Origin of the sequence: Aphanothece sacrum FPU1 (assembly GCF_003864295.1) — a bacterium.
Lineage (GTDB): Bacteria > Cyanobacteriota > Cyanobacteriia > Cyanobacteriales > Microcystaceae > Aphanothece_B > Aphanothece_B sacrum.
The window spans coordinates 57,672-115,342 of record NZ_BDQK01000001.1; the positions used below are offsets into that span (position 1 = coordinate 57,672).

The window sequence follows — 57,671 nt, forward strand, 5'->3', positions numbered from 1 at the left end:
TTTTGAGGGCGATCGCTTGGTGACTCGTTCTAGGGGAAATGGGGAAACTAATGTACAAGCTTTAAATGATAGAGATGGGGGCAGAAATATTGCTCAATTAGATCCCATTGGTTCTCCCGGAAGTGATAGAATTAAGTTACAATTTTGGGTAGATGAACAACGATTTTTAAGAATCAATGTGGAAGATTTATTAACTCAAAATCGGTTGACTAATAATCAAATTGTTGCTCAATTAAGTTAAGATTTAGGGCGCGTCGTAACCCACCATGTTAAACAGTGTAACTTGGACATACATTTTCTACCAAGATGTCGGGAGAGCCTATTTTTCTAGTAAAATAAAAAGATATTAGGGACATGGCAATAATAAGTTAAAGATTTCAAGATAAAATTTTCTAGTGCCATGTCCCTACATTAAATTAAGATGAGAGTATTCATCGTATTAATGATGTCAAATGAGGTTGATTTATTGACATTTCTATCTAATAAAAATGCTTGAAGTCCAACAGTTTTTGCTGCATCATAATCTTCTTTTTGACTATCCCCAATATGCCAAGCTTGATGAGGATGACAATTATATTTATCTAAAGCTACATCAAAAATTCTACTATCAGGTTTAGCTGAACCAGTCATGGAAGAAATGGTAATACTACTAAAAAAATCTGTCAAACCAAATAAACCTAAAACCTCATAAATACGACTATCAAAATTAGAAATAATCCCTAATTCAACCTCTTTACTTTGCCAATATTTTAAAACTGGAATGACATCATCATAGAGAAACCAAGGATTTGCAGTGGCAAAATACTCATAAAGTTGTCTAAAAAAAACATCAAAATCACTAAACTTTTCTAAGGCCTCTACTTGTGCAAAAGTCGTTTTAGCTAGACTATACCACCATTGATATTCTAACTCAGGAATTTTCATTGAATATACTTCAGAAAACGCCAAGGGAGAGGCCATTTTAAAACTTTTGAAAAAAGCCAAATCCAAGGCTTCAGCAGAGATTTCTACGCCCATTTCAGAGGCAATGGTGCTGTAAATTTCCCCCACTGTCCCTCGAACGCCGAATAAAGTCCCGACAGCATCAAAAAAAATGACGTTAGGTTGTTGCATTGCTCATAAATTGTTACTTGTCCAATAACCATTTTACAAGAGGTTGAGTCACCCAATTTAATCCTACATTGACTTGATGTTTCAAAGTAGGAAGACGATAAAGATAAATTAATCGTCGCGCCATATAAGCCAAATTTCCGTCTAATTTTAAACCTAAACCGCTTAAGCTGGCATCTTCTACTCCTAATGCCATCATTTCTCCTAAAGCTTGATAACGGAAAGGTAATAAGGGACGATGAGTAAGAGAAGCCCAAATATTCCAGGCACAATAATCAGACTGTTGAAATGCTGCTTGAGCCGTTGCGGGAATGGGTTTTCCTGTCTCATCTTGACACTCTATTATATCACCAAGAGCATAAATATCAGAATGATCCACTACTTGCAGGTGAGGAGAAACCTTTAATAAACCTTGAGGATTATGATTAAAGGGTAAATTTTTGACCCATTCTGATAATTGATTTCCCACAGTCCACAAGACTAAATCTACGGGAATTGTGTCTATTTGACCTTTATAAGATAAAGAAAGACTATCAGATGTAATTTCTGTGACTTCTGTTTCTAAATCAAGCCAAATTCGCCGTTTTTCTAAGGCTGTATGACTTGTATTTCGATTAAATTCAGAGGCATTCTTTAAAAGTGTTTCTCCCCGTTCTACCAATCGGATACGTCCTTTATCTCCCAGACGAGCCGCCAGTTTACAAGCCAATTCTACCCCACTATAACCGCCTCCGACTACGGCGACGCGAATCTTTTCAGCATGAGACCTTTCAAGTAAGCGTAACCTTTCTTTGATACCATAAGCGTCAGCTAAGGTACGAAATGGGATAGCATAATCTTTTGCCCCTGTAACCATGTCTAGAGGGGTAATACCGCCCATAGCAATGACTAATTTATCGTAGTGTAAACTATGGTGGTCTTGCAATTTGACCTGTTGATGTTCAATATCAATTCCGGTGACACAGCCTTGATGAAAGCGAATACCTGTATCAGCTAAAATTTCTTCAAAAGGAGGTGCAATTTCCCATGTTTGCATCTCCTCAGTGATTAATTCATAGAGAAGGGGTGTAAATAAGAAGCGATCGCTCTTATCAATCAGTACAATTTCAGGACATTGTTGATTATCCCAAGGAAACTGACTCAGACGTAAAGCGGTATACAGTCCCCCAAACCCTCCACCAAGAATGCAGATGCGTAACGGTTGCTCATTCATATCGGGTTAATCGCCCTATTTTGACTATATATATCTTAACAATGTTGAGCCAGTTAGGTCAGGATATGGACTGGGGACACAGACAGAAAAACCACGGGTTAATTCCCGTGGAGGTCAAAATGGTTGTCATACATCATGACACAAAAATCAATAAAATTACAACATACTTTAGAATTATTCAATAATTGAGTTAATCTTGATCCGAAACACAAAATCGATTTCTTGCGTCTGGTGTGGTTTAGGGGTCAACGGCCGTTGACCCCTATCAATTTCTCAAATAAATGGTTATACTCAACCGAATCAATGATAATCAATAAAATTAATAAATTTCTAAATTAAGCTTATGTGTGGAATTGTTGGCTATATCGGAACTCAAACTGCAACGGATATTTTAATCGGTGGCTTAGAAAGGTTAGAATATCGAGGATATGACTCAGCCGGAATTGCGACGGTTTTAGAAGGCAAAATTGAATGTACCCGGGCCAAAGGCAAACTCCACAACCTACGGGAAAAATTAGAACGGGAAGTTAACCCTTCTCAAATTGGTATTGGCCATACTCGTTGGGCCACCCATGGCAAACCGGAAGAACATAATGCCCATCCCCATATGGATGCAGGGGGACGGATAGCCGTAGTACAAAATGGAATTATTGAAAATTATCAGGAATTACGGGAAGAATTAAGCGATAAAGGGTATCAATTTGTCTCAGAAACCGATACAGAAGTCATTCCCCATCTAATTGCCCATTTACTGCCGCAAAACCCTCAATATGACGACTTCTTACAAGCTATGCAAAAAGCCATTCATCGTCTTAATGGGGCCTTTGCGATCGCGGTAATTTGTGCAGACTACCCAGATGAAATTATTGTAGCCCGAAATCAAGCTCCCTTAATTATTGGGTTTGGACAGGGGGAATTCTTCTGTGCTTCTGATGTCACGGCGGTTGTGTCTCATACCCATGCGGTTTTGTCCTTGGAGAATGGGGAAATTGCTCGTTTAACCCCCCTTGGCGTAGAAGTTTACGATTTTGATCTAAAACGATTAAGAAAGCTTCCTCGTACCTTAGATTGGAATCTGACGACCGTTGAAAAACAAGGCTTTCGTCACTTCATGCTCAAAGAAATTTATGAGCAGCCCTCAGTAGTACGAAGCTGTTTAGAAACCTATGTACAAGCAAATTGGCATCCTCAGACAAATAGTGATAGCAGTCCCATTGATTTAGGCTTAGCCTCTGAATTATGCGATAATGTGGACTATATTCAAATTGTAGCCTGTGGAACCAGTTGGAATGCCAGCATGGTGGGGAAATATTTACTCGAACAAGTGGCGGGAATTCCTACGATGGTACAATATGCTTCAGAGTTTCGTTATTCTCCTTCTCCTATGTTAGCTAATACTTTAACAATTGGGGTAACACAGTCAGGGGAAACGGCGGATACTTTGGCGGCGTTGGAGATGGAAAAACAGCGAAGAATGGGGTTAGAATTTCCTTATGATGCGCGAATTTTAGGCATTACTAACCGTCCTGAAAGTACCCTCGCTCACATGGTAGACCGCATTATTAATACTCAAGCGGGGATAGAAATAGGAGTCGCTGCAACTAAGAGTTTTACTGCACAATTAATGGGCTTTTATTTCCTAGCCTTAGAATTAGCTTATCGTCGTCGTCATTTAAGTTTAGATAAAATTGAAGGGTTAATTAAAGGGTTAGGACAATTACCGGGTCAAATTGAATTGATTCTCGAAAAACAAGGGACACAAATTGAAGAATTGGCCCATGATTTTATGGAGACTCAAGACTTTATTTTCTTGGGACGAGGAATTAATTTTCCTATTGCTTTAGAAGGGGCTTTAAAATTAAAAGAAATCAGTTATATTCATGCAGAAGGCTATCCCGCAGGTGAGATGAAACATGGCCCTATTGCTTTATTAGATGCTAAGGTTCCGGTAGTTGCGATCGCTATGCCTGGAGTAGTTCATGATAAAGTATTATCCAATGCTCAAGAAGCAAAAGCGCGGGATGCACGTTTAATTGGAGTAACACCTATTGATGATACAGAAGCGCGTTCAACTTTTGATGATTTGTTATTTGTTCCCCATGTGGAGGAATTATTATCTCCTATTATTGCGGTGATTCCCTTACAATTATTAGCTTATCATATTGCTGCCCGTCGAGGTTTAGATGTGGATCAACCTCGCAATTTAGCTAAGAGTGTTACAGTGGAATAGCATTTATAGTCTTAGGAGTATTGCTATTGTTAATACTCCTAGTCTAAATGATGGATTTATTATAACTGCTTATTTAACCCGTCGTATTCGTTCATTAGCAAAGAGAACACAATTATGGCCGTAACCAGTATTGATATAAAATCTTATCTACAGCTTGCTAAAGTTGTTAATTATCTTCCTAAACAAGATTTCTGGACAGCTTATGATGCTGAAGCAGATGTCATTTACATCAATTTTCATCAACCTTCTTTACCTGCTGATGATAGTGAATTAACTGATGATGATATTATTATTCGTTATCAAGGAGATGAAATTATTGGGTTAAGTATTCTCAATGTTAGTAAAATTAGATAAGTATTTTTGATCAAGATCAATGGCATTTTGAAAATTTTGCTTTTATCAACAGGTTATCATTGCCATGCCCCTACATTATATTCTCTAATTTGGCCATGGCGTGGCGTTGATAATCTATTGTTTTAATTGTCGTTATTTCTGTTTTCTGACAGCACCTTACAGGCGCACACATTTTCCATTATCTATATAATATCATGTCAAGTCAACCTAGTCAAGCAAAATTTCCCTCAAAAATACTGAAGTTAAGATAGCGATCGCGGGGAAGGCTAAGCTAATACGCATTTAAAATGCGTATTAGCAAGGCAAAAGGCAAAAGGCAAAAAGAAAGAGAGTTGTAGCTATTTCCTTCAATTTAACCAATAAGCAGTTTAAATGCACAACAGCTTAATTATCTTGTGACTGGTAATAGATCGGATTTACTAAAAATGAGCGTTGTTGAGGATATTTTCATCATAACGGCTCGTCAAGCCTTAGATATTCTTGAACAAAATTAGTTATTTGGGATTGGGCTTAATACCATTAAGCCCCTACAAAATTGTACCAAATTTAACCCTGTAGGGGCATGGCATTAACAATCTGTGAAAATTACCATAAGATTAATGTTGCCATGCCCCTACATTTATTCTCTGATTTAGCCATAGCGTGGCGTTGATAATTTATTGTTTTAATTGTCGTTATTTTTGTTTTCTGACAGCACCTTACAGGCGCACACATTTTCCATTATCTATATAATATCATGTCAAGTCAATCTAGTCAAGCAAAATTTCCCTCAAAAATACTGAAGTTAAGATAGCGATCGCGGTTAGGAAAAGTTAAAATAATTCCTCTTGTAATACTTCTAATTCTTGGTCATATTCTTCCCGATTTAACAATAATTGAGCCGCTTCTAACATATCATTAACTATATCCCTCAGATGTTCTTTATTCTCAAGATAAGTTTTCAACGCTTCTAAGGGATCTAAACTTTTTCCTACCCCTAACTCCGGTAAACGAAGACGGGATAATTGACTAATTAATTCCGATTTGATACTATAACTATGTGCAGAACTTAAAGCTTGATGAATTTCTCCCATATTTAATAATTCTAATTGTTCCGAACGAATTTGATAAATTAGTCTGACTACTGCATCTTTAATCGGCTTTTTCTCAATCGCCTTGATAATAACTTTGTGAGGATCTTCTTGTTCTGAAACATCCACATTAATTGTACAAAATAAACGAGCAGGTAAAGGACAAAATTTCCAATCAACTCTCCCTTTTTCAATTTCTAAAAATACATAACCTTTATCTTCTTTTTCTTCACTAAAATCAACCCTTTCAATACTTCCAGGATAAATAATAGGGGGATTATTATCAGGATTAAGATTTTGATGTTTATGTACATGACCTAAAGCAACATAATCAAATTCAGAGCGAATTAATAAAGAAATAGGAATAGTAAAACCCTTACCAACAGCCAAAAATTGTTCTGCCCCAAACCTCGCTCTATTAACCATTAAATGACCTAATAAAATAGTCGGTAAATTAGGATTTAATTGACGAATTTCTCCCTCTAAAACTGCTCCAAGTTTTTCAATTAATAACTCGCTGATCTTTTCTAAGGATAACCCTTCCGTTTGAGGACGAGTTAACAAAGTAGAACGAGTTAGCCAAGGTAAAGTTATAACCTGAATCTCTCCATTTTTAGTAGAAATAGTATGAGTTTTAATGTTATCACCAACCTTAAAACCGGGAACCGCTAAAGTGCGATAAATACATAAACTTGCCCCCCCATTTCCTTGAGAATGTTGATCATGATTTCCCACTAATAAAATAGCAGGAATATTAGCCTCTACTAAACGACAAAATTGAGAAGCAAAAGCCTCATGAATGTAGGGAGGTGGTGTGGCATCAGGAAAAGCATCTCCCCCAAATAAAACTAGATCGACTTCATCATTAATTGCTCGATTAATACATAAAGTTAAGGACTGAATAAAATCTTCTAAACGAGTATTTAAACCCGTTTTAGGATTAATTTTACCATGAGAAAACCCACTACCTAAATGAATATCAGAAAAATGTAGAACTTTAATCATAATCTGTTGAGGGGTAAAAATATAGTTTTCCTGACATAAGTTAAAAGAGAAAGAAAAATAGGAGACAAATTAGGATACAATTGAGATGATTGACTTAATTATTAATTCAATTCACCCCATAGGATGACTCAAATAGGTGAGGTATTCCCTTGAAATCGTACCCTAAGTTAAAGATACTTCAAAGAACGTCAGACAGGGAACCGCAAATCACTACGGCCCCTCAACAACAGATTAACGTAAGTTTACTCAAAGTTTGCCCCCTCTCTGCGGGAAGCGTTTGTTCAAAAGCTGAGAATGTTCCCCATGAAATCGAAAAAGTGCTGACTAACCATTCCGTCGAAAAAAGTCACATAGTTCGAGAGTTTTTGACTTATTTAAGTCTATCCGCACTCTTTATTTTGTTAGGACTTCTTATTGGCGTTTTAGGGTATCATTGGACTGCTAAAATGAATTGGGTTGATGCCACAGTAGAAGCCTCTATGATCCTTAGTGGCATGGGGCCAGTGACTTCCTTACCTACTACCAGTTCTAAGATTTTCGCGTCTCTCTATGCCCTTTTTAGTGGTTTGATCTTTGTTTTAGCTATGGGGGTTGTCCTATCTCCTCTATTGTATGGCTTACTTAAACAAGTACAGGTCAATCCTAAAAAGAATGATTTGTGATTCTTGCTATTATACAAAAAGTAACGCCAAAAGCTACAATTAGTTTATTAATCTTATGGCAAGAAAACCTTCTTTTCCCTTAGTCGAATTGTTAGAAAATCACTGGGCCACCCCAGCTTATAGTGGATGGTTATTAGCTGGACTTGCTCTTTGTTTTTTTGGGGCAGCTACTAATACTATGGCCGGTTGGTTATATGTTATGAGTGGGGTGATCGTCGCTTTATTGGGATTAGGGGCAGTGCTTCCTGTGCGATCGCTAAATCATTTATCCCTACGTCGTTTACCCATTTCTCCTGTCAGTGCTGGAGACGATCTTACCATCGAATTAATAATTGAAAACCGAGAAAAAAATCCTAAAACTCTGTTACAAGTTCGTGATCTTATTCCCCACGTCTTAGGAAACCCTCAAGAAACCGCTTTAGAAGTTATTCTACCTCAAAAAGAACACCCTTGGACTTATTATATTCCCACCCAAAAACGAGGCATTTATCGTTGGCATGATGTAGAATTACGCACAGGTACACCATTAGGATTATTTTGGTGTCGTCGTTCTCAAGAAGTCCCTAGCAAAGCGGTTGTTTATCCTCAAGTTTTACCCCTAACTCAATGTCCTTTAGTTGATACTATTGGCCAAGAAGATAGTGATACTAAATATAGCGATCGCAACTATCAAGCAGCTACGGAAGGGGTCACAAAAGCCTTACGTCCGTATCGTTATGGTGATCCCATGCGTCTGATTCATTGGCGTACCAGTGCGCGTTTTGAGGAATTTAAGGTTAGAGAATTAGAAATTATTACGGGTGGTGAAGATCTTTTGATCGGTCTTGATAATAATTCTTTGTGGCACAATAATGATAACTTTGAACAGGCGGTAATTGCTGCTGCTTCTTTATATTTTTATGCGAATTATAGCCAATTAAATGTTAAATTGTGGACAGCTAATACTGGTGTTATTCAAGGCAACCGTGTTGTCTTAGAAACGTTAGCAGAAGTCGAACCTGAACAAGAAACAAAAGATTTAGTTTTACCGTCTTTACCTATTATTTGGTTAACTGAAAATAGAGCAACTTTAGACAATTTACCAAAAGGGAGTCGTTGGTTAATCTTTCCTGAAATTTCTAATCCTGACGTTCCTTTATTAGTTACTTCTCCAGGGAAAGGTTTAATATTTAATTCTGAACAACCGTTACAAATTCAATTACAAAAACCCTTACGATGAATAGTTGACTCATCATCTTATATTTCGTAGGTTGGGTTGACGAACGAAACCCGACAAACCCTAATTATAATACACCAAATTAGCTGTGTCAATTTTTAGCATATCACAGGCAAGATGCGGCGTGTCACAATTATTTATGTTTCAAATGGAAACACTATATATTAGAATTCAAATAGAATACAATTAAGTAAAATGGCGACGAAAACGGGGATCAATGTAATGTTTTTTGCGTTGATTACAGGTTTGACAAAGGGTTTGTAAGTTACTGATATTGTTGCTTCCTCCTTTAGCTAAGGGGATAATATGATCAATGTTTAAACAGGTTTCTTGTTGATGTTGACCACAGCTTTTACATTGATAATTATCTCGTTTAAACACATAATCTCTAACAGATTTTGGGATAGGTATTCTAGGAGTTTTTGCCATAAAAAATTATGAATTATGAATTATGAATTATGAATTATGAATTATGAATTATGAATTATGAATTATGAATTGTAGAGATTGCTTCGGGGGGGGGGGGTGATAGCTATGAACAAGATTTAGTAAATATTCCCCCTCGCAATGACATTATAAATTATAAACAATTGTGGAACAGGTATCTTGCCTCTGACGGGCAAAATGCCTGTTGACCCCTACAAACTATTAATTACTTTGATTCATGGTTTGACGAATATCATCTAAAGGTGACTCCATTTGATTTATTTCGGGTTCATCAGGAATGAATTCTAAAGTTATTTTTAGTCTGATTTTTCCTTTTTTCCATCCGTTAGAACCAACATTTAATATTTCACAGCTTTTTCCTTCTTGTAACCAATCATTTTTCTTTTCAGGATAAGTATCTTTGATTCCATTTTTTTCAAAAAATTCTAGTAATTGCCGACATAAGTGAGTTAACAAAAAAGATTTAAATTCTTGTTTAAATCTGGATGTTTTATACATAGAATTCAAAGAAAAAGCAATGACATCATCATCATTATCCAAATACTGATTAGTCTCAAAATATTCATTATTACTCATGATAATCTCCTTAAAAATCTTTGCGTTTCTTCTTTGCGACTTTGCGCCTTTGCGCGAGAAAAAGGTGAATTATGTTATCCATAACCCACCCCAAACCTATCACCTAAACAATATTCACCACCTCAACATCAACATGAGAAGCATGGCCATTATTCATCGAATAATCAACAAATTCACCCTTAACAAAACTATCCTTAACCTTCAAATCAAACTCACTAATTAACGGTAACTGACGCTCATAAACCTGCATACCTTTGAGACATTCATTAATCGCTACAACCGCCTGATTATAAGCATTAATTTTTTCCTGAATTGTCCCCTGTAACCTCACATTACGAGCAATTTTTTCTTGTGCTTCCTGTTCCAAAGTTTGACCCAAATATTCCCTGGCTTGATCGTACTGCTGTAAAATATAATCAGCTTGTTGATCCGCCATCGGTAATAAATGAGTTTTCAGAGTTAGATTAATGGCATGACGGAAATTTTGATGGATAGTTGTGGATACTTTGGGATCAAAATCTAACTTAAGTAATTGACGGATAGCCGGTTCAGCTTTTACTATACTACTACAGTCATAACCTTGAGAAGTTTGTTGTAAAGTTTGACGAAATTGATAGATAGAAAATGTCCCTTCATCATAAAAACGAGGACTTTCTCGTACATAGCGATCGCATTCAACTTTAGCTTCATTAACTAAGGCATGAATGAGATTAATTTCAACTTCTTTAAGTTGTGCTTCGATACCCCCATCATTTCCTAATAAGCGGTATAATTTTCGGTAATATTCCCCTTGACGTACTCGATCTAACAATCGCTTACAGAAAGAATTAATCAGAATTTTTACCCCCTCTACTAAAACATCTTCTAACTCATTAGCCAGGTAATATAATGCCTCAACTAAAATAGCAATTAAAGGAACTGTTGCATTACGGGAATGACTCATTGCAGCAAGACGATGAGCATTTTCAACTGAAAAAGTGGTTAATAATTCATCAAGACGACTGACCATTCTTGCTTGTAATTTTTGGAAGTCATTCTCAAATGCGCGATCGCCATTGACAACGATTTCATTGACTTCATTTTCGAGATACCATTTAAACTGTATTCCCACTTCTTGCAACTCATTATTTAAACGAGTTAACTCCTGTGCTTTCATTGCTTCAATTTCACGAGGTTGACTGTCCAAATCTCGATAATTGTCAAGATAATGTTTACGTAAATTAATACATAAAGGTTGTAAATCATCTGCTAGAGTAGCAAATAATTGGGGTCGTTTTTCTTCCGTTAAATAACGAGTAATTCCGTTGCGAAAATCTTCAATACCACTATCAATAATTAACTGGTTAATTAGCGGCATTCCCCATTCACTGAGAATACGCAAATAATTTTCATTAGGGGTTTGGTATCCATGAACGGAAACTTTATATTCTGTACGGGTTAACTTACCAGAATTAGCACAATAATTATTAAATTCACTGACAAATTGAGGAGTTTCTTCTTCCCCTCCCATACTTTTAACACTCTCTGCAAATAGAGTATCAAGTCCGAAACGGTTCCCCCCATTTGTCTGTTTAATTTGACTGCCATAAAAACCTAATAAACCACTGGTTTTATGTATCCGCGAATTATCTCGAAACTGAGTTTGAATTAAAGTTTCTAGTCGTTGACGTAACTGAGGTGCATACCAAGTTTGATCAATACGATTAAATACATAAAAGACGCGATCGCGGATACCTAAATTCCCTTGCATCTTTTCTAATAATTCGGTTTCTTCTATTGACATATCTCCAGCAGAAGCAGGTTTTAAGACACAAACAACGGCAGAAGTATCGGGATGTTCAATTTTTTGATAAGCGAGTTCAGCATCTTTTTTAACTGGGGCATCAATTCCAGGTAAATCTACTAAAACATTACCATCTTTTAGTAAAGCATGATGACAATAATATTCTACTTTTTTCAAGACAGAACTATTACTACCTCGACGAGCATAACTAGCAGCTTCTGCTAAATTAGAAAAGTTAAATTGTTCCATTGAATAGGTAGCTGTATTGTTCGGATGAATTCGAGTTTGATTTTGCTCAAATCCTTCTAATAAGAGAATTAATGCTTTTGCTTGTTTTGCTCGTTCAGATTTACTTTCTCCCCCTTCTTGTTCAATAATTTTGTTACATAATTTATGAAGTAATTGTCGTACTTCTGACTGATTAATAGTTGGCGATGATTCAATGTTTAAACGTTGACAAAGTGCTTGTGCTTGTTCCTGAATTTGTGCTTCACTAAGAAAAGTAAGGACTACTCTTTCTTCGGCAGGTTCAGCATAATAAATATAACATTCTGTTCCTGTAGCATGACCTTCCGCACTATATAATAATTCTCGCTCTAATAGAGCATTAATTAACATGGATTTTCCTGCACTAAATGCACCGGCAAAAACAATCTCAAACTGAGGAGAAATAGCTTTTTTTAGAGATGCTTCGATCGCACTGGTATTCTGTTGAGAACGGAGTGAGGGTTCTTGTTGTAATAAGTCGAGTAAACTGTTAACATGAGTAGCCAAGTGTTGACATTGAGGCAATGATTCATTCATGGAGTTTCTCTCAAAAATACTATTGCTTTTAGCATTCCCATAGTTGAGAAAAAAATTAACAAACATTGCCAACTTTAAAAAAATTAATAACAGGCTAAAGCCTGATGCTATAAAAACTAAGTCCGCCTTCGCGGACTAAATTATAGGTTGCGTAGGCAACCTTTGTTTATATAGCTTAACTCTTTAGAGTTAAAGTTTATTATTTGTGATAATTTAGTATAACTTATCCGGTAAAACCCTAATTCTCTTAATTGCCAATTATGACTGATATTACTAACTATAAAAATATTCTAACTGACTTAATTAAACTTTACCGCGATCGCGTGGATTTCCTAGCGATTCGTCTAGAAACCTCTGAAGGAACAAATATTATGTTGCGCGGTGACAAAATAGAAACCCTCAGCGAAGGAATTTCTAAAGGCGGACAAGTCAGAGCGTGTTATAAAGGAGGATGGGGTTTTGCTGCTTTCAATGAACTCTCAACCCTCTCCCAACGAGTAGAAGAAGCCATCATTGCAGCGCGACTCGTCGGAGAGGACGAAACCCTGCTGGCCCCAGTTGAACCCGTTGAAATAACCTGTCAGTTACCCTTCACCGGAACCGATCCCCGTTTGGTTCCCCTGGCGCAAAAAAAGGCACTATGTGACCATTATAATAACATTCTACGTCAAGTTAGCGACAAAATCACTACTACTTCGGTAAGATATGGTGATAGTACCCAAAAGATTCTCCTAGCAACCTCAGACGACGTTTTAATCGAACAATCTTGGGCTGATCTAGAAATGCGTTTTTCCGCAACTGCCAGAAATGGGGAAACCGTGCAAACCGGACGAGAAACCACCGGATCTCGGCGCGGATACGAAGATTTAACCCAATGGGAACAACAGGTAGAAGAAGCAGCTAAACGTGCCGTCAATGCCCTAATTTTGCCCCCTGTAAAGGGCAATAACTACACAGTGGTGATCGACCCCGTTTTAACAGGTTTGTTCGTTCATGAGGCATTTGGCCACCTCTCAGAAGCCGATATGTTATACGAAAATCCTGATTTATTAGAGGTCATGAGTATGGGACGACGGTTTGGCCCAGATAACCTACAAATTTTTGACGGGGCGGCCCCCCAAGGCCATCGTGGCAGTTATTTTTATGATGATGAAGGAGTAGCGGCCACGACAACTCAATTAATAGAAAATGGGGTATTAGTCGGACGTTTACATTCTCGTGAAACGGCGGGAAAATTAGAAGAAAAACCCACAGGAAATGCCCGTTGTTTGAATTATCATTATCCTCCTATTGTGAGAATGACTAATACTTGGATCGAACGGGGAAAAACTCCTGTTGAGGATTTATTTGTTGATATTAAAGAAGGGGTTTATGCAAAAAATTGGTTAGGGGGGATGACCAATGGAGAGATGTTTACTTTTAGTGCTGGTGAAGCTTGGATGATCAGAGATGGGAAAATTTCTGAACCAGTCAGAGATGTTACTTTATCGGGCAATGTGTTTAAAACTCTGGCAAATATTGAAGCGATCGGCGATGATTTTTATTGGGATGAATCAGGGGGTTGTGGTAAAGGTGGACAAAGTGGTTTACCTGTTGGTTGTGGGGGCCCCAGTTTACGCATTAAAGAGGTAATGGTGGGGGGAGAAGCTACCGAATAATCAATGATTGTAGGGTGGGCAATGCCCACCTTAGTTCAAGAATTATTCGCTCAGAATATCGGTAAAACTGTCACTCGTTTTAAAATGCGTTGACCCCTACTTTGATATTTTTTGCGGTTATTTCATAATATAAAATTTAGCAAATAATTCAAGTAAATTAAACTCTAAAACCAACTGAACTGTCTTTATTTAAAATACTTTCTAAAATCTTAAACTTATTATCACTAGCAGCCAGAAAAAACCGTTACTATGATCTTAAATCCCATCAATCGGGAATATTATCCGAAAAAGTAGGCTATTTTTATCAGACTCAAACAACAATGACCACAACACCCATTACCTCAAAATCCGCAACCCCTACCCAATATCCCGATGAATTAGGACGTTTTGGTCGCTATGGCGGGAAATATGTCCCAGAAACCCTAATGCCCGCCCTAAGCGAACTAGAAACCGCTTATAATCGTTATAAAAATGATTCCGACTTTCAACAAGAATTAACCGGATTATTGCGCGATTATGTAGGACGGCCTAGCCCCTTATACCTTGCCGAACGTCTTACTACCCATTATGCTCGTCCTGATGGCACTGGAGCGCAAATTTACCTCAAACGAGAAGATTTAAACCATACAGGGGCCCATAAAATTAATAACGCCCTCGGACAGGTACTTTTAGCAAAACGCATGGGTAAACAACGTATTATCGCCGAAACTGGGGCCGGTCAACACGGAGTCGCTACGGCTACGGTTTGCGCTCGTTTTGGCTTAAAATGTGTCATTTATATGGGAGTTCAAGACATTGAACGACAAAAATTAAATGTTTTTCGCATGAAATTATTGGGGGCCACCGTTCAACCCGTGGCCGCAGGAACCGGAACCCTCAAAGATGCAACTTCAGAAGCAATACGAGATTGGGTAACGAATGTAGAAACGACTCACTATATTTTAGGATCTGTGGCGGGCCCTCATCCCTATCCCATGATAGTACGGGATTTTCATCGGGTGATTGGAGTTGAAACCCGTTCTCAATGTTTAGAAAAATGGGGCAGTTTACCCGATATTCTCCTCGCTTGTGTGGGTGGTGGTTCTAATGCCATGGGACTATTTTATGAGTTTCTGCCCGATACCTCAGTACGTTTAATTGGGGTAGAGGCAGCAGGAGAAAGTATCGTCTCCGGTAAACACGCGGCCACCTTAACCCAAGGTCGTCCAGGGGTATTACATGGGGCCATGAGTTATTTATTACAAGATCAAGAAGGCCAAATCATTGAAGCTCATTCTATCAGTGCGGGTTTAGATTATCCTGGAGTTGGCCCGGAACATAGTTATCTTAAAGATAATAATCGCGCCGAATATTATAGTATTACCGATGAACAAGCGATCGCGGCTTTTCAACGTTTATCTCAATTAGAGGGCATTATTCCGGCCTTAGAAACTTCTCATGCGATCGCTTATCTCGAAACCCTTTGTCCACAATTACAAGGAAGTCCTCGTATTATTATAAATTGTTCAGGACGGGGGGATAAAGATGTACAAACGGTGGCAAAATATTTGGGGAATGAATAAGAAATAGGGTAAAACATGGTTAAGGTGGGCATTGCCCACCCTACAAATTAGGTAGTCAAGTTAATATGTAGAGTAGTATTTTCACTATGTTTTGAGTCCTTAAATAAATCATGAAAAAACTACAGTTAATCCTACTGGTGAGCCTTTTGGCTTTCACTTCAGGGGGATGTGGACTGTTTGGAGAGTCAGAAGAGGAAAAACCACCAGTACCGGAAAACTCTCCTCCAGATTCTTCAATCAAACCGCCCCAAAAGCAAGCATTTGAGCCAAAAATACCGTCTACAAATGGTGCTATCTATCCTTTAATTCCTTCTACGAGTCCTAATGAACGCAAACAGGAAGTCCAGGCAGGACGAGATAACCCCTTTGCTGTGATTGCCATTAAACCTGTAATTAAATCTAAGGTTGCCACTAATGGAGTGGTTGATCCCAAACGCTTGTGTCAAGTTGAAGCACAACCCCCGACTAATGTAGCTCAAGCCGATGGTACTCCCCCTCAAGCCGATGGTGCTGCTCAAGCGGTTGAACCTCCTCCCCTTCCCCCTCCTCTCCCTCCTATTCCTAATGAGGCCAGAGGGGTTGTGGTATCCGGGGTACTCAGTCTCAGTGGAACACCTGTTGCTATTGTTCAAGCTCCTGGAGAAAAGGTAGCTCGTCAGGTAACAAAGGGTGCTGTTCTCTCCAATGGGTTAGTATTAGTTAAAGGAATTAATGCTAATGTGCCTAAACCTTACGTCATTTTGCAACAATATGGGGTAGACGTGCCTAGATTCGTAGGACAAGAACCTGAAGAACCTGTGGCCCCTCCTGCTCCTGCTACTCCTAAACCTAAAACTGGTGCAGCACCTCAAGCACCCAAAGCACCCCAAGCACCCAAAGCAGCAACACCTCCACCTGGCCCTAATGGGTTTGGTAAGGTGAAGAATTTAATTCTTGTTACCTTAAATATAGGTCAAGTAGTGTTAGGAGAAAAAGAGACTGGCTCTAATATTAGAGCTAGTGGGATTCTTTGTAATGATGGTTATTCAACGATTAAAGTTGGAGAACTGTTATTACAGGTAGAAGATAAGAACACTAATGTTGTCATCGATAGTTTTAAGATTGGGTTAGGTCAATCTTATCTTCTTCAATCAGGACAAAAAGCAGAGTTTGACGGCAATATTCCTAAACTGCGGGGTCGTAAACGGGGAGATGTTAACATTAAGCTAGTTGGCTGGAATTAATTTGAGTTATCGTTAAAAACACCGTTGAGAAGGGAAATGAAGCATCATGAAATCACAAAAAGAACAGATTACTTATCCTAATTTACCTTTAGCTATTTATCGAGAAATAGCGGCTCATTTGCGTCAGATTAAGGATATTAATACTGAATTAATTCCCCAGAAATCTCAACAGTTTGATTACGCTCAAAGTCAGGTAGATAGTTTACACATTCACTATCGGGTTAATTTTGATAGTTCAGAAAAACAACAAGTAAAGGCGATTCTAGATTACTATGCTCAACGCTATGGTGCATATGAGCGAAACGTTTTAGACTCTTAGATTAATTTCTGACGACTCCTCACGCTTTTTTATTTTTATTAAATGCTTATCCTAAATAAAACTCCTAGTTGACTAAGAGAAAAACACCCACAAATATTTAATCTATTTATTACTTATTAGACAGGGAATCCGAGCATCATGAATACAACACAAATGCGAAATCAACTTAAACAATATATTGACCAACTTTCCCCTGAAAGCTTAGAAATGGTTACTGATTTTGTCACAAATTTAGTCAATCAAGACAATGATGATGCGACAGAGGAATTATTACAAATAGTCGGATTTCAAGAAGCTTTTGAGAAGGGAAAACAACAAATTAAAGAAGGGAAAGTTAAAGATTGGAGAACGATTCGAGATGATGTATAGGGTACAATTATCACTAGAAGCAGAAAAAGCTTATACTAATGCTAATACTGCCCTAGTTAAGAAGTTAGCAAGATGTTTTGAAATACTTGAGAAAAATCCCCGTTTTCACCCCAATATTAAACCCTTAAAGGGCAACTATTTAGGGTATTACCGTTATCGAGTTGGAGATTATCGAGTTGTTTATTCTGTGGATGATCAAGTCATGTTAGTAAATGTTATTGTCATTACTCATCGTAGCAGAGTTTATGAGTAATTAATTCCCGGAAATCTTCGATACTTAGCTAAAAATCCCAATAACATTAAGAAAATAATGCCAACTGTTCCCAAACCTAAGTAACTGGGAACCCAAAATGAAGCAGTAATAATATTAATTTGACCAGGTTTTAATTGCCAAACTAATTGATTTTCTGATTCGGTTAAATTCAAAGGTTGTGATTCTTGATCTGTGACAATATTATTAAGTCCCCAAGGCGCATTTAAAGCAAATTCTAAATCAACTAATGATCCCGGACTAATAATAATATTACCTTGTTTAGATAACACTCCTAATGCACGTAAATCTACTTGGATATTTAAACGATTTTGCTCAAAGAATAACCAGTTACTTTGCTTAATTGACATTTCTGCTTTAAGTTGTACTAAATCAGAATTATCTTCCTGTAAAGCTTGAGTAACTTTAGTCAACTTAGGATTAAAGAATTCATTAAACTTATCCGTTAATTCCCGTCCATTACTAAAAGGAATAGTCACAATTAATTCTTGTCCTGAAACTCGTTTTGTTCTTCCTTGAAGTAGTTTAGACCGATTTTCAATACTATCTAACCATTTATTCGCTTCTGTTTCACTTAAACTGGTTAACTGTTCTGATAAGCGAATATGTTGCACAATTTCGCCACGATGTTGTTGATAAAAATTAACCCCAACATCATAACGAACACAACCACTTAACAAGGTTAATAACCCTAAAAAAAGCGGCATAAATAATGATAAAAATGAGCGTCCGAATCCTGATTTGCTATTCATACTTGATAGTGAATTGTCCATTATAAATTATAAATTATTAATCATCATCCCAATCATCACTTCTGGCCGTACTGCCTCCTCCTACGGTCACTAAATCAATTTGCTGACGATAATAGTCTACACTTTTTACCTCCACTTCTACCTCATCTCCTAAACGATAAGCGATACGATTTTTGCGACCGACTAAACAACCATGACGGGCCCGATATTCATACCAATCATCTTTAAGAGAACTGACATGAACTAATCCTTCTACTAATAAATCCTCAATTTCAACAAAGAACCCATAAGATTGAACTCCTGTAATTAATCCTCGAAAAACTTGGCCAGTTCGTTCCTTCATTTTCTCAGCTTTCTTTAACCCATCAAGATCTTTTTCTGCATCCTCAGCGATTTTTTCTCTATCATTTAGATGAGTTACTAAAAAGTGCAAAGTTTCCTCTAAATCTTCCTGAGTTGAAGGAGGTAAAACATTCCAAGTAATTTGTCCATGACAACTACTACTATAAAGATCAACTCCAGTTTTAGTTTGTTTAGTACGGCGATCTCGTCCCTCACTGAAAATTAGCTTCAAAATACGTTGAATTAGCAAATCACCATAACGTTGTCCCGGAGAAGCACAGTGAGTATAACAATCATCATAAACCAGTCCAAAATGTCCTCCCGGATGACTACTATATTTAGCTGATTTTAGGGTTGATTGTAATAAATAATTTAGCACTCTGACGGCGAAAGATTGGCTAAACGCTTGAGTTAAATTATAGTAGTCTTTGGCTGAAATATTTTCTTCTGGATTTAATTTGATATCTAACCCTAAATTAATGGCTAATTTGCATAAGTCTTCTAATTCTTCCCCATCCGGTTCTGGTTGAATACAATAAAGGGCAGGAACAACTAAAGCTGATAGATGTTCAGCTACACTTTTTCCGGCTAAAATGACTAATTCTGTTAATAAAGAACGAATGGGAAATGTAGAAGAAGCGACAATAACTCCTGATCTTCCTTCATCTTGGAAAGGAGATCTCGGTTCTAATTGAATTTCAAAACTTCCCCTTTGTAATCTTTGGGCTTTAACTAAGGGACTTAAGGTAAAAAAGAGTTGTTTGAGTCGTTCTACTAATGCTTCTTCTTCCGGGGCAATTTTATCTAGATTAGACAGTATTCCTTGAGTTTGTTGATAGGTCAATAAGTGATTAATATTAATCACCGTTGGTTCAATATTAAATTCAATAATTTGACCATTTTTATCTAAGGTAATAATAACCGAAATGCTTAAAGCATCTTGTCCGACTTTGAGAGAATAAAGTTGAGTGATCGCTTCAGGAAATAAAGGTAATACTTTTTCCCCTAAAAATACCGTTGTTCCTCTTTTTCTCGCTGCTCTATCTAGAGGAGAATCAGTAGCAATATAATGGGCAATATCCGTAATATGAATGCCTAATTGCCAATGTTGAGCCTCATTTTTTTCTAAAGTAAAAGCCGTTTCAATAAAGGGTGAATGATCCCGTTTCATATCTTCCACAAAAGCAAAAGTAAGCAGCGATCGCCAGTCTTTTCGATTCGCCAGTTCTGCCGGATCAAAAGTTACTGGAAGTTTAGTTAAAGCTTTTTTAACCCCATCAGCAAACTCTTGAGGCAAATCATGTTTACAACAGACAATATCCGTATCGGCCGCTGCTTCAGCATCACTACCCAAAATACGAGTAACAATTCCCAAGGGAGGATATTCTCCAATAGGATAACGTAAGACACAAACATGAACCAAATGATTCACCGCTTGTTCTAAATTTTCCCCATTTTGTTGTAGGGCTAATTCAAATAATAAGCGATCATCAAGGGGAATAGCCCGATACTCCTCATCTTGTTTTTTTACTTGAGCAAGTAAGGAAGGATTAGCCCGTTCTAAAATTAGTCTAACCTCTCCTTCAGGAGAACGACGACGAGTGCCTTCTTTAATAATTCTTACTAAGACACGATCGCCATTCCAAGCATTACTTAAATGGGTTTCTCTGACATAAATATCTTCTGCATCTTCTTCATCTTGAATAGCAAAACAAAACCCTTTACTAGAACAGCGTAATTTAGCTTCAACTACATTAGATTCGGGTATCCGTCGGTATTTTCCCCGTTCTTTGAGCAAGATTCCCATACATTCTAAAGCATCCAAAGCAATTTGGATTTTTTCTGCATCTTCTTCATCTTCGCACCCTAATTTCTTTTCGAGAAGTTTGGTTGCGACTAATTTATCATCAATAAAATGGGACAGAAGTGTAGCGATTGAAAATTCCATCTATAATAGTCCTTACTAAATGTTTGTGGGGTTCATTAGTCTGAAGATAGGAAACTTAACGGACTCACGGTGGTCATTCGTAATTAACACGACTAAACCCGCAAGATGAGAGGTTGTTAGTCAACAAGCTTATTTCTAAGCTTGGAAATACCTAGAAAAGCTATGGGGTCTTGTATAGATTCTGCTATCCCTAAAAGTGAAGTTACATCTAGGAATGGCTATTATGTTGTAGCAGAGGCAACTCTTTTGAAGCAAAATGAGAGTTGTATCTTTGAAAAGGACGACTCCCATGAGAGATTAACCATAGCTAAGATTAGAAAAATACCCTAATCTTGGGCAGATTCTCTGCTTAAACTTATCTAGTCTTTAATTCTACCAAGAGAGGTGACACTCTGATATATTTGTGTGTTTTTGACTTGTGGGAAACTATTGGCTATTAATAGTATATTGTAACCATTTTAGAGAAAAATATGATGTTAAGTCAATTCCGTATGCGTTATCCTCAAGGTTGTTTAATCGGGGAATTAGTGACTATTGATCGGGGTAAATATATTGTTAGAGTCTTAGTACAGAATGAGGGAATGATGTTAGGTTCAGCTTTGGGAACGGGTGATACTCCCGAAGAAGCTGAAGATAAAGCCAGAGAACGGGCCTTAGGGGTGATCAATTTGGATGCTTTACCCATTATCAAGATTCAGCCTCAAGAAACCCCTCTTGAGATAACCAGTAAGCTTGATCCTCCATTCCCTTCAGATTATGGCAAAAAAAAGGATAAATCTGTTGATATTCCTGATGTTACCCCATCTTCTTTCAAGGTTAGTCAACCTCCCTTAAAGCTAACAGTGACAAGTCAAGTTGCAGATTTAAAGCTCTCTGAACCCCCTTTAATCTTAAAAGATGAAGTTTTAGACCAGGAGACAAAGAAACCCATTCCCAAGGAAACACGAATGGGTCTGTCTGAAGATTTAAACCTATCCCAACCCCCGTTAGGTTTAAAAGATGAGGCTATAAATCAGGAGACAAAGGAACAGATTTCAGAGGTTTTACCCCCCCCTATTCCCTCTGAGACGACATCCTCGATAATGCCTTTAGTAGAAGCCGTCGTATCGAATAATGAGTTAAGCTTATCTTTTGAGGAAACATTTGATACTGTACCTGAGATAGAAACAGTTATTCCGGTGACTTTAGAACCTCCGATAGCTTCCGTCAATGTTGAGGTGGTAGAAGATACAGTTATTACATCATCTTCAACAGAACAATTAGAGTCTTTAGATTTTTCTGAGATTATCGCCAGTTCTAATGTGGAATTAAAACGTTTGAAATGGACTAATGAACAAGGGCGAGAATACTTATTAAAAACCTATGGTAAGCGATCGCGTCAGGTTCTTGATGATAACGAACTACTCGAATTTCTCCATTATCTCGAAAGTCTTCCTACCCCTAATTAACGAGGTAAAATATCATTTAAACACAGTTGAAGTTGGGGTAAAAGGGGAGAATAAATAAGGTCTTCTAATCGGTATTGTTTTTGTTGATAATCTTCATTAATAAGCTGACAAACCGTAAAAGTGGGTTGTTTAGGTTTTCCAATAAAAGCAACACCCCCTAAACCCCGATAATCAACAATCCAATATTCAGAAATTCCTAATAAGGCATATTCTTCTACTTTCCGAGCATAATCCGTCTCCCAATTTGTACTAACTACTTCGACCACTAATTTAATTGAACGTCCTAAAGTAATCACTGGTTCTTTTTCCCATAATGGTTCATAGGACAGAACACTTTCATCTAAAACAATAATATCAGGGCGACGGGCTGTGGCTATATTAGCAAAAGGACGAATTAGACAAGTACGAGGAATAAACCAAGGTTGTTTTGCATTGGTTAAGGCAATACCAATTTGAGTGGCCAATTTACCGCTAACTGTTTCATGAGGTCCAGTAGGTTCCATATCAATTAATTCTCCATCCGCTAATTCATAGGGAGGGGAATCACAATATTGACTTAAAAAAGATTCTAAGGTGAGAATTTTTGGGAAAGTTAACATAACTAATTACACTTAATTATTAGTAGAGGCATAATATATTATGCCCCTACAATTTACCGTAATCGATAAATCTTAGGCAACTGCCATCGGAGGATTACTAGCAGAGGGACGACGGTTAATTACTTGGTCAATTAACCCATAATCTTTTGCTTCTTCGGCCGACATAAAGAAATCCCGTTCTGTATCTTCACCGATAGTTTCTAAGGGTTTTCCGGTATGACTAGCGAGATGTTCATTAAGAAGTTGTTTGAGATAGAGAATTTCTTTGGCCTGAATTTCAATATCCGTTGCTTGTCCTTGGGCCCCACCAAGAGGTTGATGAATCATGATACGAGAGTTGGGAAGACTCATACGTTTACCTTTGGCCCCTGCACTCAGGAGAAAGGCCCCCATACTGGCCGCTAAACCGATACAAATGGTACAGACATCAGGACGAATTTGATTCATAGTATCAAAAATTCCTAGTCCAGCAGAGACGGAACCCCCAGGTGAGTTGATATAAAGGTAAATGTCTTTTTCGGGGTCTTCTGCTTCAAGAAACAATAACTGAGCCACAATTAGGTTAGCGTTCTCATCTCTGACTTCTTGTCCTAAAAAAACAATCCGTTCTCGCAGTAGACGAGAGTAAATATCAAATGCGCGTTCACCCCGGCCAGAGGTTTCAATAACGGTAGGAATCATGGAGTCTCTATCTTTATCTGTATTTGTTTTAAATTATAAATTATAAATTATAAATTATGAATTATAAATTATGAATTATAAATTTTAAATTATTAATTCTAAGCTAAGATGAATTTAAACTGTATATTATGATGTTAGGAAATAAATCATCAAACTTTGCCCACATCTCCCACACCTCCTACACCATCAATAAGTCATTTGAATGCGTAACAGATTAATTCATAATTCATAATTTATAATTCATAATTCATAATTCATAATTCATAATTCATAATTCATAATTCATAATTCATAATTCATAATTCATAATTCATAATTCATAATTCATAATTCATAATTCATAATTCATAATTCATAATTCATAATTCATAATTCATAATTCATAAATTATTTTCTTCAAATTTTAGTAAAGCAACACTTGAACCTTGATTCCAAGCTAATTCAATATATCTTGGTAACAGTTCTTTTACCCCAATATTACTAAACATTAAACTATTAACACTTTCTTGATATTGTTTCCCGTCAAATAGATAAATTCTTAATTCTCCTGGTTGATAAATCCATAATTCAGGAATTTTTATCGCTTCATAAGCTTCTATATTAGTGATTGAAGTTATATCAACTTCTATGGCTAAATCTGGAGGCGAATCAATAGTTAAATCAATTTTATCTTTTCCTAATATTGCCTGTCTATTTTCCACATAAAAACAAGTATCCGGTTCAACGCCTGCTTGTTTAAACATTTTAAGTGTAATCGGATCAAAACAGTCCCAATCTTTCCCCTGTTTGCGTAATAAACTTTTAACTAAATCTCTGAGGGTATCAATGCGTTTTCCATGACTTGGTAAAGGTGACATAAGACTAATTTCTTGAGTTTTCCCATTGAAATACAATTTAGGTAAAGACTTGTCTTGACGAATCCTGAGCAATCGCTCATAATCTTCCCAGGTTTGATGAGTCAAAATGACTTCACTCCCCGGAGATAGGGTTAAGGTATCTTCATTAACAGTTACAAACATGGTTTTTACTCCTTAAAGGTTTTAATCTCGTGCAAAAACGCAAAGGGGTTAAACTCAGATCTTGCACCAACACCAAAAAGCTAAAACAATCAGATTTTTAAACAGTGAAACCCTGATTCTTTCCTTGAAATTTAGGCAAAAAATCGGATTTTTTGCTCAGGTGCAAGATCTGAGTTAAAGATATTGTTTAGTCGCTTCATGTAGGGGCTTAATATTATTCATTGGTGTCAACTTAGTCCAAAACGCCGACAGGCTAACTTAGTCGCAAAATGCTGTCAATACAAATAGACTGTCCCTCATTAAGAGAAACAGCCGCTAAGAAATAAGTTAAGAAATTAGCTTTCTCGACTTGTGAAATTTTGCAACTGTCGCAAAGCCGCCGCCGCAATATTAAAAACGGCCCAACTAGCTGCAATCAGAAGAGGACTAATCACAATTAAAACACGCCAATCCATAATTTTGTTCCCCTCAATTGAATTGAGTTTTAATGAAATTTTTATCTTTATCTTTATAGTTATATCTTATCAGTGGGCCTTTGTGAATCCTAAATCGTTACCTTTATTTGCATGGACTAGGGCCAGTTTCTCATATCGTAGGGCATGTTCGATTAATTGTTGGGCTTCTTCATCAGAAATATCTCTGACTCGTCGCGCTGGAACACCTACAACAAGCGATCGCGGCGGTACATCTTTATTAACAATAGCACCAGCCCCGATTAAACTCCCTTGGCCGACTCTAACCCCATCTAAAATAACCGCCCCAATACCAATCAAACACCCACGTTCAACATGGGCTGAATGAATCACGGCCCGATGTCCAATGGTAACACAATCTTCTAAACAGGTAATTTTGCCAGGATCTCCATGTAAAATGGCCCCATCCTGAATATTAGTATGGGCCCCAATGACTATTTTTTCCACATCAGCACGCACAACGGCCCCATACCAAACGCTGACCCCTTGGGCAATAGAAACCTGTCCAACAACGACCGCATTAGGGGCAATAAAAGCTGCCTGAGAGACATCAGGAGGGGGCCAATAAGACGGAAGGGGAAATAAATTCTCGCTCATAAATCTAACTTAAATCTAAAATCTCGCGGTTATGGTCAAAGGCCCAAGGATTTAGTGGATATAATATAGCCACAACTGACTGGTATCAACCGACAAATGCAATACAGACCATCAACAGAGATAAATCCAAGTTTACAATACCCTATTTTTGGTCCCGAAATACAGTGTCCTCACTGTCGTCAAGTTATTCCAGCTTTAACTTTGACAGATACCTATCTCTGTACTCGTCACGGGGCTTTTGAGTCTAATCCGAATACTGGCGACTTGGTTCATCTCCAATCGGGTCGTCATTGGCGGCTTTGGCAAGAAGAATGGTATAGACAACATACTCATCCCGATGGCATTCGTTTTGAAATTCACGAGGCCTTAGATCGACTATACACCCAAGGATACCGAGCCACCAAGGTGATTATTGCCAGTCGTTATAAGGAGTTGGTCGGTACTTATTTGGAACGGAATACCTCTTGGCGGGGGAATTCTGAATCTGTTCCTCGATTGTACGGACTTCCGGTTGAATTTAGTTCCGAATTAAGACCTGATTCCTGTTGGAATGTTATTAATTTTGACTTAGAAAAAGAGCCGGGGGTTCCCAAACGCTATCCTTATTTTCGGCTATTTGAGTAACAAAGGAAAATTTAGTTCATTGGTTTGATATCATGCACCATGCTTCTATTCGCACTGCTGATATTCATCGCGCCATTGCTTTTTATGAATGCTTAGGCTTTACGGTTCATGAACGCTTTACCACAGGCTATACTTTAGCCTGTTGGATGGAAGGGTTGGGTGGTAGAATCGAATTGATTCAAATTCCTGAACCTAAACCTTCTCCTGATGCTTTTGGGGATGAACATTACGTAGGATACTATCATCTTTCTTTTGATTTAAGCGACCGTGTGGATAATCTTTCGACTTGGTTGACTTATCTCGAAACTCAATTTCCCCCTATCTCTCCTTTAAAAATTCTCTTGGAACCCACTCAACAAATAATTGGGGAACAGGTCTATGAGGTGATGTTTATTGCTGATGCAGATGGCTTACCCTTAGAATTCCTACGCTTAATGGGACAATCTCCGGGATAAAGTCCTGTATTGGGCAAATATACCTTTTTATCCAATTTTGTCCAATTTCTAATTTGATGTGAAACAATAGAACGTAGGATGTTAATTTAAGTAAACAATTATGGGTCTATTTGGATTCGGTAAAAAGTCAAGTCTCCCTACCCCTGAGTCAGCTTTACCAGGGCGCAAAGATTCCATGCCTGTTCCTGCTTCCCATCATGTTAACGGACAGCCGTTAAAACCACCTTTTCCTAATGGGTTAAAAACAGCTATGTTTGGATTAGGTTGTTTTTGGGGAGCAGAACGCAAATTCTGGCAATTACCAGGGGTTTATACTACGGCTGTCGGTTATGCGGCAGGTTATACTGCTAACCCTATTTATCAAGAAGTTTGTACGGGTTTAACAGGTCATAATGAAGTAGTTTTAGTGGTTTTTGATCCCCAAATAATTACTTATGAACAATTATTAAAAGTTTTTTGGGAAAGTCATAATCCTACCCAAGGAATGCGTCAAGGAAATGATATGGGGACTCAATATCGTTCAGGTATTTATGTTTATTCTCCTGAACAAAAAAAACAGGCAGAAGATTCACGAGAAGCTTATCAAAAAGCTCTTAATCAAGCCGGTTATGATAAGATTACCACAGAGATTTTAGACGCGCCTGCATTTTATTATGCTGAGGCTTATCATCAACAATATCTGGCTAAAAATCCCAATGGTTATTGTGGATTAGGAGGAACTAATGTTACTTGTCCTATTGGAGTTAACCTCACTATTCACTAGAAGAGCTTAGACAAAGCCTCTATAAATTGTTTTTTTCTACGGGCAATTCGTAAATTGCCCCTTATCTCTTTTTTCATAAATAATAAATCTATGATGTCAATGAAATTTAATTCTCAGATTCGACAGCAAATGGCTGCTGATAGGGGCCCTTTATTAGATAAATTTGAAGCCATTACAGAACGGTTAAAACAAAATAGTTCTATTACTTTAATTTGGGAACCACTAGGCAAAGATGAACATGATTTATATGATTATTATTTAGATGTTTTATCCGTAGTTTATCTCAATAAATATTATAGCTTATGTCAAGGTTTAATTGAGGCTTTAAATACCGAAAATTATTTGATTTATGGACTTATTGGACGAGCTATGATTGAACATACAGCAATTTTGAGATATTATCTAACGAGTAAAATGCTGCCTTTAGTAGAAATGGCTTTAGCTGATGGGAAAGTAACCTCTGAAGAAGTTCAAGAAATTATTCCTTGGTTAGAAAAACATTTAACAGGAAATCGTTTTGAATGGAATATATTTTTAGCTGATTACTTTGATGAACTCGATAATATTCAATCTGGTCATATTCTTAAAAATTCTCAAGTTAATGTGATTACTTGTTTAGAAAAATGGATAAAAGAAGATCAATCAATTACTCATTTATATGAATTGTTTTCAGATTTAGTTCATCCTAATCTTGGCAGTACATTGATGATTAGTCGGTTAACTGATAATCAAATTGGTATTGGCGGAAATGAGGGAAAACCGATAGGATTAGAAATTGTTAATCGAACTTTTAGCAAATTACTAAAAATTTTTGAAGAAGTTCAATATCAGCTTATTCAAATTAAAGAGTTTAAATTTTCTAAAGTGTTACGAGTTTATTAAGTAAGTAGGGACACAAAATTAATTACATAAAATTTGTAGGGGCGAGTTTTTATAGGGGCTAATTTTTGTAGGGGCGGGTTTTTGTAGGGGCGGGTTTTTTACAGCACTTATGATGCTCACAAAAAAGTTAAATAAACTCGCCCTAACCTCTGTTCAACCACTTAGTTAAAATTAATAAGTTATATGGAAGAATTACTAACACTTAAGGAACTTTTGCTACAGGGTAATATTCCTGATGCGATCACTTTAGTAGAAGAAATGGAAGAAATGAGCAAAGATGATAAAATCAATAATATTATTAACTATGGGATTATTCTTTTAATTCATTTAATTAAACAAACGATTGAAAAGCGAACTACTCGTTCTTGGGATCTCTCTATTCGGAACTCTGTATTAGCCATTCAAGAAAAAAATAAACGTCGTAAATCCGGTGGATTTTATCTCACTTATGAAGAGTTAAAAATCGCGTTAGAAGCTGCTTATAAACAAGCTATAAATAAAGCTGCATTAGAAGTAGAAGAAGGTCGTTATAGTCGAGAAGAATTACTGAAATTAGTAGATAAAACAACAATAATTAATAAGGCCATAGATTTGATTTCTTTAGTAGATGACTGATGTTCAATTAATCCATAAAAGTATCAAAAGTTACTATTTTATAATCCCTTAAGTATTATACAGAAAAAGTGACAATAAAAAAACTGTCCATTGATTGCCAAATAAAAATATGTGTGTTATAAACTAAGGGTATTGAAAAACTGGTGTGTGTGAGGAAAAGAGAAAAGCACTTGGGGTCGAAACACGGAAAGACTCCCAGGTGCTTTATCTTTTTAATGGGGGAAGTTTGGAACAAGACGAAAAAGCAAAGGGTTCTGCCGGACAAGTTATGCTTTATTATTACAAATAAAGGACTTTAACTCGTTCATTGTAGGGGTCAACGGCCGTTGACCCCTACAAAACAGGCAAGATGCGGCCTTCCACACCTAGAATTTAGTCCACGAAGGTGGACTTTGTTTCTATAGGATAAGGCTTTAGCCTTTTATTATTCGAGATGTACCCTAGTTGGCCGCTAGGTCAATAATTTTATTATCATGGATAAATTATGTTCTAATAATACATCAATTCATAATTTATCCTTTAAAATGTGGACAAATCTTCATGCTAAACTTCATCAAACTCTAAAAGATAGACATCTTTTACCCAAAGAAAAAAATCTATTAATTGCAGTATCTGGAGGACAAGATTCTCTTTGTTTACTTAAACTTTTAGTTGACTTACAATCAAAATGGGGCTGGAAAATAGCCATCGCTCATTGTGATCATGGTTGGATTTCTGATATAGGAATGGCTGCTCATGTACAAGAATTGTCCGAAAATTGGGGTATTCCCTTTTATTTAAAAGTAGCTCCAATGATGAAGGAAACGGAAGCTGCTGCTAGAAAATGGCGATATCAAGTATTAATAGAAATTGCTCAAAATAACGGATTTACTGAAGTTGTAACCGGCCATACTTTAAGCGATCGCGCTGAAACCTTACTCTATAATTTAATTAGAGGAGCAGGAACGGATGGATTAGGTGCTTTAACTTGGCAACGTTCTCTTACTTCTAATATTACCTTAGTTCGTCCTTTATTAACTGTTTCTCGTTGGGAAACTTGGGAATTTTGTCAACAGTTTCAACTACCTATTTGGGAAGATATTGTTAATGCTAATCTTGATTATGCACGTAACCGTATTCGTCAAGAATTATTACCTTACTTAAAAGATAATTTTAATCCTCAAATTGAAACGAATTTAGCTCAAACATCAGAAGTTTTAAAAGCCGAATCTGACTATTTAGAAGCAACCGCAAAAACAATTTTAGAAACCGCTATTCATGCCGATAAAACTCAATTAAATCGGCTGATTTTACAGACTATTCCTTTAGCATTACAACGGCGAGTTATTCGTCAATTTTTGCACCAAATTACCATCAGACAACTCAATTTTGAACAAATAGAAGCAGTAGTGAATTTAATTAATGCTCCCAGGCGATCGCGTACATCTTCTTTACCTGGAAATATGATAGCAGAAGTTCAAGAAGATTGGATTATCATGCAAAAATCAACTTGATTTTGATAGCCAAATCTAAGAATTTAGGTTATCTTTGAATAGTATCAATAGAGTCAGCACTCATACACCAAGACTAACTATAAGATCAATTCATGAATTGATCTTACTACCTATAACCTTGAATATCTGATGTTAAACACTAAAAAAAATCATATTTCTAAATCTCCCTTACAACGTCTTTTTAAGTATGGAAAAGATTATCGTATTTTAATTTGGCAAGCTGTGATTTGTTCAATTTTAAATAAAATCTTTGATTTAGCACCTCCTGTATTAATTGGAGCCGCAGTAGATGTAGTTGTTAAACAACAAGATTCTCTCATAGCTCATCTTGGCATAAAAGATGTCTTTAGTCAACTTTTAATGCTAACATTTCTCTCCATGATTTTATGGGGTTTAGAATCCTTATTTCAATATACTTATGAAAGATTATGGAGAAATTTAGCGCAAAATATCCAAAATAATTTAAGAATTGATGCTTATAGTCACCTGCAAGATTTAGAATTAGCTTATTTTGAAGAACGTAATACCGGAATGTTATTATCAATTTTAAATGATGATATTAATCAATTAGAACGTTTTTTAGATGTTGGTGCTAACGAAATTTTACAAGTAATAACCACTGTTATTATTATTGGGGCAGCTTTCTTTATTTTAACACCAGGAACCGCATGGATGGCCATGTTACCCATTCCTTTTATTCTTTGGGGTTCAATCATTTTTCAGCAACTGTTAGCCCCTTTGTATACAGATGTTAGAGAAAAAGTCGGTTTATTAAATAGTCGTTTATCTAATAATTTAAGTGGTATTACAACCATTAAAAGTTTTACTACAGAAGCTTATGAAATTGAAAGATTAAAAGAAGATAGTGATGCTTATAGACGAAGTAATCAAAAAGCAATTGCTTTTAGTGCTGCTTTTATTCCTTTAATTCGTATTATCATTTTAGCGGGTTTTACAGCTATTTTACTCTATGGAGGCATGGAGGTTGTTAACAATAAATTATCTGTCGGAACTTACAGTGTTTTAGTGTTTATGACTCAACGATTATTATGGCCTTTAACAAGATTAGGACAAACATTAGATTTATATCAACGTTCTATGGCTTCTACTCATCGGGTGATGGATTTATTAGATACTCCGATGACCATTCATTCTGGTTATTTGTCTCTGCCAACTTTTGATATTCAAGGAGAAATAATTCTAAAAAATGTTAGCTTTTCTTATCAAGATAAATATCCAGTTATTAAGAATATTTCTTTAGAAATTTCTGCCGGAAATACAATAGGAATTGTCGGCTCAACAGGATCAGGGAAAAGTACCCTAGTTAAATTATTGTTACGATTTTATGAAATTAATGAAGGGATAATTACCCTAGATGGTATCAATATTAAAGATATCTTTTTATGGGATTTGCGGGGAGCAATAGGATTAGTTAGTCAAGACGTATTTCTGTTTCACGGAACCGTCAAAGAAAATATTGCTTATGGTAATCCTGAAGCGAATTTTGAGTCAATTATTGGCGCAGCAAAAATAGCAGAAGCTCATGAATTTATTGAACAATTACCACAAAAATATGATACAATAGTGGGAGAAAGAGGGCAAAAATTATCTGGAGGACAACGACAAAGAATTGCCATTGCTAGAGCAATTTTAAAAGATCCCCCTATACTCATTTTAGACGAAGCTACCTCAGCCGTTGATAATGAAACTGAAGCCGCGATCGCTCGTTCTTTAGAGAAAATTACTCAACATAGAACGACTATTGCTATTGCACATCGTTTATCGACAATTCGACATGCAGATTGTATTTATGTGATGGAATATGGAAAAATAATTGAACAAGGAACCCATGAACAATTATTAGAAAAACAAGGAGTTTATGCGAATTTATGGCAAGTCCAAACAGGGGAAAAAATCAGTTAAGAAAAAGTGAAAATGACAGTTAAAGCAGTAGGTTGGGTTGAGGAACGAAACCCAACAAACCCGAATTATGATATACTAAATTAGCCATGTAGGGGTCAACGGCTGTCATTAGTGTCAACTTAGTTCCAAATGCCAACAGGCTAAAGCCTGTGGCTATACAAACAAAGCCCGACGAGCGCGGACTTTTATTAATATTAGCCTGCTATGTTACGGCTTTGTACAGTTAACCCCACCCTTGGCAGGGTGTGGGTAAGATAATGGAACAGCTTACACCTATTGACCCCTGCTACTTAATTTCGAGTTCTATAATTAGATTTAAGTTAATTTTAGTTTGACTAATTCTTGAACTTTTTTACCATCAGCTTTACCCTTAAGTTGCTGCATAGCAGACCCCATAACTTTCCCCATATCTTTAGGGGAAGTTGCACCTACTGAAGCAATAATTTCATCGATAATTTGACTAATTTCATCATCAGAAAGTTGAGGAGGTAAATAGGTTTCAATAATGGCTAATTCTTGTGCTTCTTTATCTGCTAAATCATCTCTACCCCCTTTACGAAATTGTTCGATAGACTCTCGACGTTGTTTTGCTTGTTGTGTTAATATTTCTAATTCTTGTTCTGGTGTAAGAATTTCTTGTCCACTAGGACGAACATCTACTTCTTTTTCAAGAACAAATTTTTTGATACTTCTAACAGTTTCTAAGCGAATTTTATCCTTAGCTTTCATCGCTAATTTAATATCTTCAGTTAGTCTTTCTTTAAGTCTCATTTCTTCAGGATTTTTAACAATTTCTTCCAGTTCAACTTCTTCAATTTCAGGGGTTTCTTCTATATCTGAAGTTTCAGCAATAATTTTTTGAGGTTCAACTTCTTGGACTTCAGGAGTTTCTCCTATATCTGAAGTTTCTACAATTGGTTTTACTGTCTCTATTTTAGTCTGAGGTTGGACAGAAAATGCTATACTTGATACAGATGGCAATAAAAACAATTGCTTTTGTAAACTCAATTGTTGAATAATACCTTTATCCAGATAAGTTTTACCTTTTTGTTGAGATAATTCAACAATATTCTCTCCCACTTTTTCTGCCATAATCTTCGCTTCAGTAATCGAAGTAAAAGATTCTTTAGCTAATCTCTTAACCAAAATGTCCAACTCTTTATTACCCCGATAAGTAGAAGGATTAATTCCCTTATCAGATAGGACACCCTTAATGGTCTTTTTAAGAAATTTTATTAATTTAGTACCCGTCAAATCAATCTGTAGAGTCATTATCTATATTTCCTCAATGGTAAATGATTAAAACAGTCTTCATTTTAAAACAGTTTGATAAAGTAAAGATTAAGAAACCTTGATTTTTGAAAAATTATGATTCCTGCATGGTTGGTCATCGGTATTGTGGCAGTTTTGATTGGTTTTGTCCTAAATCGTTTATCCCCTAGAGATATTAGCTGGTTTAATCGTTTACGTCGTCCTAACTGGTTAACTTTTGAATGGGCCATTCCCTTTATTTGGATATTTATTTTTATTTGTGGGGCCTGGTCTGCTTATATTATCTGGATAACTCATCCAGGTACTAGCAAAACTTGGTGGTTAATGGCAGGTTATCTGTTATTAGAAGTGCTAATTATGGCTTATACTCCTGTTATGTGTAAACTCAGAAGTCTTAGAATCGGAACTATTATCGGGGCCACTGGATTTTTTTGGGGTTTAATTTTAGCTTGGTTTATCTGGCCCCTTTCTGGATGGGCCCTGACCTTATTATTGCCTTATTTATTATGGAGTCCTATTGGCACTTATGTAACTTGGAAAATGATTCCCCTTAATCCTTTTGAAGCTTAAAATTTATGGTTCTATCGGACAAACTATGCTAAATTAATAATTAATGACAGACTAAAGTCTGATCCTATAAAGACTAAGTCCGCGTAGGCGGACTTAGTCTTTATAGGTTGCGTAGGCAACCTTTGTTTGTATAGCTTAACTCTGAGCGAGTTAAGGTCTATCATTTGTAATAATTTACCATAACTTGTCCGGTAGAACCAAATTTATTTATTTTGGATAATTCTAAAAGTTAAATTAATCCTTTCTTTGACTATGGTTTTTGTTTTAGAGATTTGATGTTGCCAATAATGTTGGGTCGTTCCTTTCATTAGTAAAAAACTGCCGTGAGTTAAATCAATTTTGACTTTTTCGAGTTCTTTTTTATATTTATGTCTCAACATAAAACGACGAGTTTCTCCTAAACTAACTGAAGCAATGATCGGATTTTTTCCCAGTTCTGGTTCATCATCACTATGCCAGGCCATACTATCTTGTCCATGACGATAACGATTAATTAAAACACTATTAAATTCTATATTTGATAATTCCTCAATTCTCTTTTTGATATATAATAAAGGAGGAATCCAAGACTGAGAAATCATACTAATTCCTGAATAACTATAATATTTATTCGGTTCTCCATACCAAGCAGTTAAGCGAGGCAAAGGAATCAATTTACCATACATTTTAATATGATCTTGCTGCCAATTAATTCGATTGGTTAAGTCAATCAATAACTTATCACTTTCTTCTAAACTAAAAAAATTAGGGTAAATTAATACCTCACCATCTATATTAATTAGGCTTTTAGATATTATCATACTAGAAAAATTGACAATATGTTAACTTTTGTTAAATTAGCTTGCATTATTCTCATAAATTATTACAATGTAAAGCAGTACCAAAAGTCAACCCAACTTTAAACCCGATCCTAATTTAAAGATGACACAAGAGTTTATCCTATCTCCCCGCTATCGCCTTGATGATGAGTTACTTTGGTTAGAGGGGATTGATCCATCCCGTCGCTATTGGATCACTGTTAATGGTAACAAAAACTTACAAGTAGTTATTCCCGGACTGTGTGTGTCATCAGTTCAGGAATTAAAAAAAGCAATACAAATATTTCGCTCTCTTAAACCCCAAGAAACCTTAAAAATTAAGCGAATCGCCGGTAATTCGATGATTTATTGCGTCAGTCCTAACTGTTATGCCATTCAAGGGAGAGTACAAGGGGCCTTGACTTGGCATCTATTTGACCAAGAAACCATAGAAAGTCTTTTGATGACTGGTCATCCCGATTGGATTCCTTCGCCAAAAGATTTAGAATTAGGGCGTAAAGTATTAGAAATGGCTTTCCAACAACCTGTTTATGCAGTTTAGGTTGATATTATAGCAGCTATATCTGCAGCTATGCTGTGGAACTGTCGCGCAAAGAATCAACGCAAAGAATGGCTGTTTAATACTTTTGATTCACCAACGCCTACTAATTAAGATTCTCTTTCACCCAACTTTTAAACCCTTTTATTGCTTTACTTCTCCCCAGAATTTGACTTTGCTTAACTGTCTCATTAATTAATGAGATTATAGGAATACCTGGAAAATTAGGACTATTCAAAGACTCAATATATTCACCGTCTTGTAACAAATTAATAGTCAAATTATCTTGAGAATATCGCCAAAGTTCAGGAACCCCTAAAAGTCGATAATTATCTAATTGAGTGCGAGAAGTAATATCAATTTCTATCGCCAAATCTGGGGGAGGATCTATAGATAAATCTAACCTATTTTTACCAATAACAGTCTCTTGATTTTTGATATAAAAACAAGTATCAGGTTCCACTGCTTGATTCATTTGCTCATTTTTAAAAGTTGTTGAACCCAACGCTTCAAAATCAATATTCAGTTCTTCTAAAAGAAATTGAACAAGATAGCTAATAATTGTCTTATCTTTCTCATGTTCTGGTAAAGGAACCATAATTTCTAACACTCCATAACTATAGGATAATCGGGAAGCACGACTTTCTCCTAATTCATCTAAAATAGTTTCAAACTGCCTCCAGCTAACATCTTTTAAGAGTAACTGTTGACCAGGAGAAACAATAATTTGGTTCAAAGTTAGTTGCATAATTAGAATTACTTCAATAAGCTGTATTTCTGTATCAAGCAAACCCAGTTGTAGGGGTCAACGGCCGTCATTAGTGTCAACTTAAAATTAAACCCCAAGACACACAAGCTTTCCCATTATCCCACCCATACCCTGCCAAGGGTGGGGTTAACTGTACAAAGCCAGCCTATGCTGGCTAATTTTACACAAAGTCCGCGCTCGTCGGACTTCGTTGGTATAGCCACAGGGTTTAGCCTGTCGGCGTTTTGGACTAAGTTGAGACCAATGACTGCCGTTGACCCCTACCGTTGGGACGTGCTATATCTTAACTTTCCACAAGAGCATTAATATCTAATAATACCTCACCCGCAATTAACCGTTGAGCCGCATCTAATAAAACTGCTTCAATATAAGGCTTGACAAAATAACCCTTTGCCCCACGTTCTGCCGCAATTTTTTGCATTTTTTGGGCCCCACGAGAAGTAATCATGGCAATAGGAATTTTCGCCAGTTGTTCATCCGCTTGTAAACGAGAAAGCAACTCTAAACCGTTCATACGAGGCATTTCAATATCGCACAGAATTAAGTGACAAAATAACCCCCCTCGGAGTTTTTCCCAAGCTTCCTGACCATCACGGGCCTGTTCAACGCGATAATTAGTCTTAGTAAACGTCATAGACAACATTTCTCGTACCATCACCGAATCGTCAACAATCAATACGATTTGTTCTTCATCAGAAAAATGGGTCGTTTGAGAATTATTGCCAGAAGATGAGTCTTGATTTCCTGATGAACGTTGTTTTCTGGGTTTTTTATGACTACCTGCGAGTAACACTTCACCTTGTAGCATTCGTTGGGCCGCTTCGAGTAAAGTTTGATCAGGACAAGGCTTAGTAAAATAACCACTAGCCCCTAATTTAGCAGCAACTTTGCGATGACGATCTGCCCCACGAGAAGTCAACAAAGCCACCGGAATATCTGATAATTGCGGATCTTTCTGAATATTCGATAATAATTCTAGCCCATTCATTCGGGGCATTTCAATATCACAGAAAACCAGATCACAAGGTAAACCAGAACGCAATTTTTCCCAAGCTTCTTGACCATCACGCGCTTGTTCTACTTGATATCCCGATTTACTAAAGCTCAAAGATAGGAGTTCACGCACCGTAATAGAGTCATCAATAATTAATACCATTGGTTCTGTCTTATGGCCAAACATGAGATCTAAGTCTAGAGGAGTTTTCTTCCAGATACTACTATTACCATCTGTGCGTAAACGTCCTTGAGCAATTTCCATTAACTCCAACACATCCCCAATGGGCATAATAGTACCATCCCCTAACACCGTTGCTCCAGCAATACCGGCCGGTTTAGGAATAGGCCCTTCAATTTGTTTAATAACGATTTCTTGTTCCCCGATCACTTGGTCAACTCGAACCGCCAGAAAATTGCCTGTACCTCGTAAAATCACTAAAGATACCGTATCGTCTTCATTTTTGCCCCCATAAACGCTACCGCGTCCTAATTGTCGGTTATAGGAAAGAAGATCACCCAAGGAATAAACAGGAAGCATACTGTTATTCCAATTAATACATTCCTGGCCGTTTTCATCTATTATCAGATCGCTTGGTACATAATCTTTCATGTCTTCTACCCCGTCCATAGGGAAAGCGATACGAGCGCGATCGCTTAAACAACATAAAGCTTTACAAATACTCAAGGTCAGGGGTAAGCGGATAGTGAAAGTAGTTCCTTTACCTCTTGTTGAGTCAATGCTTACTGAACCTCGAACATCGATTAAACTGGTGCGTACGACATCTAAACCCACACCACGACCGGCAAAATCATCTGCTTTATCACGGGTACTAAACCCTGCATGAAAGAGAAAATCATAGATTTCCACTTCTGTTAAAGTTTTCGCTTCTTCGGGGGTAATTAAGTCTTTTTCAATGGCTTTTGCTTTGACCAGTTCAGGATCAATTCCCCCTCCATCATCAGAAATAGTAATAACGGTTTGATTTCCTTGTAAAAAGGCTCGTAAATTAATGTGACCTTCGGGAAATTTTCCTGATTTTTTTCGTACTGAGGGGTCTTCAATTCCATGAGTAATAGCATTATTAACCAAGTGAGTCATGGGATTATAAAGATGTTCTAAGATCATCTTATCAACAAGAACTTCTCGCCCTTCTACGAGTAATTTTACCTGTTTATTTAATTTCATGGAGATTTCTCGCACGGCACGAGGTAAACGATCTGCCGTTTGAGCAAAGGGAACCATTCGAGAGTTAGTCATTCCCTCTTGTAATTGAGTAGTCGCTTGTCGTAAACTGCGGGCTACTTGTTCGGTTTCATCTACTAAGAATTGAATGTCTGAAGCTGATTCTCTAACCCTAACAATCAGTTCTATCATTTCTTGGGATAATAAATGGAACCCTGTAAATCGATCCATTTCTAACGCATCTAAAGCCCGATCTTCTCCTTCATGAATAGTAGGACTTGTTTCTGATATTTGAGGTTGAATCAAATTAGATAATCCTGATGTTTGGCCTTGATTTCTACTAGCTAATAAGGCCCCTTCTAGTAGGGTACGTTCATATAAATCTTGCATCCTCCCCCCTACATCACTCAGATTTTGTACCTGGTTGAGTAGGTTATCTAAAAAGTGTCTTAATCTTTCTTGATCTTGTTCTAAACTGTTACGTTTAACTACTAATTCTCCGATTAAATTACTGAGGTTATCGAGTTGTTTGACGGGAACCCGCATCGTCTGTTCAAAGACTTTAGTTTTACTGGGTCGGGGCCGGGGTTGTAAGCGTTGACCTTTACCGGCCAAGAGTGTTGGTGATCCTCCCATCGTACGATCTGCTTGTTCGAGAAGGGCCTCTAATTCTCTAAATTCATCGTCAATTTCTACTTCAGACGTAATTTCTAGAGTTTCTACGGAGGTTTCTTCTTCTTTGGGGACAGAGGGAGAAGTTTCAATTAAAGCGGCTAATTGGGCAGCAGTTTCTTCATCAACGCATTCTGAAGGGGAATAACCGGCCGGTTGTCTTAATAACCCTTCTAATTGTTCAAAGGTTGGATAAAAATGGGGAAGACTATGGTTAGGTTCTATTCTTTTTTCTTCGTCTGGAGATTCTAATAGGTATTTTAGATTTTCTAAGTCGCTATTTTCTTCAGAATAACCCATAGATTCCATCTGGCGTAAAAATGAGCTATCTGATTCTATATTATTTTGTTCCCAAGAGTCTCCTCCTAATAAACTCGATAAATCTGCTTCTGTATCTGGAGATTCATCGGCAATAGTGTTAAGTTCTTTGTCTGTATCATCCCAGGTGAAATCATCCCTAAATAGTTGATTAATTTCATCTTCTGAGGGTAAGGAGGAAAGAGTGGATTTCTCTGAGTAGGTTTTTTTGTATGTTTCCTCTGCTGGGGAGTCGGATACCTCCTCCTCAAACCAGCTTGCCAATTCGTCGAGTTGTCGATCGGCCTCGAATATATCTGATCCCTCACTTAACCCTTCTAGTAATTGGGCAATGTCTTGATCAAAGGAATTGTCGGCGAAGTTGTTAGCGTTTGTGGGACGGCTGATCATATCTGAGTCCTGTCAGGTTTAGGGAGCCTATATTCTCAGAGTACCCACTTAGCTTAAGAAAATTATAGATGGTTTAGAGATTTTTTGCTGACCATCAATTTTCCAGACGATAACCGAATTCGGCTAATCTTAAGTTTGATTGTCGCCATTTGGGTTCTACTTTGACAAAGAGTTCTAAATAAACTTCTCCGGTAATTAGTTTTTGAATTTGCTCTCGTGCTGTTATTCCAATCTCTTTGAGCATACTTCCTTTTTTACCAATAATAATAGCTTTTTGGGATTCTCTTTCTACGTTAATGGCCGCAAACACTTTGGTGATTTTGGGGGTTTCTTCCACTTTTTCTATGACGACTGCTACAGAATGGGGGACTTCTTGACGGGTCACTTTTAAGATTTGTTCTCGAATTAATTCTCCCATAATAAATCTTTCTGGTTGATCGGTGACTAAATCAGGGGGATAATAATAAGGACCGGGTTCGAGATGGTCTATTAATTGTTTTTGTAATGTCTCTAATCCTTCTCCTGTTAAAGCAGAAAATTTAATTAGTGGCCAATTATAGACTTTCGCTAAGTTTCGATAACTTTCGTCTATTGCTTCATAATCTGAGGGTTGTTGATCTTGTTTATTCAGTCCTAAAATGATTGGAGTTTTTGTCGTTTCTAATAGTTCTTGGATATAGCGATCGCCTCCTCCTGCTTTGACTGAACTATCTACCACAAACAAGATAATATCAACGGCATTAATGGCCGTTTGAGCATTTTTTACTAGGATTTTTCCGAGAGCATGGTGGGGTTTATGAATACCTGGGGTATCCACAAAAATTATTTGTGCTTCTGGGGTCGTTAAAATACCTTTGAGACGGTTACGAGTGGTTTGAGCAACTGCTGAAGTAATGGCAATTTTTTGTCCCACTAAGTAATTCATTAAGGTCGATTTTCCCACATTGGGACGACCAATAATTCCCACAAATCCTGATTTATATCCATCGGGTGCAATGGGTATTGTTGGTAAGAATATTTGAGGCATTTCAGAAGACATAAGCACCGGTAAATAATGGATAATGGATAATAAATTCATCTTGTGCTAGAACATAAATTTCCTTAGCGTAAGCTTGTAAGTTCTGTTTTCCTGATGAACGTGACACCAATCACATAATATGATTTTAGTCTAAAAGTTACCATAATTGATAAGGATTTTTAGATAAGTTCACATTATAGTATTTAAAATCTTGAGTGACTTCTTCTCCAACCCATTCTGGTAATTCAATTAGTTGGTTTTCATTGGTTAATTCAACTTCAGCTAAAATTAATCCCTCATTTTCTCCTTTAAATTCATCTACTTCCCAAACTAAATCTTTAACAGGAATTCGATATCTTATCTTTTCAATTAAAGGACTATCACATAAATTTTCCAACATCATTGTAGCATCTTCTAAAGGAATTGGATACTCAAATTCACTTCGGGTAATTCCTTCGACTTTACCCTTAATAGTTAGGTAGGCATTTTCTCCTACAATTCTCACTCGAATAGTTGTTACTTTATTTTCAGTAATAATATATCCTTGTCGATAAATTTTACCTAACGCTAGACAACGCCAATTATCTCCTTTTATTAAAAACTTTCTTTCAATTTCAAGTGCCATAATTTTTAACCCAAATGATTTTGAATGATAATTGATAATTAATTCTCCGTAATCTATCATTTCCAGATATAACCGAATCAGGATTCCCTTACAGTATTAATTAATCTTATCAGATTTGAAGAGAAATGTTGAGCGCAGCCCCCACCTAAATCAGAGATTTTAGGTGGGGTTAGCCAAACCAATAAATAAACGCGCAGCATCCTTGCTACAATCTTTAACATGGTGGGTTACGACGCGCCCTAAAACTTATTAGTTTTCCCTCAAAATAGTTGCCGCGCCTAACCCACCCTAGGAATCATAAGCTTTACTTATCACCACACATAAGAGAGAGCTAGTTTGGTTATTCTATTATCAATTATCCATTATTAATTATTCATTTTTGAATCATGTTTTCTGAATTTAAACCCTTTATTATTAATACCTCAAAAATTAAAATAAATTTAATCAAAGGTGGTCAAGGATTTCCTGTTCTCTTACTTCATGGTTATCCTCAAACTCATATTATCTGGCATAAAATAGCCCCAAAACTAGCAGAAAATTTTACGGTTATTGTCACAGATTTAAGGGGATATGGAGACAGTGATAAACCTCCAGGCAATCCAGAGCATAGCCATTATTCTAAACGAATTATGGCACAAGATCAGGTAGAAGTAATGACTCAATTAGGCTATAATCAATTTTATCTTATTGGACATGATCGAGGGGCTAGAGTTGCTCATCGTTTAACTCTTGATTATCCTGATAAAGTAAAAAAAATAGTATTATTAGATATTGCCCCGACTTATGAAATGTATACTCTAACTGATCAAGAATTTGCTACTGCTTATTATCATTGGTTTTTCTTAATTCAACCGTTCCCTTTTCCTGAAACTTTAATTAAACAAAATCCTGATTATTTTTTGACTCATTGTTTACAAAGTTGGAGTAAAAATGATTTTACCTTTACTTTTACCTCAGCAGCAATACAAGAATATTTAAGATGTTTTCGTGATCCTAAGACGATTCATGGTACTTGTGAAGATTATCGAGCATCAGCTACTATTGATTTAGAACATGACCAAGCAGATATTGAGCAAAAAATTCAATGTCCCCTTTTAGTTTTGTGGGGAAAACAGGGAATCATTGAAAGGAAATATAATGTCTTAGACAGTTGGAAAAAAAGAGCAATAAATGTACAAGGAAAACCAATTAACTGTGGACATTTTTTACCTGAAGAAGCACCAGAAGAAACTTATCAGTCTATTAGAGATTTTTTATAATAAAATGAACTTATCTATATTTGCCCTAACTCCCCATGCAATCTGTTGATTTAACAACCTTAACCGCTATCTCACATGAATTACAAACCTATTGGATACCTTCTCGTCTTGAACAAGTTTATCAACGCGATCGCTATACAATTTCTCTGGCACTGCGTACCCTAAAAAAACGGGCTTGGTTAACTATTTCTTGGCATCCTCAAGGGGCTAGACTATGTATAAGTGATCCTCCTGCCAAAATCCCCGATACCTTTACTTTTAGTGATCAATTACGTCATCAAATTAATGGTTATGCCCTCACTGCTTTAACGATGATTTCTCCTTGGGAAAGAGTGGTTGATCTTCAATTTGCTAAACGTCCGGGTGATCCTGTTATTTGGCATCTTTTTATTGAAATTATGGGAAAATATAGTAATGTAATTCTCACAGATGCTCATCAACAAATTGTTACGGTTGCTCATCAAGTTAATGCCAATCAATCAAGTGTTCGCACCGTACAAACGGGACAACCTTATGAACTTCCTCCCGTTTTAACAGGCACTTTACCTAAGTTAGAAGAATCTCAAACTCGATGGCAAGAAAGAATCAGTTTAGTCCCTGGGGCATTACAAAAACAATTGTTAAATAGTTATCGGGGTTTAAGTCCAGTTGTTGCTCAATTAATGATTCAACAAGCTCATTTACAACCTCAACAGTCTACAGACACTTTAACGGCAAAAGATTGGGACACCTTATTTATATTGTGGCAAACTTGGTTAAATATTTTACAAACCAAAGACTTTAACTTTGGTTATACTCAAACAGGTTATACGGTTTTAGGTTGGGGCATAATTAAACCCATAAAAGATTTACAAACTCTGATCAATAGTTATTATAATGACCAAACTAATCAAGAAAATTTTCAACAAATACGTCATCAACTTTTACAAAAAATAAGTTCATTACTCAAAAAAGTATCTCTTAAAGCAAATACTTTTAAACAACGTCTAAACCAGTCTGCTGAAGCTGATAAATACCGTCAAGAAGCAGATTTATTAATGGCTAATTTACATTTATGTAAACCCGGTATGACATCTATTATTCTCAATGACTTTGAAACAGATCAACCTGTTAAGATTAAGCTAAATCCTGAAAAAAATGGGGTACAAAATGCCCAGTATCTCTATAAACAACATCAAAAATTAAAACGAGCTAAAATTGCTGTAGAACCTTTATTAGCAGAAGTAAATACGGAAATTAATTATTTAGAACAAGTTGAAGATAGTTTACATCAATTAACTATTTATCAGTCTCCACAAGACTTACAAACTCTAGAAGAAATACGAGAAGAATTAATTCAACAAAATTATCTTAATTCTCCCTCTCAACGGAATATTAATCTGATAGATGAATCTCAACCTTATCAATATACAACACCGTCAGGATTAGAAATTTGGATCGGTCGTAATAATCGTCAAAATGATCGTCTCACCTTTCGCACAGCAGGAGATTATGACCTCTGGTTTCATACTCAAGAAAGTGCCGGAAGTCATGTATTATTACGTCTAGAACCGGGGACAAAACCTGATGAAACTGATTTACATTGTGCCGCAGATTGGGCAGCTTATTACAGTCGCGCTCGTCAAAGTGAACAAGTTCCTGTGGTTTACACTGAACCTAAATATGTCTATAAACCTAAAGGGGCTAAACCAGGGATGGTCATCTATAAACGAGAACGGGTTCTCTGGGGACAACCTCATAAGGCGCAAGCATACCTTAAAAGTCAAGGGTAGTCCCAAAATTTAAAATTTTATTTACAAACATTGGTGTCTTATGTTACAATCCCTTCATAGAAGTCTATGGTTTAGCGATTGGGAACGCGACCGGCAGATTTCCTCAAAGAAATAATAACAATAATTTATAGGGTATCCAGCGATCGCGATCGCTGGTTTTCTGTTTTATACTATCAGCGATTACGAGACAAAATCGTTTTTTAAGGTAAATAATAAAAGACCCCTGTAACTTAGGGGTCTTTTATTCGGTAGAATAAAACGCAGTATATAAATGATGGTGGGCAATGCCGACCTTAACATAGTTAGCTAGATTTCACGGTTGTATCAAAATTTTTAACACGGATTGTTACTTTTTACTTCTGATGGGGAACCTTAGAAGAGGGAAAACTCATCAGTCTCAATCCAGACTGATGATTGATGTTCCTATTAACACTGACTCAACTCTGTAAGGGGAGTTTACCGTGCCAACCCACAAAATACTCGTAATTGATGACAGTAAAGTGATCCGGATGCGGGTTCGGGATATGTTACCAGAAGATAACATAGAAGTTCTCGAAGCCAAAGATGGAGTTGAAGGATATAACCTCATTCGCAGTGAAAAGCCAAACTTAATTATGCTTGATTTTCTTCTGCCTAAAATGAGTGGTTGGGATGTCTATCAAGAAGTTCAAAAAGAGTATGATCTCAAAACTATTCCCCTAGTTTTAATGTCTGGGAGAAAAGAAGAAGTCATTGAAAAACTTACTGAACCTTTTGAATATTTTTCTTTTGTTGAAAAACCTTTTGAAAAGAAACAATTGCTTGAGGCTATTCGAGATGCAATGGCTAAGGCTAAAAAGCATCCTCAACCTAAAACACCTCAGCCAGCAAACTATCAAAATGGTTCTGTACCAAAAGATACAGCAGTAATGACTCAGGAAATTTATAACCTACGTCAACAAATGAGTAAGATGCAAAATGAAATTGATACCCTTAAAGGTCAACTTAGAAAAGTTCTGGAATTTATTCAACAAAGACGGTAAATTATTTACTTATCATAACTTTAAACATATAAGTTACTAATAGTAGGGGTCAATGGCCGTTGACCCTTACATTTGTTTCGTTGACCCCTATATTCATAAATTATAAATTATAAATTATGAATTTAGGAGTTACGCATTGACAGAATACCATAAATATGTATCTAGTAGAACGGTATAAAATAATACAAAAAACTACCGTGAATGAATATCACTGGCGATCGCTCAATGGTTCAAACAATGGAAAAATCGTAGCTAAGTCATAGTAAAAGTATACGATGCGTAACTCCTAGAATTATAATTTATAATTCATAATTTATAATTTATAATTTATTCACTATCTTGGATAGCCCTCATTAGTTCTTGAGGATGATAAATTAAAAAATCGGGTTGATGTTGTGCTAAAATTTCAGGAGAATTAAAACCCCAAGCAACAGCAATAACTTTAACGTTACTTTTTTGTGCTGAGCGAATATCTCTGGTTTCATCTCCTACATAAATGATTTCACTCGGAATCAGTTTATGTTCTTTAAGTAATTGATTAATAACTTTATGTTTACCAAATAAAGTAGTGCCTGAATAAATAAACTCAAATAAGTTTCCTAAGTTATTACTTTTGAGAAAAGATAGGACATTCTCCTGCCTATTAGAAGTAATAATGCCTAATAAATAACCGTTTTCTTTTAACTCTTTTAGAAAATTAGGAATGCCATTAATTGGCTTAAGTTCTTGAATTTTATGCCTTAACTCTGAGGTAACTCTGTTTAATACAAAGGGAATTTTGAGCGGAGAAATTTCTGATTGTTTAATCAATTCTTTAACACTTAAATGTTTAAGCTTTTCTAAATCTTCTGAATTAACAGGTTTATAGCCAAATTCTCCCGATAAACTATTGGCAATCTCTACAAAAGCATGATAGGTATCTGCTAGGGTGCCATCAAAATCAAAAATAATTGCTTTGACTGCCATTTGTTTAAGGATTAATAATAAAGAGTACCGAATTAAGAGAAATAGAAATTAAGCCATTTTTAAGGGTGATTTTCGTCAAAATCTAGGCTACAGGATCAAAAAAGACAGTTATCACTAAATCCCTTCTCTATTTAGATTAGCACGGGCATTACGATGCCACATCTCTAGTTTAATTCTCCTTAAGGCTGATGATCGAAATCTGCTATTCCATTCCTCTAAAGATAGATTGGCTAATTCTGTCAATTTTGGGGCAATATTCTGAGGATAGGGCTGAAAATCTTCTATATCTGTCTCTTCGGCAAATCGTTGATTCCAGGGACACACATCCTGACAAATATCACATCCGGCTACCCATCCGTCTAAATGAGGTGTTATGGTATCAGGAAGTGTCTTAGCCCGATTTTCAATGGTATGATAGGCGATACAGCGATTAGCGTCTACCACAAAGGGCTGAGGAATGGCACCTGTAGGACAAGCTTCTAAACATCGGGTACAAGTGCCACAATGTTGAGTATGGGGCTGATCGGGGATTAAGGTTAAATTAGTTAATATTTCTCCTAAGAATACCCAACTGCCGTATTCTTTGGTAATAACATTGCCATTTTTAGCAATCCAACCGATTCCAGCCCGTTGCGCCCACACTTTATCCTGAATGGGGCCAGTGTCTACATAATAACGGGTTTCAATGTTTTCTGCTTGAGTTTCTAACCATTGACTGAAGGCTTTAAGTTTCTTTGTCATGACTTTATGATAATCCCTTCCCCAACCATAACGAGAGATTTTGCCGTCTTCTTTATGATTAGAATGTTGAGGAGAAGTATAATAATTTAAGGCGACACAAATAACTGATTTTACCGATGGCATACAATTATGAATATCTAAGCGTTTACCATTAGCCATCCAGTCCATATTTGCCTGATAACCTAACCCTAACCACGTCTCTAAATGATTAACCGCTTCATCATTAAATGAAGTATTAACATCAGCAATACCAACTTGATGAAACCCTAAATCAATGGCTTTTTCTTTAATTAATTGAGTCCATTCTATAGCATTCATAGTTATTTTTGTCAAACATCTTCGGTTCTATCGGACTTACTATGCTAAATTAATAATTAATGACAGACTTAAGTCTGATCCTATAAAGACTAAGTCCGCCTGCGCGGACTGCCATTATAGGTTGCCTAGGCAAACTTTATTTGTATAGCTTAACTATGAACGAGTTAAGGTCTATCATTTGTAATAATTTAGCATAACTTGTCCAGTAAGCTGTCACGCATTTAATTGACCTGTTGTGACTGCATGGGAGCGCCGGAGCAAAGGGAGCGCCGGAGAGGGGGTTTTAACGTCTGTACCAAAGTTCAAAATAAGCGGTTTAAATGCACAACAGCTTAGAACCTTATACATTTTAAATGCGTCTTAGCTTAAAAAAGAAGATTCTCAATGCCTGTACAAACGGATTTATCTGATATATTGGTTAGAATCGCCAGAATATTGTTAAAAACCTGACCATAAGACCTGTCACCCAATTCTTTACTTTAGATTAGGCATAGGGTGAGACAGGGTGTAACTAGCTACAATAACTATATTTAGGACTGTCAATTAATTAACCCATTTCTCGGTTCTTAACCTTAAGATTATGATAGCCCAAATGATTGCCCCTTTCGGTTCCTGGAAATCTCCCATTACTTCTGATGTGATCGTGGCAGGAAGTATTAGTATAGGGGGTATTATGTTCGACGCTGAGGATATTTATTGGTTAGAAGGACGACCCACAGAAGGGGGAAGAAATGTCTTAGTTAAACGCAGTCCCGATGGAACGATGTCGGATATTACCCCTCAACCGTTTAATGTGCGTAGTCGTGTCCATGAATACGGGGGAGGTTCATTTCTAGTGGTCGCAGGGATTGTCTATTTTGTTAATTTTAGCGATCAAAGACTGTATCAACAATTACCCGATCAAACTCCTCAACCTTTGACCCCAGAAGGAAACCGTCGCTATGCAGATTTAATTTTAGATAAAAAACAAAATCGTCTTATTTGTGTAAGTGAAGATCATAGTAATAATGGGGAAGAACCAGAAAATACAATTGTTAGTGTAGATATAAAGACAGGACAGATTGAAATTCTCGTTAAAGGTCATGATTTTTATTCTTCTCCTCGTTTAAGTCCCGATGGAACCCAATTAGCTTGGATTTCCTGGGATCATCCTAATATGCCTTGGGATGGTACTAAATTATGGTTAGGACACATGGAAGAAGACGGTTCTTTGGGAAAAATTATCTCAGTAGCAGGCAATACTGATGAATCTATTAGTGAACCAAAATGGTCACCTGATGGTAAATTATATTTTTCAAGTGATCGTATGGGATGGTGGAATCTCTGTTTTTATAGCAAAAAAGGGGTTATTATTTCGTTATTTCCTTTGAATGCAGAGTTTGCTTATCCCCATTGGGTATTTGGCCTCTCAACTTATACGTTTACTTCTGCTAATCAGATTATCTGTACGTTTTCTCAAGATGGACGGTGGGTTCTAGCTAGTTTAGACGTTCAAAAGCGGCAACTTAGTATTTTAGACACCCCTTATAGCAATATTGCCTCTCTCGATGCTTATAACGGTCAAATTGTCTTAATTGGAGGTTCTCCCACAGAAGCAACCGCGGCCATTTGTTTAAATATGAAAACAGGGGAAACTTTGACTCTGAAGCGATCAACAGATCTAAAAGTTGATCCTGGTTATTTATCCATTCCTCAATTAATCCCCTTTCCCACAGAAAATGGCTTAACTGCTTATGCTTGGTATTATGCCCCTCAAAATAAAGATTATATAGCCCCTGAAGGAGAATTACCCCCATTATTAGTTAAAAGTCATGGGGGGCCAACGGCGGCAGCTTCTTCTAATCTTAGTTTACGGGTGCAATATTGGACGAGTCGAGGGTTTGCTTATTTAGATGTGAACTATGGAGGAAGTACTGGTTTTGGCCGGGACTATCGTCAACGGTTAGAGGGACAATGGGGCATAGTGGATGTGGATGATTGTGTTAATGTGGCTAAATATTTGGTAGAACAAGAGATAGTTGATGGCGATCGCTTGGCTATTTCGGGAGGAAGTGCAGGAGGATACACGACTTTAGCGGCCTTAACTTTTCGAGATACATTTAAGGCCGGGGCGAGTTATTATGGAGTCGGTGATTTAGAAGCTTTGGCCAAAGATACTCATAAGTTTGAGTCCCGTTATTTAGAAAGATTAATTGGTAAATATCCTGAAGAAAAAGAAATTTATCAAGCGCGATCGCCGATTAATTTTACGGAACAATTAGCTTGTCCAGTTATTTTCTTTCAAGGATTAGAAGATAAGGTAGTTCCTTGTAATCAAGCGGAAATGATGGTAGAAGCAATTAAAGAAAAAGGTTTACCTGTTGCTTATGTAGCGTTTGAAGGGGAACAACATGGATTCCGTCGCGCTGAAAATATTAAACATGCTTTAGATGGGGAATTTTATTTTTATTCTCGTATTTTTGGCTTTGAACCGGCTGAAAATTTGCAACCAATTAATATTATGAATCTTTAATATTTTTGGTTCTACCGGACAAGTTATGCTAAATTATTACAAATAAGAGACTTTAACTCGTTCATAGTTAAGCTATACAAATAAAGGTTGCCTACGCAACCTATAATGGCAGTCCACGAAGGTGGACTTCGTTTTTATAGGATAAGGCTTTAGTCTTTTATTAATTGTTAGTTTATTTTATGTAATTAATTGTGTCTAAAAATTAACCAGACTTGCTGTTCCTTTGAGGGAAAGAATGTGATAGGTTTGTATCTGCCCTTCAAGTACCTGAGGACAGCCCCGTGTGGGAGTGCGCTGGGTAGTCAAAATTGCCTCTGTTTTAATTATGTAAAAAACCCGCCCCTACTACAAAAACCCCCTCCTACAAATTTTGTGTAATTAATTTTGTCTACCTACTTATTAGTAATTACACAGTTCCACTAATCAATTCCTGAATTTTTCGATTTTCAAAGCTAGGCTGAGAAATATAAAACCTATATTCAGTTTTTAAAAACTAAACTTAGGTTTGAGATCGCGCTTTTACAAAAAATGAGAATAAGCTAAAATACTTAAGGTGGCTCAATTCTAGTGAGAAAAAAACACTTATGGATATGTCAAATTCTAATACTCTTAAAAATCTTGAGGCGGCTTTTGGTGGGGAGTCAATGGCTAACCGCAAATATCTTTTTTTTGCTGAAGTTACGAAACAGTTGGGGATGAAAGAATTATCTAAACTATTTAAAGAAACGGCTAATCAAGAGACAGAACACGCTTTTGCTCATTTCCGTTTATTACATCCTGAATTAGTGGTTGATGACTTGTCTAGTTTAACAGAAGAAGATAAAAAGGCTATTGCTTCGCGTTGTTTAGAATTAGCTATTGAAGGGGAAACCTACGAATATACAACCATGTATCCTGAATTTGCTGATCAAGCAAAAATTGATCTCGATGAACAAGCAGCAGCCGAATTTAAAGAACAAGAAAACGAGTCAAAAGAACACGCTGCCATTTTCCGTAAAGCTGCTAGTAATTTTGGCTTTTTAACAAGTATTGAACATCATCATGCGGATCAATATACCGAAGCTTTATCTACTTTAGATGGAGTTTCTCCTCAAGCAAAAACTGTTAGTGATGATCCTGTAACTCGTAAATGGATTTGTCGTCAATGTTCTATGATTTATGATCCAATAGTTGGTGATCCAGATTCGGGAATTGTTGCAGGGACAGCGTTTGAAGATATTCCTGATGATTGGTTTTGTCCTATTTGTGGTGCGTCTAAGAAACTTTTTGTTCCTTATGAAGAAGCGATCGCCGCTTAATTAAGTAATACCATTTAATTTAGCCTCCGAAGGGAGGCTTAGTTTGTATAGTATCAGGCTTTAGTCTGTCTATCTATAGGTTTTGATTTAGCGTTAAATCAAATTTTCTAAATTATTTTGAATGACTTTTTTTTGTTCTTCATCATATCCCCATTTCTCTAAAAAAGAAGCATAAATACCTTTTCCATGAATAATAGTTGACTTTAATTTTTTTAACTTTTCTGTAACTAATTCTAAATTAAGTTGTTGAATTATCTGAGTGGTTCGCTGGCAAACTCTATCAGAACCTTGGGCTGTCTTTTCATCATTATTACGACGATGAGTTATAGCCATTGCTGAAGACATAGCCAAATTTTTAACTAATAATTCACTAACAATTTCTGGGCAAGTTTTTAACCCATTAATAACCTCTGATGATGGGTTATCTGCTAAAGAATGATCGCTAGTTAAATAAGTCACAAAAAAGCCTCTGGCACCATTTTCACTATTAACCAAAGTAGTAATCATTTCTTGAATTTCATCATCCTTTAATTGTTGAGATTCCATTGCTTCGAGCAAAGTTTCACTTAAGTTAAGAGCATCTTCAAAAGAGACGTTATTAGGAATTTGCCAATTCATAAGCAATAATTATCTAAAATCTATGAAGTTTATAGAGTTAAATCATTGATTGGATCTTGCCAATGCTTAACACAAGGAGCTAAAGTAATTAAGTCCTCGATATTTCTTTGCATTGTAGAACAAATTTGATCTAAAGGTAAGTCATTATGATCATAACCAAAAGGATTTTCAATTTCTATACCAATGGCTTCAATACCAAATACGGTAAAACTAATTAAAGCGACAATGGGGGCTGTTACCCATCCTAACTTATCAACTAATTGAAAGGGTAAAGTTAAACAATATATTAAAAGTAACTGTTTTAAATGAATGGAATAAGCTAAAGGAATCGGAGTTTTAAGAATTCTTTCACAACCTCCTAAAACATCAACCATATGATCCAATAATTTAAACATTGTTATAAGTTGATAAGAATCAATACATTTTTTTTCATATTGTTGTTGTAAATAGTCCCCAATCCAAAAAGCTATTTCTAAAGGAGGATTATTCATTGTTTTTAATTTTTCATGCCATTTTTGAGGCATAAATATAGCTAATTCATCATTAACTTTTTCATATCTTAAATGTATCTTAGTCGCTATAGAAAAGGCAATTAAAAGTCGTAAAATAACAATTTTATCTCGCCGATCTTCAATATTATTTTCTTTGATTGTCACCCAAATGGTTCGGGCTAAATTTCGTACCGTATTAACTAAATTTCCCCACAGTTTACGCCCTTCCCAATATCTTTCATAAGCAGTATTTGTGCGAAAAACTAATAGTAACCCTAAAACAATACTAGGCACGACACTTTCAAGACGTAAAGCCAAATTAATGCCAGATTTATAGAGAAATGTTATACCCAAACTGACCCCCGCACAAAACAAAACCCTTGGCAAAATAGCGGGAATAACAGAACCTCGCCATTGCCATGCCAAACGAAACCAAACTCGACCTTCTCGGTTTTGTCCAGAATTAGAGGAGTTTTTCATGATCCCCTTATTTTTTCGCCTTGGGACGGGGGAATTTAGAGGCATCAGGGAATTGCTTAACGGGTTCGTTTTTCAGGGCTTGCTCCATGAATTCACGCCAAATGGGAGCCACATAACCTCCCCCTGTAACCCCTTTTCCTAAGACACGGTTGCCATCGTCTCCGATCCAAACCGCCGTAGCTAACTGAGGGACATAACCCACAAACCAGACATTACGCTCACTATCGGTAGTTCCGGTTTTTCCAGCGGCTGGACGACCAAGATGAGCGGCCCTTCCCGTTCCTTCATTGATGACCCCTTGTAACACAGAAGTTAAGGAAGCCGTCGCCCAAGGATCAAGCACTAATTGAGGTTTGGGAGTATTATCTAATAACATATTACCCCGACTGTCTGTCACTTGTACAATAATAGTTGGATCATTGTACCAGCCATTGCTGGCAAAAGTTGCATAAGCGGTCGCCATTTCTAGGGGGGTTACGTCTCCTGCACCCAAAGGTAAGGAAGTAACCGCTTGTAATGGACTCTTAATACCAATACGACGGGCTACTTCAATAACTCTATCAATGCCCACTTTGCGCCCCACAACTACCGCAGGAACGTTACTAGATTTAATTAAAGCTGTGCGAATGGACATGGCCCCAGAATAACCTCCCCCATAGTTTTTGGGAGTATATAAGCCGCTACCATCTCTAAAGCTGACGGGACTGTCATTAACGACAGAATCTGGGGTAAATTTACCACTAGCAAAGGCTGTATAGTAAACAAAGGGTTTAAAGGATGAGCCGGGTTGACGATGGGATTGGGTAACTCGGTTTAACTGACTTTTTTCGTAATCTACTCCACCAACTATAGCTTTAATAAAATGGGTACGAGGGTCAACAGAAACGAGGGCAAGTTGTAACTCTTTGGCATAAACTCCTCGGCCTCGTAACCTACGATAACTCTGTTGCACGATATCTTGAGCTTTTTCCTGCACATAATAGTCTACGCTCGTTTGCACCCGCATTCCCCCTTTAAGGGTGGCTTCTTTGCCAAAATGCTTGTTTAACTCCTGCATTACCGTATCAGTAACATAGGGTTGTTTACTGCCACTCCAGGAAGTGGGTTTACCCATTCCTAAAGGCTGTTTATAGGCTGCGTCCGCTTGTTGGGGAGTAATCCAACCTATTTCGGTCATTCGCCCTAAAACGAGCTTTTGTCGTTCTTTAGCTGTCTGATAGTTGTTAAAAGGACTATAGGTTTCTGGGGCCTGGATTAAACCGGCCATCATGGCTGATTCAGCTAAATTGAGTTTTGATGCGGGTTTGTTAAAATAGCTTTGGGCGGCGGTTTGCACCCCATAATTATTATGACCCCAATAAATATTATTGAGGTACATTTCCATAATTTGATCTTTTTCAAACACTTGTTCTACTCGTATAGCCAGAACCGCTTCAGCAATTTTACGACTAACGGTTCTCTCACTAGATAAAAATATATTTTTTACTAGCTGCATGGTTAAAGTAGAGGCCCCTTCTACTACTCCTTTACTTTTCCAGTTGACCCACATGGCCCGACCGATACTATTGGGGTTAATGCCATGATGAAGGTAAAAGTGGCTATCTTCAATGGCCATTACTGCCCGTTTGAGTTCAGGAGAAATACGATCAAGGGGGACAACTTCTCGGTTAGCTTCGTCATGAAGTCTTGAGAGGAGTCTACCTTTAATATCGTAAATATAACTTGTTTCTGTTGGGGCGTAGGTGGTTAAAATCCGAACATCAGGGAGGTTACGGAAACTAATGGCTAATCCTACAAGTCCGCCAGCGATAATAGAACTCCCTAACAGGGCCATTCCTAGAACGGTTCCCCCAGCGATTTTCATAACGCCCTGATAAAAGGAAGCGTCAGGGGAAGGGGGTTGTTTCTTTCCTTGTTGTTGCCGAATGGTACTAGACGACACGATGTTTTTACTTCCTCACTCCGAAAGATTATATAGGAATATCAATAAACAGGTTCTAATCCGTTATTATTTTCTGGTGTTGATATAGTAGCTTACAAGAATTTCGCTAGGAGTCAATCCCTAATCTGTTATATTATGCCTTCTCTTGGGGTAAATTGGGGAACTGGACTCTTTTAAATTTCTGATATTATGGTGATTATTGGCGGTAATATGGGGTTTTACTAAGATTGAAGGGGACAGTTATTTATTTTTTGCCTGTCCCCTCTGTGATCAATTTTTTCTGATCTTATAATGCTCCTGCTGCTGTTTTGTCTAAAACTCCTGACCCTAAATGGGTGGTTAGATTAATGGCTTGTAACACAGGAGAACTATCAATTCCGTTGGGATAGTCAATCACACTGACTCCCCCATTCCCTTGTTTAATGTTCCAAAAATTGGCCGGTTCTAAGCCTAATAAATAGCATAAGATTACTTTATTAATGGCATCGTGAGCGACTACTATTCCTATGGCAGAATCGTTTAAATCACTGTATTTTTTGACCAGTTCCTGCCAACAAGCGATCGCTCGATCCCACACTTGTTGTAAGTTTTCTCCTTCTGGCATTTGGACAGTTTCTGGAGCATCTTTCCATTGTTGTAATAATCCAGGAAAGTCGTTTTCGATTTCAGTTTCTAGTTTTCCTTCCCACAGTCCATGACAAATTTCTTGCAGTTGAGGTTGTAAGTCTAAGGTAATTTCTGGATGATATTGTAGAATAATTTCGGCGGTTTCTTTAGGACGTAATAAGGGACTACTAACCCCAAAGTTTAAGGGAATATCTTTGAGAAAATCGGCAGCTTTTTGTCCTTGTGCTTTCCCATTTTCATTGAGGGGAATATCTCGTATTCCTTGAAATCTTGATTCTCGGTTCCATTGAGTTTCTCCATGACGCACTAATAATAATCTTAATCGGTTATTATCAGATCTTGGCGGTGGAATGGGAATGCCTAAATGAGATGTTTGATTGAGGGATTCAAGCTGAACAGGATCACCCCATGCTCCTGTAAAATTTAAGATGTTAATACCACAATTAGATTGCTGAATTGAATGATAATGAGAAGGTGGAATACCAACAGCATTCATAATTAAACAGCGATTTACACCATTATGAGCCACAATTAAAATGGTCTGATTTTGATGTTGAGAAAGTAGGTTTTTCCAAAAGTCTTCAACCTGTTCATATAAGGAAAGAACCGGAAAATGTTCTCTATTTTCTTCCTCTGAAGAAAGAACCATTTTAAATTCGTGAGGTCGTTCTTTCCAACAAGCGTATTCTGTGGGAAATTTCTCTTTAACTTCCTGTTTAGGTAATTTTTCCCACAAGGGTAAATCTATCTCTAAAAGTTGCTCTGTTGGCAATAAATTTGGGGGTTCGGAGAAACAATTTTGAATGATTTCTGCTGTCTGTTTGGCCCGTTGTAAAGGACTACAATAAATCCCATCAATAGGCAGTAAACTAAGGGTATTTCCCAAAGTTTGAGCATCTTGAATGCCTTTTTCTGTTAATACCGAGTAGTCGGTACGTCCTTGTATTCTCTTTTGAGCATTGTAGCTGCTTTGTCCATGACGCACTATAATAACGCGAGTAGCCAAGATTCCTATCCTCTTTCTATATGAATTCTAGATTACAGGGTCTTGAGACTTTCCGACTATCTAATGTTCCAGTTAATCCTCAAAACCGCTTTAAACTTCATCTCTATTATGACACTTATTAAACCATATTTACATAAAAATATTATACCACAAAGTCAAACTAAATTCAATATCTTATTAATCAGCATATTTGCTATTATTACTCTTTTAGGTATTCTTAATCATGCCATGTGGCGCGATGAGATTAATGGTTGGTTAATCGCTAGAGATAGTGTTTCTCTTTCACAATTTATCCAGAATATTCAATATGAAGGACATCCTATTCTTTGGTATTTTTGCTTATGGATATTGAATCAATTAACTTCTAATCCTATAGCAATGCAGATTTTTCATTGGTTTATTGCTGTTGGCTGTTTTTCTCTTTTTATTTTATTTTCTCCTTTTACTAAACAACAAAAAATATTATTTATTTTCGGTTATTTACCTCTTTATGAATATTCTTTAATAAGTCGCAATTATTCAATCGGTATTTTTTGTATTTTTCTGTTTTGCACTTGTTTTTTTATTCGTCATAAAACCTATATTCCTTTAGCTATTATTTTAGTAATTATGGCTAATACGAATGCTTATTGTTTACTGTTATCTATGGCCTTAGCTTTAACTTTAGCATTTGAATATATCTTTCAATCTTATCTTGCTTATGAAACCAAGGCCAATATCAATAATATTATCTTAGCAATCATAATTTTTAGTATTGGTATTTTGCTGTCAATATTAATGTTAATACCTCCTCAAGATAGCACATTACAAGGAGGTGCAAGTCAATGGATATTAGAGTTTGATTGGAATCGTTTAAATCAAACTATTACTAGAATTTGGCGAAGTTATATTTTAATTTTAATTCCTTCTGACTCTAAACCGTTTGATCTTGTTTTATTTGCTATCCTATCTCTAGGATTATTTG

Annotated in this window: 51 protein-coding genes and 1 pseudogene (2 of these 52 cut by a window edge); 27 read left to right on the forward strand and 25 right to left on the reverse strand. The window is 36.7% G+C overall.

Annotated elements, in window-relative coordinates; translation table 11 throughout:
• Positions 1–241: the end of an Hsp70 family protein gene (locus AsFPU1_RS00255; protein WP_124974247.1), read on the forward strand. 1,358 nt of this gene lie to the left of the window's left edge; the window shows 241 of its 1,599 coding nt (coding positions 1,359–1,599); its start codon lies off the left edge, out of view; its stop codon occupies positions 239–241.
• A gap of 170 nt (positions 242–411) precedes the next feature.
• Here the strand turns inward: AsFPU1_RS00255 and AsFPU1_RS00260 are convergent, their stop codons facing one another.
• The gene (locus AsFPU1_RS00260; RefSeq protein ID WP_124974249.1) at positions 412–1,113 is read right to left on the reverse strand and encodes an HAD-IA family hydrolase; all 702 of its coding nucleotides are present in this window, start codon (positions 1,111–1,113) and stop codon (positions 412–414) included.
• Positions 1,114–1,126: 13 nt separating this feature from the next.
• Positions 1,127–2,323, reverse strand: a complete 1,197-nt coding sequence (locus AsFPU1_RS00265; protein ID WP_124974251.1) for an NAD(P)/FAD-dependent oxidoreductase — start codon at positions 2,321–2,323, stop codon at positions 1,127–1,129.
• Positions 2,324–2,666: 343 nt separating this feature from the next.
• Here AsFPU1_RS00265 and glmS point away from each other — a divergent pair, with 343 nt between their 5' ends.
• Both glmS and AsFPU1_RS00275 read left to right on the forward strand, forming a co-directional pair.
• Positions 2,667–4,553, forward strand: coding sequence for a glutamine--fructose-6-phosphate transaminase (isomerizing) (gene glmS / locus AsFPU1_RS00270; RefSeq protein WP_124974253.1), 1,887 nt, complete (start codon positions 2,667–2,669; stop codon positions 4,551–4,553).
• 114 nt (positions 4,554–4,667) lie between these two features.
• Positions 4,668–4,907 (forward strand): DUF2283 domain-containing protein, encoded by a 240-nt coding sequence (locus AsFPU1_RS00275; RefSeq protein WP_124974255.1) that lies wholly within the window; start codon positions 4,668–4,670, stop codon positions 4,905–4,907.
• Positions 4,908–5,719: 812 nt separating this feature from the next.
• On the opposite strand, the gene sbcD is transcribed toward AsFPU1_RS00275, so the two are convergent.
• Positions 5,720–6,982, reverse strand: coding sequence for an exonuclease subunit SbcD (gene sbcD / locus AsFPU1_RS00280; RefSeq protein ID WP_124974257.1), 1,263 nt, complete (start codon positions 6,980–6,982; stop codon positions 5,720–5,722).
• A gap of 149 nt (positions 6,983–7,131) precedes the next feature.
• Here sbcD and AsFPU1_RS00285 point away from each other — a divergent pair, with 149 nt between their 5' ends.
• Positions 7,132–7,644 carry a two pore domain potassium channel family protein gene (locus tag AsFPU1_RS00285; protein WP_227873491.1) on the forward strand — a complete coding sequence of 171 codons (513 nt, stop codon included), beginning with the start codon at positions 7,132–7,134 and terminating at the stop codon, positions 7,642–7,644.
• Between the two features lie 55 nt (positions 7,645–7,699).
• Entirely contained in the window at positions 7,700–8,863 is a 1,164-nt protein-coding gene (locus tag AsFPU1_RS00290; RefSeq protein WP_124974259.1) for a DUF58 domain-containing protein, read from the forward strand.
• A 183-nt stretch (positions 8,864–9,046) separates the two neighbouring features.
• On the opposite strand, the gene AsFPU1_RS00295 is transcribed toward AsFPU1_RS00290, so the two are convergent.
• From AsFPU1_RS00295 to AsFPU1_RS00305, 3 genes are all read right to left on the reverse strand, one after another.
• The gene (locus AsFPU1_RS00295; protein ID WP_124974261.1) at positions 9,047–9,289 is read right to left on the reverse strand and encodes an HNH endonuclease; all 243 of its coding nucleotides are present in this window, start codon (positions 9,287–9,289) and stop codon (positions 9,047–9,049) included.
• 219 nt (positions 9,290–9,508) lie between these two features.
• Positions 9,509–9,883, reverse strand: a complete 375-nt coding sequence (locus tag AsFPU1_RS00300; RefSeq protein WP_124974263.1) for a KGK domain-containing protein — start codon at positions 9,881–9,883, stop codon at positions 9,509–9,511.
• A gap of 103 nt (positions 9,884–9,986) precedes the next feature.
• A complete protein-coding gene (locus tag AsFPU1_RS00305; protein ID WP_124974265.1) occupies positions 9,987–12,470 on the reverse strand; it encodes a dynamin family protein in 2,484 nt (827 codons plus the stop codon).
• Positions 12,471–12,730: 260 nt separating this feature from the next.
• Between AsFPU1_RS00305 and AsFPU1_RS00310 the strand changes: the two genes are divergently transcribed.
• From AsFPU1_RS00310 to AsFPU1_RS00335, 6 genes are all read left to right on the forward strand, one after another.
• Complete coding sequence (locus AsFPU1_RS00310) at positions 12,731–14,128, forward strand: TldD/PmbA family protein (protein ID WP_124974268.1); 1,398 nt, start codon at positions 12,731–12,733, stop codon at positions 14,126–14,128.
• 320 nt (positions 14,129–14,448) lie between these two features.
• A complete protein-coding gene (gene trpB, locus AsFPU1_RS00315; protein ID WP_124974270.1) occupies positions 14,449–15,690 on the forward strand; it encodes a tryptophan synthase subunit beta in 1,242 nt (413 codons plus the stop codon).
• Positions 15,691–15,800: 110 nt separating this feature from the next.
• Positions 15,801–16,913 carry a hypothetical protein gene (locus AsFPU1_RS00320; protein WP_124974272.1) on the forward strand — a complete coding sequence of 371 codons (1,113 nt, stop codon included), beginning with the start codon at positions 15,801–15,803 and terminating at the stop codon, positions 16,911–16,913.
• 46 nt (positions 16,914–16,959) lie between these two features.
• The gene (locus AsFPU1_RS00325) at positions 16,960–17,232 is read left to right on the forward strand and encodes a hypothetical protein (protein ID WP_124974274.1); all 273 of its coding nucleotides are present in this window, start codon (positions 16,960–16,962) and stop codon (positions 17,230–17,232) included.
• 138 nt (positions 17,233–17,370) lie between these two features.
• On the forward strand, positions 17,371–17,601 hold the full coding sequence (locus AsFPU1_RS00330; protein ID WP_124974276.1) for a hypothetical protein: 231 nt from the start codon (positions 17,371–17,373) through the stop codon (positions 17,599–17,601).
• Entirely contained in the window at positions 17,591–17,854 is a 264-nt protein-coding gene (locus AsFPU1_RS00335; protein WP_227873492.1) for a type II toxin-antitoxin system RelE family toxin, read from the forward strand. The genes AsFPU1_RS00330 and AsFPU1_RS00335 overlap by 11 nt, the downstream gene beginning before the upstream one ends.
• On the opposite strand, the gene AsFPU1_RS00340 is transcribed toward AsFPU1_RS00335, so the two are convergent.
• A complete protein-coding gene (locus AsFPU1_RS00340) occupies positions 17,845–18,624 on the reverse strand; it encodes a DUF3153 domain-containing protein (protein ID WP_227875695.1) in 780 nt (259 codons plus the stop codon). The two genes, AsFPU1_RS00335 and AsFPU1_RS00340, sit on opposite strands and share 10 nt — an antisense overlap.
• Positions 18,625–18,661: 37 nt before the next feature.
• The gene (locus AsFPU1_RS00345) at positions 18,662–20,914 is read right to left on the reverse strand and encodes a ribonuclease R family protein (RefSeq protein WP_124974280.1); all 2,253 of its coding nucleotides are present in this window, start codon (positions 20,912–20,914) and stop codon (positions 18,662–18,664) included.
• Between the two features lie 470 nt (positions 20,915–21,384).
• On the opposite strand from AsFPU1_RS00345, the gene AsFPU1_RS00350 reads away from it, so the two are divergent.
• A complete protein-coding gene (locus AsFPU1_RS00350; protein ID WP_124974282.1) occupies positions 21,385–22,362 on the forward strand; it encodes a slr1353 family protein in 978 nt (325 codons plus the stop codon).
• Here the strand turns inward: AsFPU1_RS00350 and AsFPU1_RS00355 are convergent.
• The 5 genes and pseudogenes from AsFPU1_RS00355 to AsFPU1_RS00375 form a co-directional block, all read right to left on the reverse strand.
• Positions 22,359–22,961, reverse strand: a complete 603-nt coding sequence (locus AsFPU1_RS00355; protein WP_124974284.1) for a Uma2 family endonuclease — start codon at positions 22,959–22,961, stop codon at positions 22,359–22,361. The two genes, AsFPU1_RS00350 and AsFPU1_RS00355, sit on opposite strands and share 4 nt — an antisense overlap.
• A 72-nt stretch (positions 22,962–23,033) precedes the next feature.
• A pseudogene (clpP, locus tag AsFPU1_RS00360) lies at positions 23,034–23,654 on the reverse strand (ATP-dependent Clp endopeptidase proteolytic subunit ClpP); the annotation flags it as partial.
• A gap of 368 nt (positions 23,655–24,022) precedes the next feature.
• Positions 24,023–24,661 carry a Uma2 family endonuclease gene (locus AsFPU1_RS00365; protein WP_124974288.1) on the reverse strand — a complete coding sequence of 213 codons (639 nt, stop codon included), beginning with the start codon at positions 24,659–24,661 and terminating at the stop codon, positions 24,023–24,025.
• Between the two features lie 335 nt (positions 24,662–24,996).
• Complete coding sequence (locus AsFPU1_RS00370; RefSeq protein WP_124974290.1) at positions 24,997–25,116, reverse strand: photosystem II protein Y; 120 nt, start codon at positions 25,114–25,116, stop codon at positions 24,997–24,999.
• Between the two features lie 69 nt (positions 25,117–25,185).
• Positions 25,186–25,731 (reverse strand): gamma carbonic anhydrase family protein, encoded by a 546-nt coding sequence (locus AsFPU1_RS00375; protein WP_124974292.1) that lies wholly within the window; start codon positions 25,729–25,731, stop codon positions 25,186–25,188.
• Positions 25,732–25,827: 96 nt separating this feature from the next.
• Here AsFPU1_RS00375 and AsFPU1_RS00380 point away from each other — a divergent pair, with 96 nt between their 5' ends.
• The 7 genes from AsFPU1_RS00380 (at position 25,828) to AsFPU1_RS00410 (ending at position 32,486) form a co-directional block, all read left to right on the forward strand.
• Positions 25,828–26,355, forward strand: a complete 528-nt coding sequence (locus AsFPU1_RS00380; protein WP_124974294.1) for a TIGR02652 family protein — start codon at positions 25,828–25,830, stop codon at positions 26,353–26,355.
• A 32-nt stretch (positions 26,356–26,387) separates the two neighbouring features.
• Positions 26,388–26,810 carry a VOC family protein gene (locus tag AsFPU1_RS00385; protein ID WP_124974296.1) on the forward strand — a complete coding sequence of 141 codons (423 nt, stop codon included), beginning with the start codon at positions 26,388–26,390 and terminating at the stop codon, positions 26,808–26,810.
• Positions 26,811–26,910: 100 nt separating this feature from the next.
• Positions 26,911–27,573: a peptide-methionine (S)-S-oxide reductase MsrA gene (gene msrA / locus AsFPU1_RS00390; protein WP_124974298.1), complete on the forward strand. Its 663-nt coding sequence runs from the start codon at positions 26,911–26,913 to the stop codon at positions 27,571–27,573.
• Between the two features lie 90 nt (positions 27,574–27,663).
• Positions 27,664–28,455, forward strand: coding sequence for a hypothetical protein (locus tag AsFPU1_RS00395; RefSeq protein ID WP_227875696.1), 792 nt, complete (start codon positions 27,664–27,666; stop codon positions 28,453–28,455).
• A 183-nt stretch (positions 28,456–28,638) separates the two neighbouring features.
• Complete coding sequence (locus AsFPU1_RS00400) at positions 28,639–29,070, forward strand: DUF29 family protein (RefSeq protein ID WP_124974302.1); 432 nt, start codon at positions 28,639–28,641, stop codon at positions 29,068–29,070.
• A 524-nt stretch (positions 29,071–29,594) separates the two neighbouring features.
• Entirely contained in the window at positions 29,595–30,563 is a 969-nt protein-coding gene (gene tilS, locus AsFPU1_RS00405; protein ID WP_124974347.1) for a tRNA lysidine(34) synthetase TilS, read from the forward strand.
• A 129-nt stretch (positions 30,564–30,692) separates the two neighbouring features.
• Complete coding sequence (locus AsFPU1_RS00410) at positions 30,693–32,486, forward strand: ABC transporter ATP-binding protein (protein ID WP_124974304.1); 1,794 nt, start codon at positions 30,693–30,695, stop codon at positions 32,484–32,486.
• A 315-nt stretch (positions 32,487–32,801) separates the two neighbouring features.
• On the opposite strand, the gene AsFPU1_RS22870 is transcribed toward AsFPU1_RS00410, so the two are convergent.
• A complete protein-coding gene (locus tag AsFPU1_RS22870) occupies positions 32,802–33,758 on the reverse strand; it encodes a GatB/YqeY domain-containing protein (protein ID WP_227873493.1) in 957 nt (318 codons plus the stop codon).
• A 96-nt stretch (positions 33,759–33,854) separates the two neighbouring features.
• Between AsFPU1_RS22870 and AsFPU1_RS00420 the strand changes: the two genes are divergently transcribed.
• On the forward strand, positions 33,855–34,328 hold the full coding sequence (locus AsFPU1_RS00420; RefSeq protein ID WP_124974306.1) for a TspO/MBR family protein: 474 nt from the start codon (positions 33,855–33,857) through the stop codon (positions 34,326–34,328).
• A gap of 203 nt (positions 34,329–34,531) precedes the next feature.
• On the opposite strand, the gene AsFPU1_RS00425 is transcribed toward AsFPU1_RS00420, so the two are convergent.
• A complete protein-coding gene (locus AsFPU1_RS00425; protein WP_124974308.1) occupies positions 34,532–35,128 on the reverse strand; it encodes an alpha-ketoglutarate-dependent dioxygenase AlkB family protein in 597 nt (198 codons plus the stop codon).
• 121 nt (positions 35,129–35,249) lie between these two features.
• Here AsFPU1_RS00425 and AsFPU1_RS00430 point away from each other — a divergent pair, with 121 nt between their 5' ends.
• The gene (locus AsFPU1_RS00430) at positions 35,250–35,687 is read left to right on the forward strand and encodes a hypothetical protein (RefSeq protein WP_124974310.1); all 438 of its coding nucleotides are present in this window, start codon (positions 35,250–35,252) and stop codon (positions 35,685–35,687) included.
• Positions 35,688–35,790: 103 nt separating this feature from the next.
• Here AsFPU1_RS00430 and AsFPU1_RS00435 read toward each other — a convergent pair whose 3' ends face one another.
• The 4 genes from AsFPU1_RS00435 to AsFPU1_RS00450 all read right to left on the reverse strand — a co-directional run bounded on the left by AsFPU1_RS00435 (position 35,791) and on the right by AsFPU1_RS00450 (position 41,655).
• A complete protein-coding gene (locus AsFPU1_RS00435; protein WP_124974312.1) occupies positions 35,791–36,432 on the reverse strand; it encodes a Uma2 family endonuclease in 642 nt (213 codons plus the stop codon).
• 304 nt (positions 36,433–36,736) lie between these two features.
• Entirely contained in the window at positions 36,737–40,012 is a 3,276-nt protein-coding gene (locus AsFPU1_RS00440; RefSeq protein ID WP_124974314.1) for a hybrid sensor histidine kinase/response regulator, read from the reverse strand.
• Between the two features lie 94 nt (positions 40,013–40,106).
• Complete coding sequence (gene era / locus AsFPU1_RS00445) at positions 40,107–41,051, reverse strand: GTPase Era (protein WP_124974351.1); 945 nt, start codon at positions 41,049–41,051, stop codon at positions 40,107–40,109.
• Between the two features lie 136 nt (positions 41,052–41,187).
• Positions 41,188–41,655: a CYTH domain-containing protein gene (locus tag AsFPU1_RS00450; protein WP_124974316.1), complete on the reverse strand. Its 468-nt coding sequence runs from the start codon at positions 41,653–41,655 to the stop codon at positions 41,188–41,190.
• A 386-nt stretch (positions 41,656–42,041) separates the two neighbouring features.
• On the opposite strand from AsFPU1_RS00450, the gene AsFPU1_RS00455 reads away from it, so the two are divergent.
• From AsFPU1_RS00455 to AsFPU1_RS00465, 3 genes are all read left to right on the forward strand, one after another.
• Positions 42,042–42,914, forward strand: coding sequence for an alpha/beta fold hydrolase (locus AsFPU1_RS00455; RefSeq protein WP_124974318.1), 873 nt, complete (start codon positions 42,042–42,044; stop codon positions 42,912–42,914).
• Positions 42,915–42,949: 35 nt separating this feature from the next.
• Positions 42,950–44,686: an Rqc2 family fibronectin-binding protein gene (locus AsFPU1_RS00460; RefSeq protein ID WP_124974320.1), complete on the forward strand. Its 1,737-nt coding sequence runs from the start codon at positions 42,950–42,952 to the stop codon at positions 44,684–44,686.
• 461 nt (positions 44,687–45,147) lie between these two features.
• A complete protein-coding gene (locus tag AsFPU1_RS00465; protein ID WP_124974322.1) occupies positions 45,148–45,708 on the forward strand; it encodes a response regulator in 561 nt (186 codons plus the stop codon).
• 327 nt (positions 45,709–46,035) lie between these two features.
• On the opposite strand, the gene AsFPU1_RS00470 is transcribed toward AsFPU1_RS00465, so the two are convergent.
• Both AsFPU1_RS00470 and queG read right to left on the reverse strand, forming a co-directional pair.
• Positions 46,036–46,674: an HAD hydrolase-like protein gene (locus AsFPU1_RS00470; protein WP_124974324.1), complete on the reverse strand. Its 639-nt coding sequence runs from the start codon at positions 46,672–46,674 to the stop codon at positions 46,036–46,038.
• A 114-nt stretch (positions 46,675–46,788) separates the two neighbouring features.
• Complete coding sequence (gene queG / locus AsFPU1_RS00475; RefSeq protein ID WP_124974326.1) at positions 46,789–47,733, reverse strand: tRNA epoxyqueuosine(34) reductase QueG; 945 nt, start codon at positions 47,731–47,733, stop codon at positions 46,789–46,791.
• Between the two features lie 580 nt (positions 47,734–48,313).
• Between queG and AsFPU1_RS00480 the strand changes: the two genes are divergently transcribed.
• Together AsFPU1_RS00480 and AsFPU1_RS23380 are read left to right on the forward strand one after the other, a co-directional pair.
• Positions 48,314–50,245 (forward strand): S9 family peptidase, encoded by a 1,932-nt coding sequence (locus tag AsFPU1_RS00480; RefSeq protein ID WP_124974329.1) that lies wholly within the window; start codon positions 48,314–48,316, stop codon positions 50,243–50,245.
• Between the two features lie 584 nt (positions 50,246–50,829).
• A complete protein-coding gene (locus tag AsFPU1_RS23380; protein ID WP_124974331.1) occupies positions 50,830–51,543 on the forward strand; it encodes a rubrerythrin family protein in 714 nt (237 codons plus the stop codon).
• A gap of 93 nt (positions 51,544–51,636) precedes the next feature.
• On the opposite strand, the gene AsFPU1_RS00490 is transcribed toward AsFPU1_RS23380, so the two are convergent.
• The 4 genes from AsFPU1_RS00490 to AsFPU1_RS00505 all read right to left on the reverse strand — a co-directional run bounded on the left by AsFPU1_RS00490 (position 51,637) and on the right by AsFPU1_RS00505 (position 56,707).
• A complete protein-coding gene (locus tag AsFPU1_RS00490; RefSeq protein ID WP_124974333.1) occupies positions 51,637–52,161 on the reverse strand; it encodes a sll1618 family protein in 525 nt (174 codons plus the stop codon).
• A gap of 29 nt (positions 52,162–52,190) precedes the next feature.
• Complete coding sequence (locus AsFPU1_RS00495) at positions 52,191–53,132, reverse strand: bestrophin family protein (RefSeq protein WP_227873494.1); 942 nt, start codon at positions 53,130–53,132, stop codon at positions 52,191–52,193.
• A 7-nt stretch (positions 53,133–53,139) separates the two neighbouring features.
• Entirely contained in the window at positions 53,140–55,074 is a 1,935-nt protein-coding gene (locus AsFPU1_RS00500) for a transglycosylase domain-containing protein (protein WP_124974337.1), read from the reverse strand.
• 286 nt (positions 55,075–55,360) lie between these two features.
• A complete protein-coding gene (locus tag AsFPU1_RS00505) occupies positions 55,361–56,707 on the reverse strand; it encodes a histidine phosphatase family protein (protein WP_124974339.1) in 1,347 nt (448 codons plus the stop codon).
• 108 nt (positions 56,708–56,815) lie between these two features.
• Between AsFPU1_RS00505 and AsFPU1_RS00510 the strand changes: the two genes are divergently transcribed.
• Positions 56,816–57,671, forward strand: the 5' portion of a protein-coding gene (locus AsFPU1_RS00510; protein ID WP_125061018.1) for a hypothetical protein. The gene runs 719 nt beyond the window's last position; only the first 856 of its 1,575 coding nucleotides appear in the window; its start codon is at positions 56,816–56,818; the stop codon falls past the right edge of the window.

Excerpts from the sequence above, each read along its gene's own strand:
- AsFPU1_RS00260 (WP_124974249.1), bottom strand. The coding sequence starts at position 1,113 with ATGCAACAACCTAACGTCATTTTTTTTGATGCTGTCGGGACTTTATTC.
- AsFPU1_RS00265 (WP_124974251.1), bottom strand. The coding sequence starts at position 2,323 with ATGAATGAGCAACCGTTACGCATCTGCATTCTTGGTGGAGGGTTTGGG.
- glmS (WP_124974253.1), top strand. The coding sequence starts at position 2,667 with ATGTGTGGAATTGTTGGCTATATCGGAACTCAAACTGCAACGGATATT.
- AsFPU1_RS00275 (WP_124974255.1), top strand. The coding sequence starts at position 4,668 with ATGGCCGTAACCAGTATTGATATAAAATCTTATCTACAGCTTGCTAAA.
- sbcD (WP_124974257.1), bottom strand. The coding sequence starts at position 6,982 with ATGATTAAAGTTCTACATTTTTCTGATATTCATTTAGGTAGTGGGTTT.
- AsFPU1_RS00290 (WP_124974259.1), top strand. The coding sequence starts at position 7,700 with ATGGCAAGAAAACCTTCTTTTCCCTTAGTCGAATTGTTAGAAAATCAC.
- AsFPU1_RS00295 (WP_124974261.1), bottom strand. The coding sequence starts at position 9,289 with ATGGCAAAAACTCCTAGAATACCTATCCCAAAATCTGTTAGAGATTAT.
- AsFPU1_RS00300 (WP_124974263.1), bottom strand. The coding sequence starts at position 9,883 with ATGAGTAATAATGAATATTTTGAGACTAATCAGTATTTGGATAATGAT.
- AsFPU1_RS00305 (WP_124974265.1), bottom strand. The coding sequence starts at position 12,470 with ATGAATGAATCATTGCCTCAATGTCAACACTTGGCTACTCATGTTAAC.
- AsFPU1_RS00310 (WP_124974268.1), top strand. The coding sequence starts at position 12,731 with ATGACTGATATTACTAACTATAAAAATATTCTAACTGACTTAATTAAA.
- trpB (WP_124974270.1), top strand. The coding sequence starts at position 14,449 with ATGACCACAACACCCATTACCTCAAAATCCGCAACCCCTACCCAATAT.
- AsFPU1_RS00320 (WP_124974272.1), top strand. The coding sequence starts at position 15,801 with ATGAAAAAACTACAGTTAATCCTACTGGTGAGCCTTTTGGCTTTCACT.
- AsFPU1_RS00325 (WP_124974274.1), top strand. The coding sequence starts at position 16,960 with ATGAAATCACAAAAAGAACAGATTACTTATCCTAATTTACCTTTAGCT.
- AsFPU1_RS00330 (WP_124974276.1), top strand. The coding sequence starts at position 17,371 with ATGAATACAACACAAATGCGAAATCAACTTAAACAATATATTGACCAA.
- AsFPU1_RS00335 (WP_227873492.1), top strand. The coding sequence starts at position 17,591 with ATGATGTATAGGGTACAATTATCACTAGAAGCAGAAAAAGCTTATACT.
- AsFPU1_RS00340 (WP_227875695.1), bottom strand. The coding sequence starts at position 18,624 with ATGAATAGCAAATCAGGATTCGGACGCTCATTTTTATCATTATTTATG.
- AsFPU1_RS00345 (WP_124974280.1), bottom strand. The coding sequence starts at position 20,914 with ATGGAATTTTCAATCGCTACACTTCTGTCCCATTTTATTGATGATAAA.
- AsFPU1_RS00350 (WP_124974282.1), top strand. The coding sequence starts at position 21,385 with ATGATGTTAAGTCAATTCCGTATGCGTTATCCTCAAGGTTGTTTAATC.
- AsFPU1_RS00355 (WP_124974284.1), bottom strand. The coding sequence starts at position 22,961 with ATGTTAACTTTCCCAAAAATTCTCACCTTAGAATCTTTTTTAAGTCAA.
- AsFPU1_RS00365 (WP_124974288.1), bottom strand. The coding sequence starts at position 24,661 with ATGTTTGTAACTGTTAATGAAGATACCTTAACCCTATCTCCGGGGAGT.
- AsFPU1_RS00370 (WP_124974290.1), bottom strand. The coding sequence starts at position 25,116 with ATGGATTGGCGTGTTTTAATTGTGATTAGTCCTCTTCTGATTGCAGCT.
- AsFPU1_RS00375 (WP_124974292.1), bottom strand. The coding sequence starts at position 25,731 with ATGAGCGAGAATTTATTTCCCCTTCCGTCTTATTGGCCCCCTCCTGAT.
- AsFPU1_RS00380 (WP_124974294.1), top strand. The coding sequence starts at position 25,828 with ATGCAATACAGACCATCAACAGAGATAAATCCAAGTTTACAATACCCT.
- AsFPU1_RS00385 (WP_124974296.1), top strand. The coding sequence starts at position 26,388 with ATGCACCATGCTTCTATTCGCACTGCTGATATTCATCGCGCCATTGCT.
- msrA (WP_124974298.1), top strand. The coding sequence starts at position 26,911 with ATGGGTCTATTTGGATTCGGTAAAAAGTCAAGTCTCCCTACCCCTGAG.
- AsFPU1_RS00395 (WP_227875696.1), top strand. The coding sequence starts at position 27,664 with ATGATGTCAATGAAATTTAATTCTCAGATTCGACAGCAAATGGCTGCT.
- AsFPU1_RS00400 (WP_124974302.1), top strand. The coding sequence starts at position 28,639 with ATGGAAGAATTACTAACACTTAAGGAACTTTTGCTACAGGGTAATATT.
- tilS (WP_124974347.1), top strand. The coding sequence starts at position 29,595 with ATGTGGACAAATCTTCATGCTAAACTTCATCAAACTCTAAAAGATAGA.
- AsFPU1_RS00410 (WP_124974304.1), top strand. The coding sequence starts at position 30,693 with ATGTTAAACACTAAAAAAAATCATATTTCTAAATCTCCCTTACAACGT.
- AsFPU1_RS22870 (WP_227873493.1), bottom strand. The coding sequence starts at position 33,758 with ATGACTCTACAGATTGATTTGACGGGTACTAAATTAATAAAATTTCTT.
- AsFPU1_RS00420 (WP_124974306.1), top strand. The coding sequence starts at position 33,855 with ATGATTCCTGCATGGTTGGTCATCGGTATTGTGGCAGTTTTGATTGGT.
- AsFPU1_RS00425 (WP_124974308.1), bottom strand. The coding sequence starts at position 35,128 with ATGATAATATCTAAAAGCCTAATTAATATAGATGGTGAGGTATTAATT.
- AsFPU1_RS00430 (WP_124974310.1), top strand. The coding sequence starts at position 35,250 with ATGACACAAGAGTTTATCCTATCTCCCCGCTATCGCCTTGATGATGAG.
- AsFPU1_RS00435 (WP_124974312.1), bottom strand. The coding sequence starts at position 36,432 with ATGCAACTAACTTTGAACCAAATTATTGTTTCTCCTGGTCAACAGTTA.
- AsFPU1_RS00440 (WP_124974314.1), bottom strand. The coding sequence starts at position 40,012 with ATGATCAGCCGTCCCACAAACGCTAACAACTTCGCCGACAATTCCTTT.
- era (WP_124974351.1), bottom strand. The coding sequence starts at position 41,051 with ATGTCTTCTGAAATGCCTCAAATATTCTTACCAACAATACCCATTGCA.
- AsFPU1_RS00450 (WP_124974316.1), bottom strand. The coding sequence starts at position 41,655 with ATGGCACTTGAAATTGAAAGAAAGTTTTTAATAAAAGGAGATAATTGG.
- AsFPU1_RS00455 (WP_124974318.1), top strand. The coding sequence starts at position 42,042 with ATGTTTTCTGAATTTAAACCCTTTATTATTAATACCTCAAAAATTAAA.
- AsFPU1_RS00460 (WP_124974320.1), top strand. The coding sequence starts at position 42,950 with ATGCAATCTGTTGATTTAACAACCTTAACCGCTATCTCACATGAATTA.
- AsFPU1_RS00470 (WP_124974324.1), bottom strand. The coding sequence starts at position 46,674 with ATGGCAGTCAAAGCAATTATTTTTGATTTTGATGGCACCCTAGCAGAT.
- queG (WP_124974326.1), bottom strand. The coding sequence starts at position 47,733 with ATGAATGCTATAGAATGGACTCAATTAATTAAAGAAAAAGCCATTGAT.
- AsFPU1_RS00480 (WP_124974329.1), top strand. The coding sequence starts at position 48,314 with ATGATAGCCCAAATGATTGCCCCTTTCGGTTCCTGGAAATCTCCCATT.
- AsFPU1_RS23380 (WP_124974331.1), top strand. The coding sequence starts at position 50,830 with ATGGATATGTCAAATTCTAATACTCTTAAAAATCTTGAGGCGGCTTTT.
- AsFPU1_RS00490 (WP_124974333.1), bottom strand. The coding sequence starts at position 52,161 with ATGAATTGGCAAATTCCTAATAACGTCTCTTTTGAAGATGCTCTTAAC.
- AsFPU1_RS00495 (WP_227873494.1), bottom strand. The coding sequence starts at position 53,132 with ATGAAAAACTCCTCTAATTCTGGACAAAACCGAGAAGGTCGAGTTTGG.